At 60.1% G+C, this 45,180-nt stretch carries 48 protein-coding genes, 1 tRNA gene and 1 pseudogene; 25 read left to right on the top strand and 25 right to left on the bottom strand.

Annotated features, from left to right (window positions below; all coding sequences use genetic code 11):
• Both GR212_RS34535 and GR212_RS34530 read right to left on the bottom strand, forming a co-directional pair.
• A pseudogene (locus GR212_RS34535) lies at positions 1-238 on the bottom strand (HoxN/HupN/NixA family nickel/cobalt transporter); the annotation flags it as partial.
• A 144-nt stretch (positions 239-382) separates the two neighbouring features.
• Positions 383-775 carry a rhodanese-like domain-containing protein gene (locus GR212_RS34530; RefSeq protein WP_163994140.1) on the bottom strand — a complete coding sequence of 131 codons (393 nt, stop codon included), beginning with the start codon at positions 773-775 and terminating at the stop codon, positions 383-385.
• A 65-nt stretch (positions 776-840) separates the two neighbouring features.
• Here GR212_RS34530 and ftrA point away from each other — a divergent pair, with 65 nt between their 5' ends.
• The gene (gene ftrA, locus GR212_RS34525) at positions 841-1,878 is read left to right on the top strand and encodes a transcriptional regulator FtrA (protein WP_163994138.1); all 1,038 of its coding nucleotides are present in this window, start codon (positions 841-843) and stop codon (positions 1,876-1,878) included.
• On the opposite strand, the gene GR212_RS34520 is transcribed toward ftrA, so the two are convergent.
• From GR212_RS34520 to GR212_RS34505, 4 genes are all read right to left on the bottom strand, one after another.
• Entirely contained in the window at positions 1,841-3,469 is a 1,629-nt protein-coding gene (locus tag GR212_RS34520) for a CTP synthase (protein ID WP_163994136.1), read from the bottom strand. The genes ftrA and GR212_RS34520 overlap by 38 nt on opposite strands.
• Positions 3,470-3,611: 142 nt before the next feature.
• Entirely contained in the window at positions 3,612-4,139 is a 528-nt protein-coding gene (secG, locus tag GR212_RS34515; protein ID WP_163994133.1) for a preprotein translocase subunit SecG, read from the bottom strand.
• 114 nt (positions 4,140-4,253) lie between these two features.
• Complete coding sequence (gene tpiA / locus GR212_RS34510; RefSeq protein WP_163994131.1) at positions 4,254-5,024, bottom strand: triose-phosphate isomerase; 771 nt, start codon at positions 5,022-5,024, stop codon at positions 4,254-4,256.
• 138 nt (positions 5,025-5,162) lie between these two features.
• Positions 5,163-6,059 carry a dienelactone hydrolase family protein gene (locus GR212_RS34505; RefSeq protein ID WP_163994129.1) on the bottom strand — a complete coding sequence of 299 codons (897 nt, stop codon included), beginning with the start codon at positions 6,057-6,059 and terminating at the stop codon, positions 5,163-5,165.
• Between the two features lie 202 nt (positions 6,060-6,261).
• Between GR212_RS34505 and parE the strand changes: the two genes are divergently transcribed.
• The 3 genes from parE (at position 6,262) to GR212_RS34490 (ending at position 10,923) form a co-directional block, all read left to right on the top strand.
• On the top strand, positions 6,262-8,322 hold the full coding sequence (gene parE / locus GR212_RS34500; RefSeq protein WP_163994127.1) for a DNA topoisomerase IV subunit B: 2,061 nt from the start codon (positions 6,262-6,264) through the stop codon (positions 8,320-8,322).
• A 153-nt stretch (positions 8,323-8,475) separates the two neighbouring features.
• On the top strand, positions 8,476-9,606 hold the full coding sequence (locus tag GR212_RS34495) for an esterase-like activity of phytase family protein (protein ID WP_163994125.1): 1,131 nt from the start codon (positions 8,476-8,478) through the stop codon (positions 9,604-9,606).
• A gap of 138 nt (positions 9,607-9,744) precedes the next feature.
• A complete protein-coding gene (locus tag GR212_RS34490; protein ID WP_163994123.1) occupies positions 9,745-10,923 on the top strand; it encodes an AI-2E family transporter in 1,179 nt (392 codons plus the stop codon).
• 8 nt (positions 10,924-10,931) lie between these two features.
• Here the strand turns inward: GR212_RS34490 and GR212_RS34485 are convergent, their stop codons facing one another.
• The 4 genes from GR212_RS34485 to GR212_RS34470 form a co-directional block, all read right to left on the bottom strand.
• Positions 10,932-11,396: a GNAT family N-acetyltransferase gene (locus GR212_RS34485; RefSeq protein WP_163994121.1), complete on the bottom strand. Its 465-nt coding sequence runs from the start codon at positions 11,394-11,396 to the stop codon at positions 10,932-10,934.
• 34 nt (positions 11,397-11,430) lie between these two features.
• Complete coding sequence (locus GR212_RS34480) at positions 11,431-12,585, bottom strand: DUF2336 domain-containing protein (RefSeq protein WP_163994146.1); 1,155 nt, start codon at positions 12,583-12,585, stop codon at positions 11,431-11,433.
• Positions 12,586-12,697: 112 nt separating this feature from the next.
• Positions 12,698-13,303 (bottom strand): flavin reductase family protein, encoded by a 606-nt coding sequence (locus tag GR212_RS34475; RefSeq protein WP_163994119.1) that lies wholly within the window; start codon positions 13,301-13,303, stop codon positions 12,698-12,700.
• On the bottom strand, positions 13,303-13,890 hold the full coding sequence (locus tag GR212_RS34470) for a nitroreductase family protein (RefSeq protein WP_163994117.1): 588 nt from the start codon (positions 13,888-13,890) through the stop codon (positions 13,303-13,305). Before GR212_RS34470 ends, GR212_RS34475 begins: the two co-directional genes overlap by 1 nt.
• 155 nt (positions 13,891-14,045) lie before the next feature.
• Here GR212_RS34470 and GR212_RS34465 point away from each other — a divergent pair, with 155 nt between their 5' ends.
• A complete protein-coding gene (locus tag GR212_RS34465) occupies positions 14,046-15,113 on the top strand; it encodes a hypothetical protein (RefSeq protein WP_163994115.1) in 1,068 nt (355 codons plus the stop codon).
• Positions 15,114-15,193: 80 nt separating this feature from the next.
• Here GR212_RS34465 and GR212_RS34460 read toward each other — a convergent pair whose 3' ends face one another.
• The 5 genes from GR212_RS34460 to GR212_RS34440 form a co-directional block, all read right to left on the bottom strand.
• Complete coding sequence (locus tag GR212_RS34460) at positions 15,194-16,033, bottom strand: lysophospholipid acyltransferase family protein (protein WP_163994113.1); 840 nt, start codon at positions 16,031-16,033, stop codon at positions 15,194-15,196.
• 144 nt (positions 16,034-16,177) lie between these two features.
• Positions 16,178-18,166 (bottom strand): threonine--tRNA ligase, encoded by a 1,989-nt coding sequence (gene thrS / locus GR212_RS34455; protein ID WP_163994111.1) that lies wholly within the window; start codon positions 18,164-18,166, stop codon positions 16,178-16,180.
• A 129-nt stretch (positions 18,167-18,295) separates the two neighbouring features.
• Positions 18,296-18,823: a DUF1697 domain-containing protein gene (locus GR212_RS34450; protein ID WP_163994144.1), complete on the bottom strand. Its 528-nt coding sequence runs from the start codon at positions 18,821-18,823 to the stop codon at positions 18,296-18,298.
• A gap of 5 nt (positions 18,824-18,828) precedes the next feature.
• Entirely contained in the window at positions 18,829-19,251 is a 423-nt protein-coding gene (gene yidD, locus GR212_RS34445) for a membrane protein insertion efficiency factor YidD (protein ID WP_163994109.1), read from the bottom strand.
• Between the two features lie 15 nt (positions 19,252-19,266).
• Positions 19,267-19,731 (bottom strand): iron-sulfur cluster assembly scaffold protein, encoded by a 465-nt coding sequence (locus GR212_RS34440; RefSeq protein ID WP_348643597.1) that lies wholly within the window; start codon positions 19,729-19,731, stop codon positions 19,267-19,269.
• A gap of 289 nt (positions 19,732-20,020) precedes the next feature.
• On the opposite strand from GR212_RS34440, the gene folE reads away from it, so the two are divergent.
• The 3 genes from folE to GR212_RS34425 all read left to right on the top strand — a co-directional run bounded on the left by folE (position 20,021) and on the right by GR212_RS34425 (position 22,176).
• Positions 20,021-20,632, top strand: coding sequence for a GTP cyclohydrolase I FolE (gene folE / locus GR212_RS34435; RefSeq protein ID WP_163994106.1), 612 nt, complete (start codon positions 20,021-20,023; stop codon positions 20,630-20,632).
• A gap of 25 nt (positions 20,633-20,657) precedes the next feature.
• A complete protein-coding gene (gene hisI / locus GR212_RS34430; RefSeq protein ID WP_163994104.1) occupies positions 20,658-21,107 on the top strand; it encodes a phosphoribosyl-AMP cyclohydrolase in 450 nt (149 codons plus the stop codon).
• A 106-nt stretch (positions 21,108-21,213) separates the two neighbouring features.
• Positions 21,214-22,176: a patatin-like phospholipase family protein gene (locus GR212_RS34425; protein WP_163994102.1), complete on the top strand. Its 963-nt coding sequence runs from the start codon at positions 21,214-21,216 to the stop codon at positions 22,174-22,176.
• A 58-nt stretch (positions 22,177-22,234) separates the two neighbouring features.
• On the opposite strand, the gene GR212_RS34420 is transcribed toward GR212_RS34425, so the two are convergent.
• Positions 22,235-22,669 (bottom strand): CBS domain-containing protein, encoded by a 435-nt coding sequence (locus GR212_RS34420; RefSeq protein ID WP_163994100.1) that lies wholly within the window; start codon positions 22,667-22,669, stop codon positions 22,235-22,237.
• Positions 22,670-22,835: 166 nt separating this feature from the next.
• Positions 22,836-23,606: a rhomboid family intramembrane serine protease gene (locus GR212_RS34415; RefSeq protein ID WP_163994098.1), complete on the bottom strand. Its 771-nt coding sequence runs from the start codon at positions 23,604-23,606 to the stop codon at positions 22,836-22,838.
• A 316-nt stretch (positions 23,607-23,922) separates the two neighbouring features.
• Between GR212_RS34415 and GR212_RS34410 the strand changes: the two genes are divergently transcribed.
• The 7 genes from GR212_RS34410 to GR212_RS34380 all read left to right on the top strand — a co-directional run bounded on the left by GR212_RS34410 (position 23,923) and on the right by GR212_RS34380 (position 30,470).
• Positions 23,923-24,585: a PAS domain-containing protein gene (locus GR212_RS34410; protein ID WP_246726200.1), complete on the top strand. Its 663-nt coding sequence runs from the start codon at positions 23,923-23,925 to the stop codon at positions 24,583-24,585.
• 83 nt (positions 24,586-24,668) lie between these two features.
• Positions 24,669-25,298 (top strand): PilZ domain-containing protein, encoded by a 630-nt coding sequence (locus GR212_RS34405; protein ID WP_163994094.1) that lies wholly within the window; start codon positions 24,669-24,671, stop codon positions 25,296-25,298.
• Between the two features lie 72 nt (positions 25,299-25,370).
• The gene (gene pip / locus GR212_RS34400; RefSeq protein WP_163994092.1) at positions 25,371-26,333 is read left to right on the top strand and encodes a prolyl aminopeptidase; all 963 of its coding nucleotides are present in this window, start codon (positions 25,371-25,373) and stop codon (positions 26,331-26,333) included.
• 393 nt (positions 26,334-26,726) lie between these two features.
• Positions 26,727-27,332: a transglutaminase-like cysteine peptidase gene (locus GR212_RS34395; protein ID WP_163994090.1), complete on the top strand. Its 606-nt coding sequence runs from the start codon at positions 26,727-26,729 to the stop codon at positions 27,330-27,332.
• Between the two features lie 337 nt (positions 27,333-27,669).
• Entirely contained in the window at positions 27,670-28,440 is a 771-nt protein-coding gene (locus GR212_RS34390) for a hypothetical protein (protein ID WP_163994088.1), read from the top strand.
• A 117-nt stretch (positions 28,441-28,557) separates the two neighbouring features.
• Positions 28,558-30,066 (top strand): serine hydrolase, encoded by a 1,509-nt coding sequence (locus GR212_RS34385; protein WP_163994142.1) that lies wholly within the window; start codon positions 28,558-28,560, stop codon positions 30,064-30,066.
• A 128-nt stretch (positions 30,067-30,194) separates the two neighbouring features.
• Complete coding sequence (locus GR212_RS34380; RefSeq protein WP_163994087.1) at positions 30,195-30,470, top strand: hypothetical protein; 276 nt, start codon at positions 30,195-30,197, stop codon at positions 30,468-30,470.
• Positions 30,471-30,565: 95 nt separating this feature from the next.
• Here GR212_RS34380 and GR212_RS34375 read toward each other — a convergent pair whose 3' ends face one another.
• Both GR212_RS34375 and GR212_RS34370 read right to left on the bottom strand, forming a co-directional pair.
• Positions 30,566-31,000, bottom strand: coding sequence for a DUF1489 family protein (locus GR212_RS34375; protein ID WP_163994085.1), 435 nt, complete (start codon positions 30,998-31,000; stop codon positions 30,566-30,568).
• Between the two features lie 56 nt (positions 31,001-31,056).
• Positions 31,057-32,466 carry an L-serine ammonia-lyase gene (locus GR212_RS34370; RefSeq protein ID WP_163994083.1) on the bottom strand — a complete coding sequence of 470 codons (1,410 nt, stop codon included), beginning with the start codon at positions 32,464-32,466 and terminating at the stop codon, positions 31,057-31,059.
• A gap of 199 nt (positions 32,467-32,665) precedes the next feature.
• On the opposite strand from GR212_RS34370, the gene GR212_RS34365 reads away from it, so the two are divergent.
• From GR212_RS34365 to GR212_RS34355, 3 genes are all read left to right on the top strand, one after another.
• The gene (locus GR212_RS34365; protein ID WP_163994081.1) at positions 32,666-33,358 is read left to right on the top strand and encodes a DUF599 domain-containing protein; all 693 of its coding nucleotides are present in this window, start codon (positions 32,666-32,668) and stop codon (positions 33,356-33,358) included.
• 62 nt (positions 33,359-33,420) lie between these two features.
• Positions 33,421-34,410, top strand: coding sequence for a DUF1624 domain-containing protein (locus tag GR212_RS34360; protein ID WP_163994079.1), 990 nt, complete (start codon positions 33,421-33,423; stop codon positions 34,408-34,410).
• Between the two features lie 12 nt (positions 34,411-34,422).
• Positions 34,423-34,896, top strand: coding sequence for a methyltransferase family protein (locus tag GR212_RS34355; protein WP_163994078.1), 474 nt, complete (start codon positions 34,423-34,425; stop codon positions 34,894-34,896).
• 135 nt (positions 34,897-35,031) lie between these two features.
• Here GR212_RS34355 and GR212_RS34350 read toward each other — a convergent pair whose 3' ends face one another.
• Both GR212_RS34350 and GR212_RS34345 read right to left on the bottom strand, forming a co-directional pair.
• Positions 35,032-35,391, bottom strand: coding sequence for a hypothetical protein (locus GR212_RS34350; protein WP_163994076.1), 360 nt, complete (start codon positions 35,389-35,391; stop codon positions 35,032-35,034).
• A 92-nt stretch (positions 35,392-35,483) separates the two neighbouring features.
• The gene (locus tag GR212_RS34345) at positions 35,484-35,873 is read right to left on the bottom strand and encodes a MerR family transcriptional regulator (RefSeq protein WP_163994074.1); all 390 of its coding nucleotides are present in this window, start codon (positions 35,871-35,873) and stop codon (positions 35,484-35,486) included.
• A gap of 379 nt (positions 35,874-36,252) precedes the next feature.
• Between GR212_RS34345 and GR212_RS34340 the strand changes: the two genes are divergently transcribed.
• Positions 36,253-36,747 carry a peptide deformylase gene (locus tag GR212_RS34340; RefSeq protein ID WP_163994072.1) on the top strand — a complete coding sequence of 165 codons (495 nt, stop codon included), beginning with the start codon at positions 36,253-36,255 and terminating at the stop codon, positions 36,745-36,747.
• Positions 36,748-36,808: 61 nt separating this feature from the next.
• Here the strand turns inward: GR212_RS34340 and GR212_RS34335 are convergent, their stop codons facing one another.
• Positions 36,809-37,345 (bottom strand): hypothetical protein, encoded by a 537-nt coding sequence (locus tag GR212_RS34335; protein WP_163994070.1) that lies wholly within the window; start codon positions 37,343-37,345, stop codon positions 36,809-36,811.
• A gap of 260 nt (positions 37,346-37,605) precedes the next feature.
• Positions 37,606-37,911: a hypothetical protein gene (locus GR212_RS34330; protein WP_163994068.1), complete on the bottom strand. Its 306-nt coding sequence runs from the start codon at positions 37,909-37,911 to the stop codon at positions 37,606-37,608.
• Between the two features lie 889 nt (positions 37,912-38,800).
• Between GR212_RS34330 and GR212_RS34325 the strand changes: the two genes are divergently transcribed.
• Positions 38,801-38,962, top strand: a complete 162-nt coding sequence (locus GR212_RS34325) for a hypothetical protein (RefSeq protein WP_163994066.1) — start codon at positions 38,801-38,803, stop codon at positions 38,960-38,962.
• A 124-nt stretch (positions 38,963-39,086) separates the two neighbouring features.
• On the opposite strand, the gene lipB is transcribed toward GR212_RS34325, so the two are convergent.
• Entirely contained in the window at positions 39,087-39,803 is a 717-nt protein-coding gene (lipB, locus tag GR212_RS34320; protein WP_163994064.1) for a lipoyl(octanoyl) transferase LipB, read from the bottom strand.
• A gap of 238 nt (positions 39,804-40,041) precedes the next feature.
• On the opposite strand from lipB, the gene GR212_RS34315 reads away from it, so the two are divergent.
• Both GR212_RS34315 and GR212_RS34310 read left to right on the top strand, forming a co-directional pair.
• Positions 40,042-40,126: transfer RNA gene (locus GR212_RS34315), tRNA-Leu, on the top strand.
• A 281-nt stretch (positions 40,127-40,407) separates the two neighbouring features.
• The gene (locus GR212_RS34310) at positions 40,408-40,995 is read left to right on the top strand and encodes a hypothetical protein (protein WP_163994062.1); all 588 of its coding nucleotides are present in this window, start codon (positions 40,408-40,410) and stop codon (positions 40,993-40,995) included.
• Between the two features lie 92 nt (positions 40,996-41,087).
• Here the strand turns inward: GR212_RS34310 and GR212_RS34305 are convergent, their stop codons facing one another.
• Entirely contained in the window at positions 41,088-41,510 is a 423-nt protein-coding gene (locus tag GR212_RS34305) for a helix-turn-helix domain-containing protein (protein ID WP_163994060.1), read from the bottom strand.
• Between the two features lie 218 nt (positions 41,511-41,728).
• On the opposite strand from GR212_RS34305, the gene GR212_RS34300 reads away from it, so the two are divergent.
• From GR212_RS34300 to GR212_RS34290, 3 genes are all read left to right on the top strand, one after another.
• Positions 41,729-42,664, top strand: coding sequence for a DMT family transporter (locus GR212_RS34300; RefSeq protein WP_163994058.1), 936 nt, complete (start codon positions 41,729-41,731; stop codon positions 42,662-42,664).
• A gap of 81 nt (positions 42,665-42,745) precedes the next feature.
• Positions 42,746-44,755 (top strand): acetyl-CoA carboxylase biotin carboxylase subunit, encoded by a 2,010-nt coding sequence (locus GR212_RS34295; RefSeq protein WP_163994056.1) that lies wholly within the window; start codon positions 42,746-42,748, stop codon positions 44,753-44,755.
• Positions 44,756-44,954: 199 nt separating this feature from the next.
• Positions 44,955-45,180: alcohol dehydrogenase catalytic domain-containing protein (locus GR212_RS34290; protein WP_163994055.1), on the top strand; the 226-nt coding region annotated here is incomplete at its 3' end.

Genomic DNA, 45,180 nt, shown 5'->3' with positions numbered 1-45,180 from the left:
TTTCCTGCATCAGCTTGCGCACGACGTTATCGATGGCGGCGATATGGTCGGCATCGAAGGCGTGGCGAAGCCCGAACATGTAGGCAAGCAGCGCGATGCCCAGAAGCGATGGCCTGTCGGCAAAGGCAGCCCAAGCCCAGATCCATGCGGCAATGTTGAAGACGATCAAAAGCGCAAAGCTAAAGGCGATCTTGGCTTTCGGCCGCTCGACGCCATCGTCAAATGGATTGAGGATCATACTTTTGTTCCCGTTATGCTTACTCGAAGAGTGCCACGGAAACGAAGGCGGCGCGACAGTCAAATGACGTAGGCGCCAAACTTCGCCGCACTGTCACAAAAATGAGCAAACCCGGCATGAGGCCGGGTCTGTCCTGTCGGTCTGCTAGGCTATTTCGAAGGGATAGCCCTCATCCGCCCAGCCGGTCACGCCGCCGATCATCACCTTCACGCGCTTGCCGAGCGTGCCCAGCCGCAAGGCCGCCTTGTCGGTGCCGTTGCAATGCGGGCCAGCGCAATAGACGACAAACAGCGTATCGTCCGGCCATTCCGCCATCTTGCGTGCGGTCATCTTGCCATGCGGCAGATTGATCGCGCCGGGAATATGCTGCTCCTGGAACAGGGCTGGGCCGCGAACATCGATCAGAACGAAATCGACATTGCCCGATAGCGTAGCCTGATGCACATCGGAGCAATCGGTCTCGAAGGCAAGCTTCCGGGCATAGTGTTCGGCGATGAGGTCCGGAGCTGCGGCGGGGATTTCACTGACGAGGGACATGGAGCACTCCTTGGTTGGTTCTGTGCATTCATGCCTGACCGATCTTGCTGTTGAAATTGGCCGTAATGCCATATAGCGTCAACATCATGCCAAACACTGATAGCCCCAATCTTCTCGGCCCACATGTCGTCACGCTTGTCTATGACGGGCTGTGTACGTTCGAATTCGGCATCGCCTATGAAATTTTCGGCCTGTCGCGCCCGGAGATGGGGAACGACTGGTATCGCTTTTCCGCCTGCGCGATCGAAGATGGTCCGCTCCGCGCCGCCGGCGGCCTCACGGTGCAGGCCGATTACGGACTTGAAGTCATGGCCGATGCCGATCTGATCGTCGTGCCCGGTTGGCGCGGCATCGGCACGCCTGTCCCCGCTCCGCTGATTGCCGAGTTGCAAGCAGCCAGTCGCCGCGGCGTGCGCATCATGTCATTATGCTCGGGCGTCGCGGTCCTTGCCGCCGCAGGGTTGCTCGCCGGCCGAAAGGCGACGACGCATTGGCGCTACGTCGATTCCATCGCGGCGCGCTATCCGGATATCACCGTCGATGCCGACGTTCTCTATGTCGATGAAGACAGCGTGCTGACCGCGGCCGGCAGCGCTGCCGCCATCGATCTCTGCCTGCATGTCGTGCGCCGGGATTTCGGACCAGACATCGCCAACAGCGTCGCGCGTCGGCTGGTGGTGCCGCCTCACCGTGAAGGCGGCCAGGCGCAATATATCGAGACGCCGGTTCTGAGGCAGCGCGAGGGAGCCCGCCTGGGGCCTTTGCTTGAGTGGATGCGCGAGCGCCTGCAGGAAGAACAGCCAATCGCCGCACTGGCGGCGCGGGCCGGCATGAGCATCCGGACTTTTCAGCGCCGCTTCGAGGCCACAACCGGCATGTCGCCGGGCGAATGGCTGTTGAGCGAGCGGCTGCGCCGCGCGCGCGATCTACTCGAAAAGCAGGCCGCCATTTCGTTGGACGATGTGGCTGTGGCGAGCGGATTTGGATCGCTCGCCACCATGCGCCATCATTTTCGGGAAAGGCTTGCGGTCAGCCCGAGCGACTACCGCAAGCGATTTACGGTCCTTAGACCAGCCGGCTCTGTTCCGTCGCCGCTTCGATGAAGCTGGAGAACAGCGGATGCGGCTCCAGCGGCCGGGATTTCAGCTCCGGATGGTACTGGACGCCGATGAACCACGGATGATCCGCATATTCGATCGTTTCCGGCAGGACGCCGTCCGGCGACATGCCCGAGAAGGTCAAGCCGCAATCTTCCAGCTTATCCTTGTAATCGATGTTGACCTCGTAGCGATGACGATGGCGCTCCGAAATATCGGTGGTGCCATAGATCTCCGAAATCTTCGTGCCCTTCTTCAGGGCTGCCTTGTACGCGCCGAGACGCATGGTGCCGCCGAGGTCGCCGGATGACGTGCGCTTCTGCAGCTCGTTGCCCTTCAGCCATTCGGTCATCAGGCCGACGACCGGTTCCGGCGTCGGTCCGAATTCTGTCGAAGAGGCATTCTCGACGCCGGCCAGATTGCGGGCCGCCTCGATGACGGCCATCTGCATGCCGAAGCAGATGCCGAAATACGGCACCTTGCGCTCGCGCGCGAAACGCGCGGCCAGGATCTTGCCTTCGGAACCGCGTTCTCCGAAGCCGCCCGGCACCAGGATGCCGTGAACCTTCTCGAGATAAGGTGCCGGATCTTCCTTTTCGAAGACCTCGGATTCGATCCACTCGAGATTGACCTTGACGCGATTGGCGATGCCGCCGTGATGCAGCGCCTCGATCAGCGACTTATAGGCATCCTTGAGGCCGGTATACTTGCCGACGATGGCGATCGTCACTTCGCCTTCCGGCGTGCGGATGCGGTTGCAGACCTCTTCCCAGTCTTCCAGGCGCGGCTTCGGAGCCGGCTCGATGCCGAAAGCGGCCAGCACTTCGTTGTCGAGGCCTTCCTTGTGATAGGCCATCGGCACGTCGTAGATGTTGGCGACGTCGAGCGCCTGGATGACGGCCGAAGGACGGACGTTGCAGAACAGCGAAAGCTTGCGGCGCTCCGCTTCGGGGATCTCGCGATCCGCGCGCACGAGCAGGATGTCGGGATGAATGCCGAGAGCCTGCAGTTCCTTGACGGAATGCTGTGTCGGCTTGGTCTTCAGCTCGCCGGCAGCCGGAATATAGGGCATCAGCGTCAGGTGAACGTAGATCGCCGTACCGCGCGGCAGATCGTTGCCGAGCTGGCGGATCGCTTCCATGAAAGGCATGGCTTCGATGTCGCCGACGGTGCCGCCGATCTCGCAGATGACGAAATCATAGTCGTCATTGCCTTCGATGACGAAATCCTTGATCTCGTTGGTGACGTGCGGAATGACCTGGACGGTGGCGCCCAGATAGTCGCCACGGCGTTCCTTGTCGATGATGTTCTTGTAGATGCGACCGGTGGTGATGTTGTCGGTCTTGGTGGCCGAGCGGCCGGTGAAGCGCTCGTAGTGGCCGAGATCGAGGTCGGTTTCCGCACCGTCGTCGGTGACGAAGACCTCGCCGTGCTGGGTCGGGCTCATGGTGCCCGGGTCCACGTTCAGATAGGGGTCGAGTTTGCGCAGGCGGACTCGATAACCACGAGCCTGCAACAACGCTCCGAGAGCCGCAGCCGCAATTCCTTTTCCGAGGGAAGAAACCACGCCGCCTGTGATGAATACATATCGCGCCATGGGAGTCACCGGATACCTTTTAACAAATGATTCCGCTAGCCCTAAAATTCGTTTCCGGAATTTTGGACGCACAAGGCGGAATATAGACAAAACAAAACCGGCAGATCCGAGGACCTGCCGGGGATGATCTTTACGACCAGGCTTACTTGCCGGTCGGAACGTCGCCGCTCTGGGCGGGCGCAGTCGTGGTGGCTGCCGGCGCGGTCTGCTGACCGATCGCAGCCGGAGCCTGCTGCGCAGGTGCGGCAGCAGCGGGCTGATTCGTCGTGGCGGGCGGCGTCGCCTGCGACTGCGGAGCGACGGCTCCGCTGTTCGGAACGCCGCTGTTGTCGGCCGGCTTCGGCTGACCGTTCGCCGGTGCGGCGCCGTTCTGGCCGCCGAGCGAATCGAGAATGCCGTTGCCCTGGCCGGCCGTGCTCGGAATGCGGTTGAGAATATCGGTCGGGCGTGCTTCGAAACGCGACAGCACATTCATGCCGAGCGCGAGTATGAAGAACAGCGCAGCCAGGATGGCCGTGGTGCGCGTCAGCGCGTTGGCCGTACCACGCGCGGACATGAAGCCCGATCCCCCGCCTATGCCGAGGCCGCCGCCTTCGGAGCGCTGAATCAGCACCACGCCGATAAGGGCGACGACAACCATGAGATAGATGACAAGCAGTACGGTTTGCATAGGTCCAGTCCTGCCCGCGGGCGGGCATCAAAAACAAAAGCTTGCGGCTCTTTACATGAGGCTCTCGCCTATTCCAAGCCCTTTTAAGGATGGAATTCCGGGCAAGGTGCTGCTTCAGGCGAACTGCGGTTCGAATGCGGCATAAATGGCGAGGAAGTCGGCGGCTTTCAAGCTCTGGCCGCCGACAAGAACACCATTGACGTGCGGAACCTCCAGAAGGTCGCGTGCATTGGCGCCGCTGACCGATCCGCCATAGAGGATTCGCATGTTTGCGCCCTCCTTGCCGAAGCGCTCGATGAGTTCCGCGCGGATGAAGGCATGTGCCTCATCCACATTCTCTCGCGTCGGCACGACGCCCGTGCCGATCGCCCAGACCGGCTCGTAGGCGACCACGGTCGTTTCCGCCGTTGCGCCATCGGGAATGGAGCCTATGAGCTCCCGCTTCAGCACATCGAGCGTCTGGCCGCTGTTGCGCTCATAGGCCGTTTCGCCGATGCAGATGATGGCGATGAGCCCGGCATCGAGCGCGGCCTGAGCCTTGGCACGCACCAGCATATCGCTTTCCGCGTGGTTCCTGCGCCGCTCGGAATGGCCGACGATGACGTGGGTGCCGAAGCAGTCCGCGATCATCTCCGCCGAAATATCACCCGTATGGGCGCCGCTGACCTGCTGATGGCAATCCTGCGCGCCGATCGCGAGCGGGCTGTCGTCGCAAAGCGCGGTGGCGACATAGAGCAAGGTGGCCGGGGGGCAGAGCAGCGTATCGATTTTCTCGGACAACGGCGTCTTGACGCCATCCGCGATCGCCTTGATCTGATCCAGGCTCGCACGCGTACCGTTCATCTTCCAGTTTCCGGCCAGAAGCGGCCGCATGGTATTCGTCATTCCGGTTGTCTCCCCCTATTTCATCAGTCGGACTAACAAAAAGGAGGAGGAAAGGAAAGTTATCGATTGAAGCCGAAGCCGGTTCAAATCGTTTGAAAAATGCTTATCCGGAAAATAAATCCGATCTTCTCGCAGCTTTCACGACGCTTGCGGATCGACGATCCAGTTGAGCACCTTGCGCCAATCGGTCATGCGCACCGGCGTTCCGTGGTTGCCGGTTTCGAAAAGCGTGAAGCGCGTCGGATAGTGCGCCTTGTAGAGTTTCTCGAACAAGGCTTCCTGGTCGGCCGCCGCATAGACCGGATCCTTGCTGCCATGCGTGAACCAGAGCGGCAGCTTCGCCTTGTAGAAGGCGCTCTTCGTGAAATCCGGATCGGTGACGCCGCTCAGGATCGCCATGCCCTTCAGGCGCTTGACGCTTTCGGCGTCGCGGGTGATGCCCCAGCAGATGAAGCTGCCCATGGACGCGCATGTCAGGATGACGGGCTTGCCGCCGGACTGTTCGGAGGAATAGCGGATCAGCGCGGCGATATCGGCGACGCCGTTGCTGTCGAAGCCCTTGACGCTCGGCGCATAATAGGTGCCGCCATTTCCATAGGCGAGGTTCTTTAGCCGGTTGAAATTGCCGCCGAACGTATAGTCGTTGGAGCCGAGCCGCCGGTCGCCGCCCCGACCGTGGATGAAGATGACGGTAAAGGCCTGCTTCGATGCGGGACCGATGCGGGTGACATCGACCTTGCGGTCGCCAAGCTGAAGCGTCTCGTCTTCCTGCGCCTTCCAGCGTACGCCTGTGTCGACATAGGCCGGTTTGACGCGCTTCTCCGGGATTTGGTCGCGGCCGTTGATATCCCGCATTTCCTGGTAGTCGATGGTCTGGAATGCGCCGTTGTCGTGACTTTCGATGACCGTCTGGTTGGAAAACAGCTCGTCCTTGAAGGGTTTGAGCATATCGGCGGCAGCGTCCTGAATGGTCGCCAGCAGCAGAATGCCCGATATTGCGGACAGGATAGGCAAATGAGCTGTGGACATTCGCATGCGGATAGTTCCTCTGATCGGCCATCGGGCTTGCCATTCGTCACCCGGCAACGCAAATCTCTTCATCAATTCGCCGTTCTCGGGCGCCATCGCTCTTGTGCGCCGTTTCTGGCAGAATCACGGTGATTCGCGAATAGCCGCGATAAATGCGACAATAACGGGGTTTGGCCCCTCCAGGACAAATCTGGCAGTTTGAAGTTCTATGGATAACAGCAAAGATCTCTTCTCCGAACTACCCCGCTCGCCGAAACCGGAAGCAGCGGTAAAGCCTGCCGTGAAGGCTGAAAAGCCCGCGGCCGCACCGGTGCGCGCGGTTCCGACGACGTCTTCGGCCGAGGAATATGGCGCGAGCTCCATTCGCGTTCTCGAGGGGCTCGAGCCGGTTCGCATGCGTCCGGGCATGTATATCGGCGGCACGGACGAGAAGGCGCTGCACCACCTTTTCGCCGAAGTCATCGACAACGCCATGGACGAGGCGGTGGCGGGTCATGCCAACTTCATCGAGGTTTATCTCGATCAGCAGGGATATCTGACCGTCACGGACAACGGTCGCGGCATTCCTGTGGAAAACCACCCGCAGGTGCCGGGTAAGTCCACGCTCGAAGTCATCATGACGAAACTGCATGCTGGCGGCAAATTCGACGGCAAGGCCTATGAGACGTCGGGCGGCCTGCACGGCGTCGGCGTATCGGTCGTCAACGCGCTGTCGGATGATCTGGAAGTCGAGGTGGCCCGTAACCGCAAGCTTTATCGCCAGCGATTTTCGCGCGGCCTGCCGGTCGGCGGCCTCGAAGAGCTGGGCGATGTGCATAACCGTCGCGGCACGCGCGTCCGCTTCCATCCCGATCCGCAGATCTTCGGCGATCACGCCCGCTTCGATCCGGCCCGCGTCTTCCGCATGGCCCGCTCCAAGGCCTATCTGTTCGGCGGCGTCGAGATCCGCTGGAGCTGCGATCCGGAGCTGGCGCCCGAAGGCGCCGATGTTCCCGAAAAAGCGGTCTTCCATTTCCCGGGCGGCCTGAAGGACTACCTCAAGGCGACGATGGGCAACGAGTTCACCGTCACCCGCGAGATTTTTGCCGGCAAGTCGGAGAAGGAAAGCGGTCACGGCTCGCTGGAATGGGCGATCACCTGGTATGGCGGCGACCCGCAGATCCACTCCTATTGCAACACGATTCCGACTCCCGAAGGCGGTACGCACGAAGCCGGTTTCCGCATTGCCCTGACCAAGGGCCTGAAGAACTACGCCGACCTCACGCAAAACAAGCGCGCGGCCAACATCACGACGGACGACGTGATGATTTCCGGCGTCGGCATGTTGTCGATCTTCATCCGCGAGCCTGAATTCGTCGGTCAGACAAAGGACAGGCTTGCGACGGTCGAAGCACAGCGCATCGTTGAAAACGCTCTGCGCGATCCTTTCGATCACTACCTCACGGACAATCCTGCCGAAGCCGAAAAGCTGCTGGAATGGGTGATCGAGCGCTCCGAGGAGCGCATGCGCCGCCGCAAGGAAAAGGAAGTCAATCGCAAGACGGCCGTGCGCAAGCTGCGCCTGCCCGGCAAGCTGGCGGATTGTTCGCAGAACGTCGCCGAAGGTGCAGAACTGTTCCTCGTCGAGGGCGATTCGGCAGGTGGATCGGCCAAGCAGGCGCGAAACCGCACGAACCAGGCAATCCTGCCGCTGCGCGGCAAGATCCTCAACGTCGCGAGCGCGGGCCGCGAAAAGCTTTCCGCCAATCAGCAGATTACCGACCTCGTCCAGGCGCTCGGTTGCGGCACGCGCACGAAATATCGCGAGGAAGATCTTCGCTATCAACGCATCGTCGTGATGACCGATGCCGACGTCGACGGCGCCCACATTGCATCGCTCCTCATCACCTTCTTCTATCAGGAGATGCCCGAGTTGGTGCGGCAGGGCCACCTGTTTCTGGCAGTGCCGCCGCTCTACAAAATCACACAGGGATCGAAATCCATCTACGCTCGCGACGATGCCCATCGCCAGGAGCTGATGGCGACGGAGTTCAAGGGCAAGGGCAAGGTCGAGATCAGTCGCTTCAAAGGTCTCGGCGAAATGCTGCCTGCCCAGCTCAAGGAAACGACGATGGATCCGTCCAAGCGCACCCTACTGCGCGTCGAGATCGACGAGGTGGATTTCGAAGGCACGCGCGATGCCGTCGACAATCTGATGGGCACCAAGGCCGACGCCCGCTTCCGCTTCATTCAGGAACGGGCAGCCTTCGCCGAGGATCTGGATATCTGACGGCTTAGCAACCGAAGATTGCCGCAGCCGGCGGTCTTCGCGATATTTTACCGGATTGTCCGGCATCCGTTACGAAGGCGTCATGGATGGATGTGTAGATGGCGGCATTGTTTTGAACGCCGCCTTTTCACAATCCGGGTTGACGATTTTGCCATGTTGAAGCCATTTCTGACGACTGCCGCCGTTCTCCTGTTCGGCCAGGCTGCCCATGCGCTGGATATCGGGGCGACCATCGACGTGCCCTGCCCCTTTGGCGACTGCAAGGCGGGTATCAGCCTCTCCTATCTCGGTACTTACGATATTCCCACTGGCTTCATGGAGAATGGAGTGGAGGTCGGCGGCCTCTCGGGCATCGACTTCGACCCTTCCACCGGCCGTTATATCGCGATCAGCGACGATCGTTCCGAAAAGGCGCCTGCCCGCTTCTACGATCTCGAAATCGATATCGATGCCAGCGGACTGAAGGGTGTCACGATTGTCGATCACATCACGCTGAAGGACAGGAACGGCCAGCCTTTCGCGGTCAAGACGGTGGATGGCGAAGCCATCCGCCTCGGCAAGGATGGCATCTATTGGACCAGCGAAGGCGACGGCAAGGCGCTGCTGCCTCCCTTGGTGCGTGTCGCCAATCGCGATGGCAGCTTCGTTCGCGAGTTTCCCTTGCCGGCGGGTTTCGCTCCGACGGCAGACAAGAGCACAGGCATTCGCGACAATCTGGCGTTCGAAGGCCTGACGTTTCTGTCTGATGGCGACATGCTGGTTGGCACGGAATCGGCGCTCTATCAGGATGGACCTGTCACGACACTGACGGGCGGCGCGCTCGCGCGCCTCATCCGCTATGACGCGGTGACAGGCAATCAGAAGGCGCAATATGTCTATCCGATCTCGCCGATCCCGCAGGCGCCATCCACGGCCATCGGCTGGAACGACTTCGGCCTGTCGGAGATCCTGGCGCTCGATGACCGTCACCTGCTGTCGATCGAGCGCGGCTACGCACAAGGCGTCGGCAATTCCGCGATAATCAGCATGTTCGACCTCGATGGCGCCACCGATGTCGCGGATATCCCGTCGCTTGCGAAGGCCGACCAGCGTATCGTTCCGGTGCGCAAGACACAGATAATGGATCTGCGTGCGCTGGGGCTCGCCCCGGACAACATCGAAGGTATTACCTTCGGCAAGGCGAAGGATGGCACGGATCTATTGGTCATGGTGGCTGACAATAATTTCAATCCCACACAGAAAACCCAGTTTTTTGCCTTCAAGATTATCCGTCGACCGCTCTGACAACCTTGCTCCCGCCGGTATCGCAGTCGTGTTATTGTCACGGGACCTGAATAAGAAGCTTTGGACCGTCGCTCTTGAAACGGCCAAGATCATACCCCATAACCGGTTGATCTATAAAAGAGGGGTGAAGTAAGTCCGGTGGGTGTATTTGAACGTCAAAAGCCGAAGGAGCATCGGTGGCTCGGGTCCAGCGCGCATGCGCGCCTGCCGCTGATACCATCCATTTCAGCTGCGCGTTGGCTGCTGATCCTGATTGCCATTGCGGGCATCTATTTCTTCTACGGCTTTCTCGTTCCCGTTCTGGCCGCTGCCGTGATCGGCTTCGCCACTTGGCCGCTCTACAACGATATCGTGCGCCGCACCGGCGGAAACACGACGCTTGCCGCCACTATCGCCATTGCGTTCATCGTCACGTTTCTGGTCTTGCCGATCGTTCTTTCCGCCATCTACATGGCCGGTGAGGTACGTGAATGGTTCGGCTGGGCTGTGCATGTGAATCGTGAAGGCGCGCCGCCGCCGCAGTGGATTCTGGCTTTGCCCGTCATCGGCTCGTGGCTCGGTGACCAGTGGACGCAATATGTCGGCAGCCCCGGCTCGCTGGGCGAGCTGGCGCAGCTCGTGAGCGGCGCCCATATCGGCAATATCTACCGGGCGGTGCTCGCAGCCGGCGGCGGGGCGTTCCATGTCGTCCTGACCTTGCTGTTCATGCTGATCGCTCTGTTTTTCATCTATCGCGACGGCTCGACATTCGTTCGGCAGGTCGATCTGCTCGGCGAGCGCATCCTTCCCAATCGCTGGGAGCGGATTTCCCGCGTCGTGCCGGCGACGATCAGCTCGACCGTCATGGGCATGACGCTGATTGCCATCGGCGAAGGCATCGTTCTCGGCGTCGCCTATTGGATCGCCGGCGCACCATCAGCGATCACGCTTGGCGTCCTCACGGGTGTCATGGCCCTGGTGCCGGGTGGCGCCCCGCTGTCCATGTCGCTCGTCTCGATCTATCTCATCGCCAGCGGTTCGCTCTGGGCAGGCATCGCCCTCTTCCTCTGGGGCACCATCGAGCTTTTCATCGTCGACAAGACGCTTCGTCCGAAGCTTGTCGGCGGCCCGATCAAGCTGCCCTTCCTGCCGACTTTCTTCGGCCTGGTCGGCGGCGTGAAGACCATGGGTTTCCTCGGCCTGTTCATCGGTCCGGTGCTGATGGCGATCATCGTCGCCATCTGGCGTGAATGGATTCGCGAGGCGGAATTGACCGAAGAGCTTCAGGCGCAGGAACCGGAACTGCAATTGCATGTTCGGGACGCTGCCGAGCGCTGATCCCTCGCCTACGCCTTTCCCAGCCGTTTTTCCATGAAAAGGCTGAGCGGGTCGGGCTTGTAGCTGCCGAAGGCCGGGATTTCGGCGTAGCCGAATTTCCGGTAGAGGCCGATTGCTTCCGGTTGGTATATGCCGGTTTCCAGCCGTATGGCAGCAAGGTTTCTTTCAAGCGCCGCTGCTTCGAGCGTTTCCATCAGTTTGCGCGCGACGTTGCGTCCCCTGGCGGCGGGGTCGACGAACATCCGCTTGATCTCCGCAGTGCCGTCACCCGCGTCCACCAGGGCGCAGCACCCGACGATCGCTCCTTCCAGCCTGGCGACCCAGAAGGTCACGTCCGGCTTCTCCAGCGAGGCCAGGTCGAGGATATGGTTGCTTTCAGGCGGATAGAGCGATTCCGCATAGGCGCTCGACATGTCCAGAAGACGGATGACGCCTTCCTGGCGCGGGGATTCGATTGATATCGTCAGTGACATGATGAACCTCGGAAAACAGGACGCCGGCTGGATATCACGCGGCGGCGAGCGTCGCGAGTGCCGCGAAGCTGCGTGCGGCCTGCCGCCGTTCGGCATTCGCAAGCTTCTCCACCATGTCGAGCAGCTGCATCGCAGCGGCAGGCGGTTGCTCCGCAAGGCGGAATTTCCGCATCAGCCGCGAGGAAACGTTCTCCAGCAAGGCAGTGCCGTTCTTGCGGGTGGCTTCACGCCAGATCATCGTCGCCTCGACGAAGATCGTGCTGACATCTCTCGATAGTCCGGCATCTTCATAGAGCGCGCGGATGGCATAGACGCGGCCCCTGGAAATGATCGAGCGCACGCGCCGCTCATCGCAGCCGGAAAGATTGGTGATCGCACAGGCGAAGAAATCGACCTTGCCCGAGCATAGCGCGTGCATCAGGAAAGCCGGCGTCAGCCAGCCGCTTTGCCTGAGATGCTCGACCAGATCGGGTAGTTGTTCGTGCTGCGCCGTTCCTGCAATGGCAACCGTCGCCGATTCGGTCGCCTCGCGCGTCACCTGCTGCAGTCGGCCGCTGCCGATGACGGTCTGCACGAGCGCGGAGCCCGACAGCGCTTCGCTGACCCGGCGCATCAGCAGGTGCCTGACGTCCGAAGAGAGCGCATCCCGCGAAAGAAGCAGTCCGCGTATATCGGCGCAATCGCCCAGACGCTCTGCGATGCGTTTCAGCGAGGCCTGGGAAAGGAGCGCCCCATCGTTCTCAAGCAGGCACAGGATTTCGATCTCTCCGCCGATCTCGGCAAGTGCCGCGCAGACAGCGCGCGGCACCTCCCCGCGGGAGGCGATCAGCACCCGCGTCACGTCGCTGCCATGCAGCGCCAGATCGACAAGGTCGGCATCGGTGAATACGGGCGACAACAGGATGATCTGCCCGGCAATCTCGGGCTGATCCTCGGCAAGGGAGAGAATGACGTTGCGCGGCGTGCTGGCCGAGCGGGCGACCGCCTCGGCAAGAGCCAGCCGCACGCGCGGGGACGGGTCATCGAGCAGATAGGTCATCGCCATCTCCGCAGCCGCGCGCTCTTCCGCCGGCATCTCCGATTGCAGATAGGCTCTGCCGAGCGCGTTGGCCGCCCTGGCTCTGCTTTCTGCCTTGGCGGTCTCAGCCCAGCGAAGGAATGCTTCTATGATCACGTAACGCCCCGATATCGACGAGGCGATTCCAGCCCCGCAAACTCATATTCACCACGCTATCGGGGAAAGGTTAACGGGACGTTTACCTTGCTTATTAACCTTTCGCATATCGACGCCAAAGGCCCCTTCAGGGAGCCTTTGGCCGCATCATCTCGAAGACGTCGCTGCCCTCGCTGTAATCCATGTAGCCCATGCGGGCGACAGGCCGTGCCAGCGCCATATCGAGCCTGCCGTCACGAATGATCGTTTCGTCGATATGGATACCGACGACCTGGCCAATGACCATGATGTTGTCGGAGGGTTCGCCATCAAGCCCTTTCGGCTCCAGCACTTCCGTCACCCGGCATTCGAGGGCTGCAAAGGCCTCGCCGACGTAGGGCGCATCGACCAACCGGCCGGGCACGGCCGTCAGTCCGGCCAGTTCGAATTCGTTGACGCCATAGGGAACGGCAATCGAGGAATGGTTCATCTTTTCCACGATATGGCGACTGACGAGATTGGCCGTGAAAACGCCCGTCTCCTCGACATTGCGAACGCTGTCCTTTCGGCCGGCCGACGAGAACATCACCAGCTTCGGCCGATCGCTCACGGCGTTGAAAAAGGAATAGGGAGAGAGATTCAGGGAGCCGTCCCTGCCCTTGCTGCCGATCCAGCCGATCGGCCTCGGCGCGATAATGGCCTTGAAAGGATCGTGCGCCAGCCCGTGACGATTGCTATCCGTCGTGTAGAACATCACGCGTCCTCGCCGCCGACCCAGGTCACGGTTTCGGAGAGTTCCGGCCGCGGACGCTCGACGGGCGGGAAGGTCGTCGAACCGATATGGATGAAGCCTGCCACCTTCTCGCCCGGCTGGACGCCAAGCAGCGGATAGGCGCGCTCGTCAAAGGCAAACCACTCGGTCAGCCAATTGGAGACCCAGCCATGGGCGTTGGCGGCGATCAGCAAATTCAGGCAAAGCGCGCCGGCCGACATCAGCTGTTCCCATTCCGGAATCTTGAAATGCGGCGCGGCGGTGCTGACAACCGCAACGACGACAGGCGCGCGGGTGAAGCGGGTCCGCTCGACCTGGATCATTTCTTCGGAAAGATCGGGCCTCACTTCCAGCGCAAGCTTCAGCAGCTCCTCGCCGATGCGCGCACGCTCCTCGCCGCGATAGACGATGAAGCGCCATGGCGCGAGCTTGCCGTGATCCGGTACGCGCGAAGCCAGCCGGAGAATCTCCTCGATTTCAGCCTTTTCCGGGCCTGGCTCCGACATTTGGAACGCGGGGATCGATCGGCGCACAGCGAGATAGTCGACCAGCTTGATATCGGTTTTCATTGATGGACTGCCTTCATTTTGGCTTATGGGAGGATGTAGGTCTTGAATTTGCCACTGCATTGGTTTTGAAGTGGCGTGTGTTTTATCGGAAGTCAATCGGTTGGGTATCCATGTCAGGCATTTCATCCGCTCTCCGATTGAGCGCAGTTTTTGCGATGCTCGCGAGCCTGGGTACGACCGCCTCCGCGCAGGAAGCCTTTAAGGAATTCAAGCAGCTGGACGGCAGCGTGAAGATGCCGAAGCTCAACGCCTTTGTCGCGCCCGACGGTGAGAATTCTCCGGCCCGAACCCTGCGCGACGTTTTCCTCGAGGCCAAGATGACGCCCCAGAGCAGCCCGCAGCAGCAGGGCCTTTCCTGGTATGTCTTCAGCCCGATTGCCGGCGCCGATGGCAAGCTGCCGCTGGTTGCCAGTTCGCGGGGTGGCTCTGCCTCCTTCCACCTTCAGCCAGGCGATTACTTCGTCAACGTTTCCTTCGGCCGCGCCGGCGTTACCAAGAGGCTGAGCGTGCCGGAAACCGGCGATACGCAAAAGCAGACGATGGTCCTCGATGCGGGCGGAATGGTTTTGAATGCCGTTTCCGGATCGGACGTCCGAATCCCGCCGAACGAGCTGAGCTTCTCGATCTATTCGAGCGAGGCGAAGGAAGACGGCGAACGCGGTCTCGTCATGGACGACGTCAAGCCGAACACGCTGGTCGGTCTCAGTGCCGGCACCTATCACATCGTTTCCGAGTATGGAGACGTCAATGCCGTCATCCGCGCCGATATCCAGGTGGAAGCCGGCAAGGTGACGCAGGCGACCATCCAGCACAGGGCGGCAAAGATCACCCTCAAGCTGGTGTCCGACGCCGGCGGCGAGGCGATCGCCGATACCGCCTGGTCGATCCTGACGTCCGCGGGAGATATCGTCGGGGAAAGCGTCAGCGCCTTTCCGACCATGGTGCTTGCCGAAGGCCGCTACACCGCCGTCGCCCGCAACAAGGACAAGATCTATCAGCGCGATTTCACAGTTGCCGCAGGCGTGAATACGGACGTGGAAGTGCTGATGAAGGAACAGCAGCCGCAGGATGCCGACGACGAACAGCCGGCCCGCCAGCTTCCGATCCAGATGCCGCCGATGCGCCAGAGCCAGACGCCGCCCGCGACCATCAATCAGCAGCCGCTGCCGACCTATGAGCAATTGGCGCCCTCCGGCGGCGACGAAGGCGAAAGCATGGATTGACGATGGCGCGCTTGCGGCCGCCAGCTCAAGCCGGCGAAGCAGTCACCGCTCGTCGACAGCGAACTCTACACTCTTCCCGCTCATCCGGCCTTGCGGCGCAGCATCCGTCTCGGCGGCGCCATCGAGAAGACCGCACCATATAGTTTCGACAGCAGATCCTTGCGATCGCTGCCTTCGCTGAGCGCTTCCCAGCTTCTCAATGCGCCGATATGGGCTGTGATGGTGCTGCCGGAAAGACGCCGGAATTCCCGGATCAGCAGCGAAATGCGCAGGGTCATCGAGATCCGGCTCGCCAGATGGAACAGCCGACCGTTCTGCCCTTCGAAATAGATGGGAATGACACTGGCGCGCGCGGCCTGAATGAGCTTGGCGGGAAACATTTTCCAAGGCAGATCTTCCGCCCTGCCAAAACCCTTCTTTGCCGTTGCGACGCCGCCGGCGGGAAAGACGATGATGGTCGTGCCTTCCTTGAGAAGGCGGACGGCCTCATGCCTGGTCTTCATATTGATCGCCATCGCGTCCTTGGTTTCCTCGAAAGAAACCGGAAGCGAATAGTCGAGCATTTCCGGCACCTTCAACAATTCGTTGTTGATGAGGACCTTGAAGGGACGGCCGAGCTGCTCGGCAAGCGCCATCACCGCGATCCCGTCGCCGATGCCATAGGGATGATTGGCGACGATGACGATCGGCGCTTCGGGAATCTGGCTCGGCGGCCACTCGCCCTTGATCAGCAGGCGCACGTCGATGAGATCGAGCATCTTGCCGAAGACCCGTTCGCTCTTGCCGACGATATCGGTGCGCCAGATATCGTAGAGCCGTGCGTACCGATCTCGGCCGGAAAGGCCCTCGATGGAGCGGATGAACCAGCGCTTGATACGCGGGTCCCGTTCATTGGCGTAGGATAATTCTTTGAATTCCAAGTGCGCGACGGGGCTGCCCCGCTCCTATGGTTCAGTTGCGTCCCATGCCGCAACCACAGCAACGCGTTGATTCATCAACTATATGAAAGCTTTATGTCAGTTCTCTGACGGCACCCTGAAGGTGCCGTCAGATTTGGGTTGCCGTCAAGCGGCCTTGGCGCGCCGCGCTGCGCGCTTGCGCAGGATGTCTGGTGCCGTCGCCTCCAGAGAAAGCGATGCGATGGCCTCGTCGAGCGACATGGACGTCTGCGACTGGCTGCCGAGGCGACGGATATTGACCGAACGCTCCTCCGCTTCCTTCTTGCCGCAGACGATGATCACCGGAACCTTCGTCACCGAATGCTCGCGGATCTTGTAGTTGATCTTCTCGTTGCGGAAGTCGGTCTCCACGGTGAGACCGGCATCGCGCAGTGCTTCGGCAACCTCTTCGCCATAGGCATCGGCTTCGGAGGTAATGGTGGCCACGACGACCTGCAGCGGCGAGACCCACAGCGGCATGTGGCCGGCGAAGTTCTCGATCAGGATGCCGAGGAAGCGTTCCATCGAACCGCAGATGGCGCGATGGATCATGACGGGCTGCGTCTTTTCCGAATGCTGGTCGATGTAGAACGCGCCGAAACGCTCCGGCAGGTTGAAGTCGACCTGCGTCGTGCCGCACTGCCATTCACGGCCGATGGCATCCTTGAGCGTATATTCGAACTTCGGTCCGTAGAACGCGCCCTCGCCCGGCAGGATGCCGGTCTTGATGCGTCCCTCGGACTGCGCCTCGATGGTTTTCAGCACATCCGTCATCACGCTTTCGGCGCGATCCCAGAGTTCGTCGGAACCGACGCGCTTTTCCGGGCGGGTGGACAGCTTGACGACGATCTCCTTGAAGCCGAAATCCTGATAAACGGACAGGATCAGATCGTTGATCTTCAGGCACTCGGCGGCCATCTGCTCGTCGGTGCAGAAGATATGCGCGTCATCCTGCGTGAAGCCGCGCACACGCATCAGGCCATGCAACGCGCCCGACGGCTCGTAGCGATGAACCGCACCGAATTCCGCAAGGCGGATCGGCAGTTCGCGGTAAGACTTCAAGCCATGCTTGAAGATCTGGATATGGCCAGGGCAGTTCATCGGCTTCAGCGCGAAGACGCGGTCGTCGTCCGTATCGTCGCCGGCGACGGTGACCTTGAACATGTTGTCACGATACCAGCCCCAGTGACCCGAGGTCTCCCAAAGCGACTTGTCGAGCACCTGCGGCGCGTTGACTTCCTGATAGTCGCCCTCCAGCCGGCGGCGCATGTAGGACACCAGCGTCTGGAACATGCGCCAGCCCTTGCCATGCCAGAAGACGACGCCGGGGCCTTCTTCCTGGAAATGGAACAGGTCCATTTCGCGGCCGAGACGGCGATGGTCACGCTTCTCGGCTTCGGCCAGGATGTGCAGATAGTTGTCGAGATCCGCCTGCTCGGCGAATGCCGTGCCGTAGATGCGGGTCAGCATCGGATTGTTGCTGTCGCCGCGCCAATAGGCACCGGCAACCTTCATCAGCTTGAAGGCATTGCCGATCTGGCCGGTGGAGGCCATATGCGGGCCGCGGCAGAGGTCGAACCAGTCGCCCTGGTAATAGATCTTCAGATCCTGGCCTTGAGGGATGGCATCGACCAGTTCAACCTTGTAGTTTTCGCCTTTGGCGGCGAACACTTCCTTGGCCTTCTCGCGCGACCAGACTTCCTTGGTGAAAGGCTTGTTGCGCTGAATGATCTCGCGCATCCGCTTCTCGATGACCGGCAGGTCGTCGGGCGTAAAGGGCTCGTTCTTGGCAAAGTCGTAGTAGAAGCCGTTTTCGATGACCGGACCGATGGTCACTTGCGTTCCCGGCCATAGCTCCTGCACGGCTTCGGCGAGAACGTGGGCAGTGTCGTGGCGGATCAGTTCCAGCGCGCGATCGTCTGCCCGGGTGATGATCTCGATCTTGCCGTCCGATACCGGATCGGACAGGTCGCGCACCGTGCCGTCGATAGCAATGGCGACGGACTTCTTAGCCAGCGACTTTGAAATGGATTCGGCGACATCGCGACCGGTCGTGCCGGCAGCGAAGCTGCGCACGGAACCATCGGGAAATGTCAGGGAAACAGATTGGGACATCGATATTCTCCTTGTCCAGTCCCGCCAACGAATGCGGGTGGTTTCGAAAGGTGAGCAGTAAGTAAATTCTGACTGACTGCTCGCGCGCCTGATAGCGGCATTTCGCATTCTAGTAAAGGAAAAGCGGCATTAAGACCGGATCATCTCGGTCAAACCGCGCACCGTGTTCCAGTTCCGCATCGTTCCGATGCCAAGCCGCTTCGTCGTCAGGGCCGGCAACAACTTCGTCTCGCTGGCCTTGAGACCGAAATCGATCCAGAGATCGCCGCCGACAATAGCCATTCGCTCGCCCTGACGATATTTCGCAAGTACTTCGAGAATCCGGGGCTCCAGCGGCTGACGCATGACGCGAATGGCGACCTCGCTGCCCATGCCATCGACAAAGGGATTGCCTTCGGCAAGTTTCAGCCATGTCTCGGCGTCCCGCACGACGATGTCGACATGCTTGCCGAACGCTTTGACAAAACCAGCTTCGAGTTGCGCTTCGATAGAAGCAATCGACCGCTTCTCGCTCTCGAAAACGAGATTGCCGGTCGCAACAAGCGTGCGGGCGTTGCGAAAGCCAAGCCCTTCCGCCATCGCCTTGAGATCACTCATCACAACCCTGCGTCCGGCGCCAAGCACGATGCTGTGGAGCAGCGCCACGTAGAGAGCCATGCGGATCAGGCTGCCTTCCGGCCGAGACGGAAGTAGCGCCAGGGCGTCCACCAATGGTATCGGCGCTCCAGCTCGCCGGGCACCGGATCGAGCCCGCTGGTGCCTCCCGGTCCGCAGCGCGCGACGCGAAACAGCGTCATCCAGCCGCCGGCCCAAAGCCCGTGGCGGGCGACGGCCTCATAGCCGTATTCCGAGCAGGTCGGGATATGGCGGCAGGAATTGCCGATGAAGCCGGAAAGCGTGAGCTGATACAGGCGAATGAGGCCCATGCCGAAAAGCCGGTCCGGTGTCTTGCGGAAAGGGCCGGTATAGTTGCGCGATCTGATCGCCCTGCCTCCGGCCGGTGACGTGTCGCGCCGCGCTCGCTTGGAAGGAGCAGCGCCGCCCTCGTCTTCATCATCATCCTGCATGAGACAGAATTGGCACATTGCCCGAAGCTCCGGTCAGACAGCTTCAGCGGTCTTGGCGTTGCCGCCCGTCCGCGCTGCCTCGATCTGCCCGATCGCATCGACGACGGCATCGAATGTCAGCATGGTCGACGCATGGCGCGCCTTGTAATCCCGAACGGGCTTCAGGTAGCGCATGTCCTCGAAGCGCCCGTGCGGCCCTTCACCGTCGGCCTTGAGCATGGCCAGTATATCTTCCCGAGCCTTTCGCACTTCGTCCGCCGAAGCGCCCACCACATGGCGGGCCATGATCGAGGACGAGGCCTGACCCAGCGCGCAGGCCTTGACGTCATGGGCAAAATCGGTCACCACGTCGCCGTCCATTTTCAGCCAGATTTTTACGCGAGAACCGCACAGTCTGGAATGGGCCTGGGCACTGGCATCGGCGTCGGAAAGACTGCCGATACGTTCGATATTGCCGGCAAACTCCAGGATTTTGCTGTTGTATATGTCGTCCATCACAGATTTTGCTCCGATGCCCCCGTTTTGCGTTTCGTAACAAAAAACACAGCGTGTCCGTTTAGGACACTTTCACAGGGACAATGCCATACTATATGTATGTCGTTCGAAGACCATCGAAATGCAATGGTCTTCTGTAAGTTTGATGGGAAACCGTGCAGGACGGCAGGCTTGTCCGCCAGCCAGAACGCCCCGGAGCCCGCCAAAGGTACGAAATCTCCGCGCTTCGGAGAATGCCAGTGGCGAGTCCGACAGATGATATCCGCTTAGCGGGTCAGGAGATCCACAGGTAATGGACGCCATTGTAAAGAACTTTCCGCAAGCCGTTGATTCCGAACGCCCCTCACAGAAGGAAGCCGAGGACGCAGTTCGCGTTCTGCTCCGCTGGGCGGGCGACGATCCGCAGCGCGAAGGCCTGCTGGATACGCCGGCGCGCGTTGCCAAGGCCTACCGCGAGCTCTTCTCCGGTTACGATTTGAACCCCGAGGACGTACTCGGCCGCACCTTCGAAGAGGTTTCCGGCTATGATGACATCGTCCTCGTGCAAGATATTCCGTTTTTCTCGCATTGCGAACACCACATGGTGCCGATCATCGGCAAGGCGCACGTCGCCTACCTGCCGAACGGCCGCGTGCTCGGGCTCTCCAAGATCGCCCGTGTCGTCGATATTTTCGGTCGCCGCCTGCAGACTCAGGAAGCGATGACGGCGCAGATCGCCAATGCAATCGACGATACGCTGCGTCCGCGTGGTGTCGCCGTCATGATCGAAGCCGAGCATATGTGCATGGCCATGCGCGGCGTGCAGAAGCAGGGCTCCTCGACGCTGACGATGACGTTCACGGGTGCCTTCAAGGCCGATCCGGCCGAGCAGGCCCGTTTCATGTCTTTGGTCCGGGGCCGCTGACCGGGCTTCAACGAAAGAGCCGGAGATGAATTTGATTTTCAACGCGCCTTCCGAGGACAAATCCGAGCTGGAAGATGCGGGCGATTTCACGCCCCGCTTCGACGATCGCGGCCTGATTACCGCGATCGTGACCGACGCGCATGACGGCGAACTGCTGATGGTCGCGCATATGAATGCCGAAGCTCTTGCGCTGACGATCAAGACAGGCACGGCGCATTATTTCAGCCGTTCCCGCGGAAAACTCTGGAAGAAGGGCGAAACCTCCGGAAATCTGCAGGCGGTGAAGGAAATCCGTACCGATTGCGATCAGGATGCCATCTGGCTGAAAGTCGAGGTCGCCGGACATGATGCGACGTGCCATACTGGTCGTCGTTCCTGTTTCTACCGTACGGTCGAGCTCGAAGACGGCAAGCCGATGCTGAGCGTGGTCGACGATCACCTGCATTTCGATCCGGAAGAAGTTTACAAACAGTAGACTTATCGGCGAAGTGCTCGAAGAAGCTACAACCAGTATACGATTTGGAAACGAAAAAGGGACAGTATTTTAGCTGAGGCATACTAGGCCTCGGAGGAGGCCTTACATGCTGAATTGGGGGTTGAATCGTCATACTGGCGGACAGAACTCGACCGGTTCAGGCCCTTCGCAGGATACGTCCAGCCCGCTTATCCCTCCCGCTCCGCCCAAGAAGGTCAAGATTGCGCTGGCGCTTGGTGGCGGCGCTGCGCGCGGCTGGGCGCATATCGGCGTTCTGCGCGCCCTCGACGAGGCAGGCATCGCCGTCGGCATGATCGCGGGCACATCGATCGGCGCCTTGGTTGGCGGTTGCTATCTTGCCGGCAAGCTCGACGAGCTGGAGGCTTTTGCCCGCTCGCTCACGATGCGCCGCATCGCCAGCCTTCTCGATCTCACCATCGGCGGCAGCGGCCTGTTCGGCGGCATGCGGCTGACCAAGCGCATGCAGGAGCACCTGGAAGGACTTTCGATCGAGGATCTCGACCGTCCTTTCGTGGCCGTCGCATCGGAGCTGAATACCGGCCATGAGGTCTGGATCGCCAACGGTTCGCTGATTACGGCGCTCAGGGCGTCCTATGCCCTGCCCGGCATTTTCGAACCGGTTCGGAGCAACGGTCGCACCCTGGTCGATGGCGCTCTCGTCAATCCCGTGCCGGTTTCCGTATGCCGGTCCTATGAGCAGCCGCTCGTCGCGGCGGTCAATCTGCACTATGACCTTTTCGGCCGCTCGGCCGTGGTCAAGCATAGCGTCGGCCAGCCGAACGGCGATTTGTTGCGTCGTGACGATACGGCACCCATGAAGCTCGGCATGACCGGCGTCATGGTGCAGGCCTTCAACATCATACAGGACAGGATCGCGCGCGCCCGTCTGGCCGGCGATCCGCCGGATCTCGCACTGCATCCGCGTCTGAGCGATATCGGTCTTTCGGAGTTCCATCGCGCTGGCGAGGCCATCGAGCGCGGCTATGAAGAGGCTTTGACGAGATTGCCGGAAATCCGGCGCATGCAGGAAACCTACGCACGCCTATAGCGCCGGGCTGCGACCGGCCTTTGGCCGATCGCTTGATCTCATCCGATTCCGGGTCCGTTCACCCGGCGATATAGGCCTTGATCTGTTCGGCCTCGAGTTCGATCTCGCGGATACGCCATTTGACGACGTCGCCGATGGAGATGATGCCGGAAAGCTTGCCCTTTTCTTCGACGGGGACGTGACGGAAGCGACGCATGGTCATCAGCTCCATCAGCTCGTCGGTCGTGGTGTCTTCCTTGCAGCGATACACCTTGGCCGTCATCAGCGAAGCGATCGGCTTTTCGAGGCATTCCTGGCCATGCTTGGCAACTGCGTTGACGACATCCCGCTCGGTGAATATGCCGGAAATCTTGCCGCCCGGCCCCACGACGACGATCGCGCCGATACGATTCTCATTGAGAATCTTCGCGGCCTCGGCAACCGACGTGTTGCCGCCAGTCGTGACGACATCGCGGCCCTTGGCCTCAAGTATGGCCTTTACGGAAACTGACATTCGATCCTCCCATCTCGAAAGCATGCTGAACACCTGAAGCGTCCGATATGTTCCGAAATTACCCCCGGAGCTCAAACCGGCGCCTTGCCCGTCGGTCGAGTCGATCTCCTCATCTCGCAACCGACGGACAATAATCGTGCGCCTGTGTCAGTGAGAAAGCAACAGTTCATTCATCGAGTGGTAAAGCTTCCCGGGCCTCCCGGGGCGGCTGACGGTCGAACAGCGCAAAGAGCAGAAATCCGAACAGGAAACCGCCGATATGGGCGTCCCACGCCACCGGCTGCGAACTGTCGCCGGCAAGCGTGATTCCGAAGGCCACGAGCGCGTTGCCTGCGATCCACATGACGATATAGGCGACGACGGTACGGCTGCGAAGCGAGCCGAGAATGCCGAGGCGCGGGTTGAGGTGCGCCTGCCGCATCGAGACCCGGCGACCGTCCGTGACAGGAAATGCAAAGCGGCAAGCTGCGCCCATGAGCGCCGAGACCACCCCGGAGGCGCCGATCAGAAGCGTCTGGTCGCCCCAATAGAGTGCGGCATGCATGAAGGCGGAGGCCGCGGACGAGAGAATCCAGAAAATCACGTAGCGCAGGGCGCCGATGCGCCGCGCCACGGGCGCCGCAAAGACCATCAGCCAGAGGCCGTTGAAGACGATATGCTCGATCCCGCCATGCAGCAGCGAATAGGTGACGGGTGTCCAAAGCCACTCCAGTCCTTGCTGCGACAAAGGGAAGGCATAGCGCGCCGGAATGAAGCTGAAGGTGAAATAGATCCAGTTCAGCGTATCGTCCGACCACCACGGCAGGTTCATGACCGCGAAAACCACGATCAGGACGGCGAGGCTGGCGACAATGATGGGGGGTAGATTGAAGACTGGAGCGCGCTGCTGCGGCCGCGGATTTTCCGGCTCGGGGCGCGGCAGCTGTTCATCGTCCATGTCTTGCTCGGCTTTCTCTAGAAGTTACCGACCCATAGCGCAGCGCACGTCAAAAAAAAAGCCGCCCGGCGGTGACGGACGGCGTATCGGGTGCTTCTCTCCGGACTTAGCCTTGAAGGCCTGCCCGGCACCCGGGAAATTCGTGCTGAATGTCACTTCGTGAAGTGATGAACGATTTCTTTCATTTGCCGCCGCGAAAGGCAATCGCAACCTTTCGTTAACCCTAACGGCCCGGTTCTGGCATGGATTTCGCAACGCGGAAGCTGGAGGCAATGAATGCCTTTGCAATTGAACTGAAATGGGACACGGACGCATTATGCGCCAGAAGACGAGCATAGAGATATTTACCTACTGGGAGCAGATACGCGGCAACGCGGATGCACCCTTGCGCAATCTGATACAGCCATCTGCCGTGAGCCATATTCTCCCGGAGCTGTTCATTCTGGAAAATACGGCGGATGACAGCCCGCGCTTCCGCCTGGCGGGCACGGCAATCTGCAACCTCATGGGACGCGAGATTCGCGGCGAGAATTTCGCGGCGCTCTGGGCCAGCAGCCAGCAGGACGATCCCGTCCGCATCGCTGCCGGCGTGATGACGCACGTCGTTCCCGCGTCGATCAACGCGACGGGTTATTGCATCAGCGGCCGCAGCATGGCTTTCGAGATGGTCTTGATGCCGCTTCGCACATCGAGCGACACCTGCGACAGATTGCTGGGCTGTCTTACGCCCGCGGTTCATTCGACATGGCTGGGCAACGAACGCCTGGAGTTTCTGGCGCTCGACCGCAGCCGCCTGCTTCACGAGCGCCCCGCCCGGCTTGTCGACGCACAACACCATCCCGATCCTTCCGATATGCTGCCGCTTCAAGGCGGCGTCAGCCTGGGCGAATGGATGCGCCAGAAGTTGATTCAAGCAAAGAACGGACGCGACCGTGCCGGGATTGATCCAGTACGGGACAAAATCGGCCGTCGTCTCTAAGTTAAGCCTCAGGAAAGACAACCTTACTTTAAGGAGTTGCCGCTAATAGTTGGAAGAGACGCAATAGGGTTTAAGACGCTTCCATGCACTCATTCCAGCCGGCCCATGCGACGCGGCCCAATCACATGGCAGGCAATGCCATCCGCAACGATCAGCGGACCTTTCAGCGGGTTCCGATCAATATGCAGGGCCGCCTGATGCTGGCCAACTATGACGAGTTCGAGTGCCTGGTGACGGAGATGTCGCCGGGTGATCTCTATGTCACTTGTGCGGGACGTCCGCGCGCAGAAGAGCGCGTCATTGCCTATATCGACCATCTCGGCCGCGTCGAGGGCAATGTCGTTGCGGTCGATGGCCGCGGCTTCAGCATGTCGATCAACGCGACCGAGCGGAAGCGCGAAAAGCTTGCCGCGCAGCTGACATGGCTTGCCAACAAACATGAGCTGGGCCTGCCGGAAGATCGCCGCCACGATCGTCTGATGCCGCGCGATACCCGCAGCGAGCTCACGCTTGAAGACGGCACGCAATATGTCTGCCGCATCATGGACCTTTCGCTCTCGGGCGCCGCTGTCGATGTCGAAGTCCGCCCCGTGATCGGAACACCGGTGCGCCTCGGCAACATGCGCGGCCGCGTCGTACGCCATTTCATGGAAGGCGTGGCGATCGAGTTCCTGTCGCTGCAGTCGCGCGAGACCTTGCGCGAATTTCTCTAGTATCGTCATCTTCCCGTCACGCGGCATCGCGAAACAGCGACGCCTGTCTTTTCTTTCAAGCGTGACGGCAAGATGCTCTATCCGGACATAACTCCTTTTGATGAAGGCCTGCTGGATGTCGGCGACGGCCAGCGGATCCATTGGATGCAATCCGGCACTCCGGACGGCACTCCGGTTCTCATCCTTCATGGCGGTCCGGGGTCCGGCAGCTCCGCTGGAACGCGACGTTATTTCGATCCGCAACATTACCGGATCATTCAGTTCGACCAGCGCGGCTGCGGTGGCAGCCTCCCGCATGCGTCGGAACCGGCGATCGATCTCGCGAGCAACACCACTTGGCATACCGTTGCCGATATCGAGCAACTGCGATTGCAACTCGGCTTGGAGCGCTGGATGGTGTTCGGCAACTCCTGGGGCTGCACGCTTGCGCTTGTCTACGCCGAAACCCATCCGCAACGGATCGAAGGCTTGCTCCTCGTCGGCGTCACCATGACGAGGCAATCGGAAATTGACTGGCTCTATCGCGGGCTTGGCCGCTTCTTTCCGGATGAATGGGCGCGTTTTCGGGCAGCCGTGCCGGAAGAGGATCGCGACGGCGATCTTGTCGCCGCCTATTATCGCCTTCTGCGTGATCCGGATCCGGCAATCCATGTGAAGGCCGCCAGGGATTGGCACGCATGGGAGGCCGCCTCGATCCTGATCGATCCCCGCGCGACCCTGTCAGCGCGCTGGTCGGACCCTCTCTACCTGGCGGCGCGCGCCAGGATCATCACCCACTATTTTCATCATCTGGCCTGGCTGGAGGAACGCCAGATATTGCGCGACATCCATCGCCTCGCCGGCATCCCCTGCACGATGATCCAGGGTCGTCTGGATCTCGAGGCGCCGCTCGTTACCGCCTGGGAACTATCCCAGGCCTGGCCGGAGGCGAAACTGACTATCGTTTCGAACGCAGCCCATTCGCCGGCGGTCGAGGAGATGGCCGCCGCGATCATCGGTATGACCGACGGGCTTCGTCGGCGGAATTCCCGATAGACATCAATAATAATTTTTTGAGCCGTCTTTCCCAAAATGGGACAGTCTTGCGCAGACAAGGCCATTTTCGCCGCCCCGATTGAGCACTGGCGTATGCAACCTGTTTCAGGACGGCACGATTTTCATCCGAATTGGCACCGGCATGTTAAGAATTCCGCCTGCGGGAAACCATTCTAAAACAGCTCGATACGCGATTTCCCCCTCCCGCCATCCCATACCGAAATCACTCGAATTTTAATCGAATTTGACGCGAACTTGATTCAAGTTTTCTGCGTGTTTTATGAAAGTTTGATCCAGATTTGAATCAACTAAGTCCTTAATTTGACTGTGCAATTTTGCGTCGGATAAAATCATGCGTGTCATTCTGATCCCAATAAAAACAGGGACAGGGACATGAACTTTCAATCCGTACTTCGCGGCTGCGCCGCTCTGGCACTTTTCACTCTCGGCTTCTTCGGTCCGGCTCAGGCCGCGCCCGCCAGCATGACGATCACCGGCGATGCCGCTCCTCCGATCGGCCATTACGAGTTCTGCAAGGAAAACCCGCGGGAGTGCGCCTATGCCGGCGGCGACGCCGGTCCGGTCATCCTCACCCAGGATAGCTGGAAGACGATTCTGCAGATCAACTACACGGTCAACACGACGATCAAGCCGATGACCGACATGGAGCTCTACGGCGTCGAGGAAAAATGGGCGATCCCGACCACTGCCGGCGATTGCGAGGATTTCGCGCTTCTGAAGCGCAAGGAACTCATCGATGCCGGTTTCTCGCCTTCCGACCTGCTCATGACCGTCGTGCTGCAGCCGAACGGCGAAGGCCATGCCGTCCTGACCGTCCGTACGGATCGCGGCGACTTCATCCTCGACAACATGCGCAACAAGGTGAAGCTCTGGTCCGAGACCGAATATACCTTCCTCAAGCGCCAGTCCGCCAACGATCCGGCCCGCTGGGTCAAGATCCAGGATGGCCGCGCCGTCGCAGTTGGCAGCTTGAAATAAGTTCCGCTCCTACACGATCGTTGGCGGCCTAGCGCCGATGATCAAAGTCAGAGGCCCGGTCTAGTCCCCTGATTTCTGTCCAGGCCGGTGCCTCTGAGCCGTTCCCACTGTCCCGGGGAACGGCTCTTTTTCGTTGTGAGACTGGCCTCGGAGCGGAGGCCGGAAACGTCCCGGGAATATAAGTGCGCCATTAGCATGGCTTGCGATCTATATTTAACCGACGGTTAACCATCATGGCGCCAATCATCATTCCCAACGAGACTCAATAAAGGTCGAAAGCCGCTCGGTTTTGCCATTAATGATGGCGATCGGAGCGGAGGGAACTGAAGGCAAGAGTATGGCTCCTCTTCTGTCGTCCGCCTCAATGATCGAAGAAAGGCCGCTGGTGTCGAGCGGCTTTGTCTATCGGCTCACCGCAGGCGTTGCCGTTCTGGCGGCCCTTACCGTCGCGATAACCATTGGCGGCCATTGGCTTGGCGAGAAAATTTCACTGGCCGGCCATACGATCGACACCAGGCCCATATCCGTTACGATCGGCGACGATACCATACGCCTGGCCGCGAACACGATACGCTTCCCGAGCGAGCGTGTGGACGGTACTGCCGAACGCGTCGATCTCTATCTGACATGGCCGCAGATGCAGGGCTATAGCGAAGCCGACCGGATGCGCTTCGACGATATCTCCCAGTCGTCGTCGCTGATCTTCCTGCAAATGAGCCAGAGCACGATGTCCCGCGACATGTCCGGCCGGCTTGAGCCCATTTATTCGCAATTGATGGATGGCGCCGCTTATGCCGGCCCCTTCGACCTCACGGCACATCGCCTGCGTGCGGATGCCGGCTATAACGGTGAAGTGCTTCTGACGGCGCCACGACCGGGCGAGCCTGACTATGCCGTTCGCTGCCTGCTTCCCTCCTCGCCGGCACTTGCGACGAGCGGCGATTGCCAGAGAGACGTCAAGGTCGGCAAGGATTTGAGCGTTCTCTACCGGTTTTCCAGCAATCAGCTTGGGGATTGGCGCGCCATGGACGCCGCCGTCCAGAACTTCGTCAGGACGCGCCTTGTGGATAACCCTACTTCCGCGGCGACTGCTGCTGGCGGCCGCTAAAATGGCACAGAAACCTGAAACCAACTGTTCATCATAAACCGATTGGTAACGCTAAGCCTCTATTGTCGAACGCAACGGGCGTTCATGGAGGCGGCGACCGGATAATCGAGAATGTTAATGCAAGCAGAGAGTGATTTAGTGTCCAGATCAATTCTTCCCGTTTCGTCGTCTCAAACCGGTAAGATTCTGGCGAGAGCGCTTCTTGGTTTTTCGATTGCGACGGCAACGGTCACCGTAACCGTCGTTGATGCCAGCGCCGCCGGTTCGAAATATGCAGGCATCGTGATCGACGCCAATACCGGCAACGTCCTCTATAGTGAAAACGCCGATACGCTCCACTATCCCGCCTCGCTGACCAAGATGATGACGGTCTATCTGACCTTCGAGGCGCTGGAGGCAGGCCGCATCACTCTCGATACCCCCGTCGTCTTCTCCAGGAATGCCGCCGCGCAGGCGCCGACGAAACTCGGCATTGGCGCCGGCCACTCCGTAACCGTTCGCGAGGCGATCCTCGGCATCGTCACCAAATCAGCCAATGATGCGGCGATGGGGCTTGGCGAGATGCTCGGCGGCTCGGAAGAAAACTTCGCCCGCATGATGAACGACAAGGCGCGCGCTCTCGGCATGACGCGCACGACCTACCGCAACCCGAACGGCTTGCCGAATACCGCGCAGATGACGACGGCGCGCGATCAGGCCCGTCTCGGCATCGCTCTGCGCGAGCATTTTCCGCAATATTACGGCTTCTTCTCCGAAACGAGCTTCCGGCTCGGCAATCGCGTCATACCGGGCCACAACCATCTGATCGGTTCGGTTCGCGGGGTCGACGGCATCAAGACTGGCTATACCCGCGCCGCGGGCTACAATCTCGCGACCTCCGTAAAGGTCGATGGACGCTCCATCGTTGGCGTCGTCCTGGGCGGCGCTTCCACGCCGGCTCGCGACAACCAGATGCGCAAGCTGATTGCCGCCTATCTGCCCGTGGCATCGACGAAGCATATTGCGACGAATGTTATCGCGCAGACGCCGGCTACCACGCCCAATATCCAGGCTGCGAGCGCGCGCATGGCCGATATCAGCCGCGCCAAGATCAAGAATGACCAAACGGTCGAGGTCGCTGACGCTCGCCCATCGAGCGCGGCAGCTTTCGCGGCGGTAACGCCTCAATCCTCAAATCCGTTGCTCTCGGCAAAGCCTGAGCCGGTCCAGCGCCCCGCCTACGACGAGACCGCGTCCGTCTCTCCGTCGGACGAAGGCGATGAGGATGAAGTCGATACCGTAACGACCGCATCGACCTCCAAGAGTGACACGAAGCTCGTCAAGCTGCAGCGTGCCGAGAAATCCGAGAAAACTGAAAAGGTCGCGAAGGCAGGTAAGGCCGAACGCGGCCCCACTGGCTGGGTCGTTCAGATCGGCGTCTCCTCCAGCAAGGACGGGGCGACCGACTTGCTGGATACAGCAAAGAACAAGGGCGGCAAGGCTTTGCGGTCGGCCAAGCCCTACGCGGTCGCCTTCGACGGCGGTTACCGCGCCCGCTTCGGTGGTTTCGGAGATCAGGGCGAGGCACTCAATGCCTGCAAGGCGCTCAAGCGAGCCGGCGTAAAGTGCTGGGCGAGTATGGAATAGAAATGCGGCCATGGCTTTCATCGCCGCATGATTTGAGAATTGGTCGGGCCTTCTTGAAAAGCCCGGCTTTCCGGCTTCGAATGTCAAACGGGCCGGCCCTGAGTTTGTAACGTGTACGGGGTTTTGAGATGGCAATGAACGAGAACTTTCCGGGTTTCTCGCTCGATGGCGGGGGCAAGATGAAACCGAAGAGCTTCGCTCTTCATCCGCTGCATGAGGCGGCGATGCGGCTGGCGGACCTGGGTCTCAGTCGATCGCGTTCGCGTAACAAGACGAAAGATCTGATCGGCATCCTGCTTTGCCACGGCGCGCGCGCGTGGCGCTACTCGCAGCCTGAAGCTCATATTCATCTGCACATCACGGCCCCGACCGGCCGGGCACCGATCATGATGCGGCTGCGCTAGAGAGACGCCAGAAAAAGCGTAGAACGGTTTCCCGCTCGGAGTTGCGTAAAAACAATGAGATGGAGCGGGAAGCTAAACTGCTTTAAGCAGCCGAGCTACAGCAGTCCGAGTTCGGATAGTTCCCGCCGCAGATCGGCGGGTAACTCGGCCGCGGCACCAAGACTATCGAGGTCGCGCGGTACGTCATCCTGCGGCAGATAGCGCCACCCCTGAAACGGCCGACGAGGCTGGCCGGTCGTCTCGATGACGCTTGGGTCGAGGATCAGCCGGCAGCGCTGAATACCCTCGGCATCGGTGAACGTCTCGATCCCGAGCAGCCTCTGCCGGGCCTGCACTTGCCCCTTGATGACCCAGTAGAGCGAGCCGCCGTCCAGCAGCTCCTCAATCCGTTTCGGCACCATGCGCGTCGTATGGGTCGTATGCGGCTCCAGCCCGGCGGCGATGGCGTTCATCGCCCGCTCGGAGACCCATTCGCGCAGATCCTCCAACGAATCCGCGCCGACGCACAATTTGATGAGATGCAAAGCCATACCGCCGTTGAAATCCTTTTGGCCGGCAGCGTCAAGCTTTTAGATCAGGTGTCCACTCAGCATTCCACGACATTCACGGCAAGACCGCCGGTCGAGGTTTCCTTGTACTTCTCGCTCATGTCGTAGCCGGTCTGGCGCATGGTCTCGATACAGGCGTCGAGCGGCACGAAATGCTGGCCGTCGCCCTTGATCGCGAGCGAGGCAGCCGTGACCGCCTTGACCGCACCGAGGGCGTTACGCTCGATGCACGGCACCTGCACCAGGCCGGCGATGGGATCACAGGTCATGCCGAGATGGTGCTCGAGCGCGATTTCCGCGGCGTTCTCGATCTGCTCCGGCGTTGCCCCCATGACGGCGGCAAGCCCAGCAGCCGCCATGGCGGCCGCAGACCCCACCTCGCCCTGACAGCCGACTTCGGCGCCGGAAATCGAGGCATTGTGCTTGATGATGCCGCCGACGGCGGCGGCCGTCAGCAGATAGTTGCGAATGCCGTCCTGATCCCAGTCCTCGTGAAAATGCTGATAGTAGCGGATCGTCGCCGGGATGACGCCGGCCGCACCATTGGTCGGCGCCGTCACCACGCGTCCACCGGCCGCATTCTCTTCGTTGACGGCCATGGCGTAGACGCTGAGCCAGTCGTTGGCGAGCAGCGGATTGATGCGGTTGCTGCGCCATTCTTCCTGAAGCTTGTCATGGATCGCGCGCGCGCGCCGGCGCACCTTCAGGCCGCCGGGCATGATGCCATCGACCTTGAGGCCGCGATCGATGCAGCTGCTCATGGCAGCCCAGATGCGGTCGAGGCCGGCATCCAGCTCTTCGGCGCTCATGTGCGATTCTTCATTGGCGCGCTTCATCTGCGCGATGGAAAGACCGGACCGCTGGGCCATGTCGAGCATCTGCTTGGCGCTGGCGAAGGGGAAGGGAATGCGCGCGCCTGCCCCAGCCGGCTTCTTCTTGTCGGCCCGCACCTGCTCGAGCTCCGTATCGGTCACGACAAAGCCGCCGCCGACGGAGTAATAGATGCGCTTGACCAGCAGGCGGTCGTCTTTGTCGAAGGCGGAGAAACTCATGCCGTTGGCATGGCCGGGCAGCGGCACCTTCTTGTCGAAGATCAGGTCTGTCCTAGGCTGGAACCGATAGCCCGGATGACCCGGCGGCATGATGCGCCCCTGGCGCTCGACCTCATCAATAATGCCGTCCATATGGTCGGGATCGACGCTATCGGGTCTCTCGCCCATCAGGCCGAGAATGACAGCCCTGCCCGTGCCGTGGCCGATGCCTGTATGGGCCAGCGAGCCATGCAGGCTGACCCTGATCGAGTCGACATGCACGTTCGACGACGGGCGCGGCCATTCGTTCGACAGCAGCAAGTCAAGGAAGCGATTCGCGGCCGACATCGGCCCCATCGTGTGCGAGCTGGATGGTCCCACACCGATCTTGAATACATCGAAAACTGAAAGAAACATGGACTTTGAGTGCCTCCCAGGCAAATCGATTTCTGGCAAGGCTACGCTATCGGGGCAAGCTTGCACGGCGATTGGCCGACATCGGATTTCATGGTAGCGACATTACATATAGGCATGAGGGGAGGCAAACAGAAGGCCATTGCGCCCCGCTCGTGCTCGGATACAGTCCCCGTCGGATCGATCTGGAGAATCTGCCTATATGACGACAGCCGACTATGTCGCCCTCGCCCTCTTCATCTTTCTCTGGGTCGCGCTGAACTGGATCACCAGCAGCGCAACATTCTTCAACCGCATCAGCCTGACGCTGGCGATGAACGAGCGCCGGCGCGAATGGATCTACAATTCGCTGCGTCGCGACCTGAAGATGATCGACACGCAGATTCTCTCCGGCCTTCAGAACGGCACCGGCTTCTTCGCATCCACCTCGATCTTCGCCATCGGCAGCTGCTTCGCGTTGCTGGGCGCGACCGACAAGGTCAACGCCTTCTTCTCCGATCTGCCCTTCGTCTTCAACAGCGGCAGGACCGCATTTGAAATCAAGGTGGCGGGGCTTGCCTGTCTGTTCGGCTATGCCTTCTTCAAATTCGGCTGGGCCTATCGCCTGTTCAACTATTGCACCATTCTCTTCGGCTCACTGCCGATGCGCGAGGAAGCCATTCTCGATCCGCTGGGCGCAGAACGGGCAGCGGAGCGTGTGGTGCGCATGAACATTATCGCAGCGCGCAGCTTCAATGCCGGGTTGAGGGCAATCTTCCTGTCCATCGGCTATCTCGGCTGGTTCCTCAGCCCTTATGTCTTCATGGCAACGACGCTCTTCATCATCGTCGTGCTGATTCGCCGACAGTTTTTTTCGGATGCTCGTCTGGCCATCATGGACGGCGATATGCAATGACAAGGCCGCGCCGGCCTGCGCCGGCGCGCAAGATTTGAGTTCATGCCCGGAAGGAATCCGCAATGGCCGCCATCGCCGAGAGCGCCGATGCACCCCCGAAGACGCCTCGCATCGGCATTCTGGACACGGCGCGCGGCATCGCCCTGCTGGCGATGGCGAGCTATCACTGCACCTGGGATTTCGAATTCTTCGGTTATCTCGATTCAGGCACCGCCGAAACCGGCTGGCTGAAGCTCTATGCACGCGCCATCGCCAGCACCTTCCTGTTCCTGGCCGGCTTCAGCCTCGTGCTCGCCAACACGCCCGAAATCCGCTGGCGCTCCTATTGGCGGCGGCTGGGCATGATCGTGGCCGCGGCGTTGGCGATCTCGCTCGTCACCTTCATCGGCATGCGCGACGAATGGATATTCTTCGGCATCCTGCACAGCATCGCGGCGGCGAGCCTCATCGGGCTGCTGTTCCTGCGCCTGCCGGCATTCGCCACGCTTCTGATCGCTGCGTTGCTCGCAGTCGGCATCGTCATCGACAATGTCGTTGCGCCGCTGTCGCTGCATTCGACGTTTTTCGACGCGCCTTGGCTATGGTGGGTCGGACTGTCGGAAAACATCCAGCGTTCGAACGATTATGTGCCCCTCTTCCCATGGCTGACACCGTTCCTCTTCGGCCTCGGCATGGCACAGCTGGCACTATCGCTCGGCTGGCTCGAACGTCTGGCGAAATTCGGCCAGGGCCGCAATCTGATCGCCCGCACCGGCCGCCACAGCCTGATCTTTTATCTGCTTCACCAGCCGGTCCTGTTCGGCCTTGTCTATCTTCTCTCGGTGGTGGCACCGGCGCCGCAGCAGGATCCGACGGTCGGCTACATCAGACAATGCGTCGCCTCCTGCACGCGGTCGGGAAGCGAAACCATGTGCCGAAGCTTCTGCCAATGCACGCTCGACAAGTTGCAGGCGCAGGATCTCTTCAAACCCCTGGAATCGGGGGCGATCAAAGCAGATAGCGATGAACGCATAAGCCGAATCGCGATACAATGCACGGAACAAGCGCAATGACAGGGTTATTCCATGAATGCCTATCGTTCGAAGTCGCTAAGCTTTCCGTGGCCGCCGCTGCTTTATAGCCTGGCCGTCATTGCGGCGCTGTACCTCCAGCGGTGGTATCCGCTGCCCTTGCCGTTTGCCTGGGCTCTCGCTTCATGGATCGTCGGAGCCTTGCTGACGGCCTTTGCGGTGACGCTGAATGTCTGGGCCGTCAAGACGCTGCTGGAAAGACGCACCACCGTGCTGACCCAACGCTGCACCGCGCATCTGGTGACGTCAGGCCCGTTTCGCTTCACCCGCAACCCGACCTATCTCGGCTATACCTTGCTGACGGCGGGCCTCGGATTGCTGATCGGCAATCTCTGGTTCGTGGCGATGGCGGCGGCAGCAGCCGCATTGACGACACTGCTCGTCATCCGCTGCGAGGAAATGCATCTCCTCTCGCGCTTCGGCTGCGAATTCGAATTTTACTGCAAGCGCACACGCCGCTGGCTTTGAGTCAATGGGACTGAAGAATCGCTCGAGGGATCGTTCAGGCGCTGCCTACTGGTTTCCAAATAGAAGGAATATCCGGCCGATTGTCGTTCGCGTGCGATAAACCAGATCGTTCCTGACTGGGGCATCTGCGCCGGCTTAGAGCTCGAATTGACGGGACCTGTCTCCGCCGACGGCACCTTCCAGCCTGGCGGATCTTGCCTCGTTCAGGAAAGAGCAGTCGGGTCTGCTGCACTGAACGCTGACCTCTCCCGACAGACCTAGTATGGAGTCGATGGTCACGCTCACTTCAACTTGGGTCTTCCGGTCGTCGACAAGCTGGCAGCGGGCATGAATGTGACACACCTGCTGGCCATAGATCGCATCCTTGCCGTCAAGCAAAAGGCCGTAGGCGACCTGAATATCCGATTGGGTGATATCAGCCGCGCGGCTGCCATCGGCACTCGCGAAAATAGCGGCCGCGAGCATGACGAGGGCAGATGAAATTCTTGTTGCCACGCCAATAACTCCCTAAGAACGCTCAGTTTTTAGAAAGCATTCTTGCCGGCACTATGGCCGCGCTATTGCGTGCTTATATCGTGGTCAGGCGATCAGGTGCCCACGCCGATTTCGGCGAGACGTCCGAGGCAGGCCTCCTCGACATTGTCGAGTTCGCTGAGCGTATCGTCGATATCCTTGCGCTTCTGGCGCAGTTCATCGCGCTTTTCATCGACACGCTTCATCAGCAGCTTCAACTGGCCGATTTCGCCGGGAGGCTCCCGATAGACCTGAATGATCTCGCGAATTTCGGCAATGGTGAAGCCGATGCGGCGGCCGCGGAGAATTTCTTGAATGAGACGTCGGTCGGCGGGCCGGAACAGACGCGTACGACCCCGGCGCTCGGGCTGAATGAGACCCTCGTCTTCATAGAACCTCAAGGTTCGGGTCGAAACGCCGAATTCCCGAGTGAGCTCCGTTATGCTATAGTATCCGTCAACCAAGAATCCGGCCCCTTCTGCTGACAGCCATAATATTGACTTTTACGTAATAGTCAATTTTCATGGGTTTGTAGGGCATGGCCTTCTCGCTGGCGACGCGCAAACCAAAAGGTCGCTAGCGCGGCGAACATGAAATAACCTCCAGCATGATTGCGGTCGGCCGTCACTGAACCGGGCGAAGCCGGAACGGACCGGCTCCGAATCGAAGACGTACGCGCTCGGTAAATATCAACAACGCTATAAATCGAAAAACAGCTCATAAGCAAAGAGATAGAGGAAAATGCTGCTATAGAGAATTCAGTTATCGAGACGGTGGTATTGTCCTCGCCTTGTCCCTATCCTGGCAAGTCTACAGATGTCCCTTCGTTCGATAGAGAGTACCTTGACCGCCCGCCCCATTGTCCGCTTCCCAGATCCGCTGCTTCGCACCGCCTGCGCTGCCGTCACCGTCTTCGATGACGACCTGCGCGTGCTTGCAGGCGATCTCCTCGATACGATGCGTGCCGCCCCCGGCGTCGGCATTACGGCCGCGCATATCGGTGTCCTCAAGCGGGTTGTCGTGATTGAACTCAGCCGCGAAGACGGCGTGCGTACCTATGTCAATCCGCAGATCGTGTGGTCGTCCCAGGAGAGCATGCGCCATACGGAAGGCAGCGTTTCCATGCCGGGCGTGACCGAAGAGATCGTCAGGCCGAAATCCATTCGCTTTCGCTATCAGGACGTTGCCGGCGAAGTACATGAAGCGGAGGCGAGTGACTTTCTGGCCATCTGCATTCAGCACGAGATCGATCAGCTGGACGGCATCTTCTGGCTTCAGCGGCTTTCCAAGCTCAAGCGCGACCGTCTTGTGAAGAAATGGGATAAGACGCGGGATTAGGATATCCATACGAAAACGGGCGCCGTAGAGGCGCCCGCTGTACGGTCGGTCAGGTTTGCACTCAGCCCTTGAGCTTGGTGTTGCAGAGGCTGTAATAGCCGCCGCCCTTCTGGATCCACTTCAGGCCGCCGAGCGAATTCTTGGCCTTGTTGGCATTGTAGGCATCGACGCAGGTGTGGAAACGGCCCTTGCCGGCAGTCTCGCTGGCATACTTGGCGTCGACTTTCGTCGGGAAGCTCACGCCAGCCGGTGCAGCCGTCGTCGGCTTTGCGGGTTCGGTTGCCGGCGGCTTGGTGGCATCCGGTTCGCTTGCATCGACCTTCGCGGCCGCGGTCGTCTTCGTCGTCTTGGACGGTGCCGCAGCAGCGGGAGCGGTCGCCGCCGGAGTGGTCGTCGTGGTAGCGCTCGCATCTGCGCTGCACTGCGTGGCGCGGAAGTCGTTCCACTTCTGGCCGTTCAAGGTGCCAGCGGTTTTAGCGGCCTGATATTTGGCGCTGCACTCTTTCATGGTGAGCGCAGAAGCCGAAGAAGCGAGGCCCATCGAGCCTACAACTGTGAGAGACGCAAAAGACATCAACAGAATGGCACGACTTGTCATTGGCATTTCCTCCGCTCTATGACGAATGTCGAAACTATTAATCGTATCGTCCCTGTCGATTGTCAATCGACGCGCGATCCGGGGGCGACGGAAGACACCATATGCGGACGAACATGAACGGAGACTGTACGAAAATAGCCATCAAAAAGAGTGACTTGGCCTGAAGGACAATCTGCGATGGCAGTTCGCGGCGCTACGTGATTCGCCATTGGTCCAATCAGCCCGGGTGCCGATATGGCACAGCAGGTATTGAAGCCATTCTACTCGCAGACGAGCGACGCACTCGGGCTGCAATAGCACTCATAACGCGGAGCCGGACAAGTCGCGACAGCCAGGCTGAAATCGTTGCAATTGCATTGGACGTGAAACTGCTGATCGGCCGTGGCCGAGGTCGCGCTATAGATGGAGAAGCCGGTACCGATGTCGGCTGGACGAGACCCCACGCTGAAAGAATAGTTCGGGCCGGTGGTCTGTGTCGGGGGATCGCTCTGCTGCGCCAGGGCAGCAAACGGCATGGACGCGACGGCGCAAATGACGAACAGCCGCTTTATCGTTGATTTGCTCATGTGATCTCGCGCCTTTTACTGACACATCAGATAGGCATGCGGAACGCAAGTGCAGGCATAGGCCTGAGTCGGGCATGTCATGTCCTGCAATGTGCGGTCGTCGCAATTGCACGTCACGAAATAGGATGAATTGTTCGGCATCTTCAGGATGCTCGAGGTGGAATAGCCGCTGCCAAGATCAGCCCGCCGATAGCTGAAGCTGGAAGCCGAGTTTTTAGTATCCGGCTTGGGGTCCGCGGCGTGGCTCGCGATCGGCAGCCCGGCCAACGCAACAATCAACAACGCCTTCCCACCCATCCTTCGATATCGGGACGCGTTCATAGCAATCTTCATCTTCCAATTCCCTTCAACAGAACTTGCATCGAAACAACCGCTACATTCGCGGTGTTTCGTCCGTGTCTCCGTCCGTTTCGAAACGTTTCCGCCCGGTGGCTTGCGGTTGTCCGGCCGGCGGAGACATTGCGGTGAGAACCCTCACGGATCCTGCACGCAAAACGATATCACCACCGCGTCGGCCCCAAAAGCCAGATGGCGGGCAACCGGCAATCACTGTTTCGCGATCAGGCGGATGGCGCAGACAGGCGGCGTTTCCGCATCGTTCCCAAGCCTTGAAGTATGAAGGCGCCGCCCTAATCTCTTTAGGGCAGTTCCCCTCTCTGTGCCCTGGATGCTCTCCCGTCCAGGGCATTTTCTTTGGCGGGTGACAGACCCGACACCCGGCATTTGCAGCGTGATACTCTTAGAGGTTGATTGCCGGCTACGCGAAATGAGTCGCCATAGCGCCTCGATGGGCGTAGGCTCCATCCACCGTTGGCTGATCGAATCCGTAGGCGCCAGCGGCTGAGAGAGACAACGCACTCTCGCCTGCAGAGGTCTAGGAGTTACCCGCATGACCTCGCATGATAGTCATGACAATATTCTCAGCGATCAGAAACTGCACGATCTTCTCAAGGCCGAAGACGAGATGGAACGTCTGGTGGAATCGAAGCCCGGTATTCCGGCGGAGATCGAACCTCCTGCCGATGAAGACGCAGAAGAATCGCTCCTGTGAAAACACTTCATATCGTGACAGCCGTTTTTCATCGAAGAAATACGATCTGAGCTCCGCCGGTATATGGCGGAGCAAATGTCTTTGATCGGTTTCTAATGTTTGGCTTCCAATCAGGGAAACATGCTTAGCCGTCGTTGACGGTCAGCCCGAATACCTGCTCGAAAGCATCCCGCAGGCGGATGTCGACATCCGCCATCATCACCGGCAAGCCGAGATCGACAAGGCTGGTGACGCCATAGGCGGAGATTCCGCACGGAACGATGCCGGTGAAATGGCCAAGATCGGGATCGACGTTCAGCGACAGGCCATGAAACGTCACCCACTTGCGAACACGGATGCCGAGGGCCGCGATCTTGTCTTCGGCGACCGCGCCATCCGGCAACGCCGGCCTTTCCGGACGTCTGACCCAGACGCCGACCCTATCCTCGCGCCGTTCGCCGCGTACGTTCATCGATTCGAGCGTGCGAATGATGACCTCTTCGAGGGCGCCCACGAAGGCGCGGATATCCTGCCGCCGACACTTGAGGTCCAGCATGACATAGGCCACGCGCTGGCCCGGCCCGTGATAGGTATATTCGCCGCCCCGTCCGGTCGCGAATACGGGGAAACGATCCGGCTCGATGAGATCGGCGGCATTGGCGCTCGTGCCTGCCGTATAAAGCGGCGGATGCTCGACCAGCCAGACGAGTTCCGATGCCCGGCCTTCGGCGATCGCGGCGACTTCCGCCTCCATCGTGGCGACGGCTTCATCATAAGGCACCAGCGTATCGCTGATCCGCCAGCGAACGGGCGGCGTACCGTCAACGGGAAACATCTGGTGAGAAAGTTCGGTGCGAAGCATATTGGCAGTCCTTTGCGCGCCGCAGCCCGCACTTGTGGAAATCCTGCGTGCCGACGGGTTGTCCACATATGGCGCTATTCGGGCGGAAATTCAAACATCTACGGCATTTCCACCGCATTCGGACCGATGCGATCGGAGGAGCTGTGAAGGAATTTAAAAAAACTGACACATCGCTCTTGTGCCCCCCGAATGCTTTTGCTACATGCAGCCGCGCCGGAGCAATTCGGCCTACCACGATGCGGTCGTGGCGGAATTGGTAGACGCGCAGCGTTGAGGTCGCTGTGGGGCAACCCGTGGAAGTTCGAGTCTTCTCGACCGCACCAAGAACCCGGCTTAGGCCGGGTTTTTTGTTTTCAGGTCAATACTTTACTCCAGCAGCATGTTCTTCCCCGTGAAGCATGCCGGAGGCCACTGTAAACATTCCGCACGCTGATGATCGTTCCATCCATTGAAATCAGTGCCTGCGGGTATGGCCTCCGCAAAAATCACCACAGCAGCAAAAGCAAGCGACGCCGGTTCAGCCGGGCCAACGGACATCCGATGGGCGGCTTGACACAGCTTGGCGTCATGTCAGTTTGCGCCAAATGCGCGAGTGGGGACGACCGTGAAACAATTTTACCTTTTGGGAATTCTGATGCTTCTTGCGACATCGGCCATGGCGGATGCCGGCGCCGACATGAAAAGCTGCCGGGATGAAACCGATTCATTGAAGCGCTTGACCTGCTACGACGCCATAAAAATCGATGGTGAGAACGCGCCGGCGGACAACACGATATCCGCGGGAGTACCGAAACCCGCTGACGTGAGGTCCGGCTCTTCAATCACGCCGGCAAAATTGAAGCTTGAAGTTCGACGGCGCGACTTCCGTCGGGAGATACTCAATGATCAGGTCATTCTGGTTCCCACGCTCAAGAACGGCTCCAAGAAGACCGTGGTGGCAATAGAATTCAACATAGCGATCAGCGACGCTTTTGGAGACAAGGTGGTCGACCAGCTCGCCCGTTTGGACATCAAGATAGCGCCGGGCAAGACCGTGGAAAGCGATTCGATATTCTACTGGGAAGACAACCCGTTTATTTCAGGCGAAATCTACGACAAGCTTGTCGGGCCGGTTTCTACCGGTGTGGCGAAAGCATCTCTTGATGTGAAGAAAGCCGTATTTTCCGACGGCACGACGGAAAGCTATCAATAAGTCTTCGTATCAGGATCGCAAGGAACCAGAAAAGCCCGCTCATGCGGGCTTTCTCCTTCCGATCTCGACCGCTTGCAAATCCGGTGCGGTCATCAGTGCGCGACATCCTTGCTGAGATTGCGCAGCCGTATCTGATGGTCGAGTCGCTCGAGCTGACGGGTCGTGGTCTCTATCAGCCGGCCGATCTCCTGATAGGCTGTCCTCAGTCGCGAAAGCTCGTTTCGAACGGCGTCCAATGCGCGCTCGTCGCTGTCCTCCCCAGGCCCATCGCCTGCCCCGGTCATCAGCCATACCGGAGAAACGTCGAAGAGAGCCGACATCTTGACCAAGGCGGACGGGTTGGGTTCGGCGCGATCGGATTCCCAGGCGAGCATGGTCTCTTCGCTGACGCCGAGCTGGCTTGCCAATGTCTCGAGGCTGATGCCGGCCGCGTCGCGGGCCATGGATAAGCGTCCGCCCAGGGTGTCGTCGCCCTCGTCCGAAAAAACGGTCGTCTCTTGTTCTGGCTTGAACATCGGTGCGATCCTTTTCCTGGCTGCGCCGGCGATCTTGTGCGGCGCATCTATGTTTTAGCCGTTTCCAAAGCTTCAGATAGGTCTAAGGGCGTCATCCCGCCACCGTGATGTGTCCCAATTGGAAAAGTGTGACATTTTCCGATGACAGTCTCCGCGTCTCGCGACCCATCCCCGATCGCGCCTTGATTGCATGCCTTTCCTGTGTTTGATGTCTGCCCATGTCCGTCTCTTCCACCGTCTCCACGCAGCAGAATCCGCTCAGAGGCATGACGATCATGGCCAGCGCCATGATCCTGCTCCCGACGATGGATGCGATCGCCAAATACATGGCGAGTTTCGAGGGCATGTCGCCCGGCCAGGTGACGTTCTACCGCTTCTTCTTTCAGCTTGTATGCATGCTGCCGCTGCTAGTGACCGCGACCGGGAGGTCCGCCTTCTCGGCAAAGCGTCCCTGGATGAACCTGCTGCGCGGAGCCCTGCATGGCGCCGCCAGTCTTCTGTTCTTCGCGGCCTTGAAATATATGCCGCTCGCCGACGTCTTCGCGATCTATTTCGTGGAGCCGTTCATGCTGACGGCCCTGTCCGCCCTGTTTCTCGGAGATAAGGTCGGCTGGAGGCGCTGGCTGGCGATCGTCATCGGATTCGGCGGGGCGATGATCGTCATTCAGCCCAGTTTCGCAATCTTCGGCCTCAAGGCATTGCTGCCGGTTGCCTGCGCCTTTCTCTATGCGCTCTATCTCTTCATGAATCGCGCTGTCGGAGAAGCGGATTCGCCGCTGACCATGCAGATCATGGCGGGTGCCGGCGGCACTCTGTTCATGGCGTTTGCGCTGTTCGCCGGCAATTCGGCCGGCATCGCCGATTTCCAGCCGTCCCTGCCCGTCTCCGCGCTCGGTCTCGTGCTTTTGCTGATTCTGGGCTCGATTTCAGGCTATGCCCACATGCTCGTGGTCCGGGCCTTCCGGCTGGCGCCCCTTTCGCTGCTCGCCCCGTTCCAATATTTCGAGATCATTTCCGCCACCGTTCTCGGCTATGCGATCTTTGGAGATTTTCCCAATCTTTCCAAATGGATCGGCATCGCCATCATCGTCGGCTCGGGTCTCTTCATCATCTGGCGGGAGCGCATACAGTCGAGATTGGAAAAAACGGCATGAGCGCAGGCATCTTGCGCATGGACCGACAGCGCGATTTGTGGCTAAAACACTGACTGAATAGAGTATTTGGGCGGAGATTGCATGTTCAAGAAAATCCTGATCGCCAATCGCGGCGAGATCGCTTGCCGCGTGATCAAGACCGCGCGCCGGATGGGCATCCTGACGGTTGCCGTCTATTCGGATGCCGACCGGGATGCTCTGCATGTCGAAATGGCCGATGAATCCGTCCATATCGGCGCGGCTCCCGCGGCCGAAAGCTATCTCGTCGCCGACAAGATCATCGCCGCCTGCAAAGAGACCGGCGCCGAGGCGGTTCATCCGGGTTACGGTTTCCTGTCCGAGCGCGCCGCATTCTGCGCGGCGCTGGAGAAGGAAGGCATCGTCTTCATCGGCCCCAAGCCGAAGGCGATCGAAGCCATGGGCGACAAGATCGAATCGAAGAAATTCGCCAACGCCGCCAAGGTATCGACCGTTCCGGGCCATCTCGGCATCATCGACAATGCCGATCACGCCGAGAGGATCGCCGCCGAGATCGGCTATCCCGTCATGATCAAGGCGTCCGCCGGCGGTGGCGGCAAGGGTATGCGCATCGCCTGGAGCAAGGACGAGGTGCGTGACGGTTTCGAGCGCGCCCGTTCGGAAGCGAAAAGCTCCTTCGGCGACGATCGGGTCTTCATCGAGAAATTCGTCGTCGACCCCAGACACATCGAGATCCAGGTGCTGGCAGACGGTCATGGCAATGTCGTCTATCTCGGCGAGCGCGAATGCTCCATTCAGCGCCGTAACCAGAAGGTGGTGGAAGAAGCGCCCTCGCCGTTCCTCGACGAAGCGACGCGCAAGGCCATGGGCGAGCAGTCCGTGGCGCTTGCCAAGGCCGTGGACTACCAAAGCGCCGGTACGGTCGAATTCATCGTCGATCGCGACCGGAACTTCTACTTCCTCGAAATGAACACCCGCCTGCAGGTCGAGCATCCCGTAACGGAACTCGTGACCGGCATCGATCTCGTCGAACAGATGATCCGCGTCGCCGCCGGCGAAAAGCTACCCTTCAAGCAGGCCGATATCACGCTCAACGGCTGGGCGGTTGAAAGCCGGCTCTATGCGGAAGATCCGTATCGCAATTTCCTGCCTTCGATCGGCCGTCTGACGCGCTATCGCCCGCCGCGCGAGGGCAAGACGGAAAAGTCGGTCGTCCGCAACGATACCGGCGTCTTCGAAGGTGCCGAGATCTCCATGTATTACGATCCGATGATCGCCAAGCTCTGCACCTGGGCTCCCTCCAGGCTGGAGGCGATCGAGGCGATGGGCGAAGCTTTGGATGGCTTCGTCGTCGATGGCATCGAGCACAATATGCCGTTCCTCTCCGCGCTGATGAAACATCCGCGCTGGCGCGAAGGCCGGCTCTCCACCGGCTTCATTGCCGAGGAGTATCCGGAAGGTTTCGCGCCCGCAGCGCCGGATGAGGCCCAGACCGCCCTGCTTGCCGCAGTCGCCCTGTCCTGCAGCCTCATCGAATCCAACCGCCGGGAGCGTTATGCCGATCGGTTGCGTCCCGCGGCTGGACCGTTGCGGGAAAGCTGGATCGTCAAGCTCGGCGCTGATTATTTGCCCGTTACGCTGCTCGAGGGCGTGGTGACCATTCCTTTCGAGATGGATATGCAGGTGGGCGGCAAGACCGCAACGGTTGCGACCGACTGGCGCCCCGGCGATGCCGTCTGGGTCGGCACCGTGGGCGATCGCAAGTTGACCGTCCAGATCCGCACCGTGTTGAACGGCCTGCGCATTGATTGGCAGGGCATCTCGGTCAGGGCCCGGGTATTTACGCCGCGCCAGGCGGAGCTCGACAAGCTCATGCCGGTCAAATTGCCGCCGGATACGTCGAAGCTGCTGCTTTGCCCCATGCCGGGCCTCGTCGTGTCGATCGCCGTCGCCGAGGGCCAGGAGGTCAAGGCGGGCGAGACGCTGGCCATCGTCGAGGCGATGAAGATGGAAAATGTCCTGCGCGCCGAACGCGACCTCGTCGTCGGCAAGATCAACGCCAAACCCGGCGAGAGCCTAGCCGTCGATGCGGTGATCATGGAGTTTGCCTGATCGAAATACGGCATCGGTGCAATTTCGGGAAAGGCGCACGGCGGTTTTCCCTTCGGAGTTTCTTGAAACGATGGCGCAGAACGACTGTCCGGTTTAAACTGGATAATTGCCGCTTTAAGTGTCTGATTTTGGCTTGAGCCGCGATGCGCGCCCATGCCAATGTCGCGCGAACCAAATCATAGCAGGAAGGGATGAAACCATGGACGTAAGAGCAGCCGTTGCGGTCGCTGCCGGCAAGCCGCTTGAGGTGATGACGGTTCAGCTTGAGGGGCCGAAGGCCGGCGAAGTGCTGATCGAGGTGAAGGCGACGGGCATCTGCCACACCGACGATTTCACGCTGTCGGGCGCCGATCCGGAAGGTCTCTTCCCCGCCATCCTCGGCCATGAGGGCGCCGGCATCGTCGTCGATGTCGGACCGGGCGTCA

It is taken from the genome of Martinezella lusitana, assembly GCF_010668395.1.
Classification (GTDB): domain Bacteria; phylum Pseudomonadota; class Alphaproteobacteria; order Rhizobiales; family Rhizobiaceae; genus Rhizobium; species Rhizobium lusitanum_A.
The sequence above is the reverse complement of the archived record's forward strand: the minus strand, read 5'-3'. Positions and strand labels throughout refer to the sequence as shown.

What these genes read in the sequence shown, in the direction of transcription:
- GR212_RS34530 (WP_163994140.1), bottom strand. Translation starts at nt 775, where the DNA reads ATGTCCCTCGTCAGTGAAATCCCCGCCGCAGCTCCGGACCTCATCGCC.
- ftrA (WP_163994138.1), top strand. Translation starts at nt 841, where the DNA reads ATGCCATATAGCGTCAACATCATGCCAAACACTGATAGCCCCAATCTT.
- GR212_RS34520 (WP_163994136.1), bottom strand. Translation starts at nt 3,469, where the DNA reads ATGGCGCGATATGTATTCATCACAGGCGGCGTGGTTTCTTCCCTCGGA.
- secG (WP_163994133.1), bottom strand. Translation starts at nt 4,139, where the DNA reads ATGCAAACCGTACTGCTTGTCATCTATCTCATGGTTGTCGTCGCCCTT.
- tpiA (WP_163994131.1), bottom strand. Translation starts at nt 5,024, where the DNA reads ATGACGAATACCATGCGGCCGCTTCTGGCCGGAAACTGGAAGATGAAC.
- GR212_RS34505 (WP_163994129.1), bottom strand. Translation starts at nt 6,059, where the DNA reads ATGCGAATGTCCACAGCTCATTTGCCTATCCTGTCCGCAATATCGGGC.
- parE (WP_163994127.1), top strand. Translation starts at nt 6,262, where the DNA reads ATGGATAACAGCAAAGATCTCTTCTCCGAACTACCCCGCTCGCCGAAA.
- GR212_RS34495 (WP_163994125.1), top strand. Translation starts at nt 8,476, where the DNA reads ATGTTGAAGCCATTTCTGACGACTGCCGCCGTTCTCCTGTTCGGCCAG.
- GR212_RS34485 (WP_163994121.1), bottom strand. Translation starts at nt 11,396, where the DNA reads ATGTCACTGACGATATCAATCGAATCCCCGCGCCAGGAAGGCGTCATC.
- GR212_RS34475 (WP_163994119.1), bottom strand. Translation starts at nt 13,303, where the DNA reads ATGTTCTACACGACGGATAGCAATCGTCACGGGCTGGCGCACGATCCT.
- GR212_RS34470 (WP_163994117.1), bottom strand. Translation starts at nt 13,890, where the DNA reads ATGAAAACCGATATCAAGCTGGTCGACTATCTCGCTGTGCGCCGATCG.
- GR212_RS34465 (WP_163994115.1), top strand. Translation starts at nt 14,046, where the DNA reads ATGCTCGCGAGCCTGGGTACGACCGCCTCCGCGCAGGAAGCCTTTAAG.
- thrS (WP_163994111.1), bottom strand. Translation starts at nt 18,166, where the DNA reads ATGTCCCAATCTGTTTCCCTGACATTTCCCGATGGTTCCGTGCGCAGC.
- GR212_RS34450 (WP_163994144.1), bottom strand. Translation starts at nt 18,823, where the DNA reads ATGGCTCTCTACGTGGCGCTGCTCCACAGCATCGTGCTTGGCGCCGGA.
- yidD (WP_163994109.1), bottom strand. Translation starts at nt 19,251, where the DNA reads ATGTGCCAATTCTGTCTCATGCAGGATGATGATGAAGACGAGGGCGGC.
- folE (WP_163994106.1), top strand. Translation starts at nt 20,021, where the DNA reads ATGGACGCCATTGTAAAGAACTTTCCGCAAGCCGTTGATTCCGAACGC.
- hisI (WP_163994104.1), top strand. Translation starts at nt 20,658, where the DNA reads ATGAATTTGATTTTCAACGCGCCTTCCGAGGACAAATCCGAGCTGGAA.
- GR212_RS34425 (WP_163994102.1), top strand. Translation starts at nt 21,214, where the DNA reads ATGCTGAATTGGGGGTTGAATCGTCATACTGGCGGACAGAACTCGACC.
- GR212_RS34420 (WP_163994100.1), bottom strand. Translation starts at nt 22,669, where the DNA reads ATGTCAGTTTCCGTAAAGGCCATACTTGAGGCCAAGGGCCGCGATGTC.
- GR212_RS34415 (WP_163994098.1), bottom strand. Translation starts at nt 23,606, where the DNA reads ATGGACGATGAACAGCTGCCGCGCCCCGAGCCGGAAAATCCGCGGCCG.
- GR212_RS34410 (WP_246726200.1), top strand. Translation starts at nt 23,923, where the DNA reads ATGCGCCAGAAGACGAGCATAGAGATATTTACCTACTGGGAGCAGATA.
- GR212_RS34405 (WP_163994094.1), top strand. Translation starts at nt 24,669, where the DNA reads ATGCACTCATTCCAGCCGGCCCATGCGACGCGGCCCAATCACATGGCA.
- pip (WP_163994092.1), top strand. Translation starts at nt 25,371, where the DNA reads ATGCTCTATCCGGACATAACTCCTTTTGATGAAGGCCTGCTGGATGTC.
- GR212_RS34395 (WP_163994090.1), top strand. Translation starts at nt 26,727, where the DNA reads ATGAACTTTCAATCCGTACTTCGCGGCTGCGCCGCTCTGGCACTTTTC.
- GR212_RS34390 (WP_163994088.1), top strand. Translation starts at nt 27,670, where the DNA reads ATGGCTCCTCTTCTGTCGTCCGCCTCAATGATCGAAGAAAGGCCGCTG.
- GR212_RS34385 (WP_163994142.1), top strand. Translation starts at nt 28,558, where the DNA reads ATGCAAGCAGAGAGTGATTTAGTGTCCAGATCAATTCTTCCCGTTTCG.
- GR212_RS34380 (WP_163994087.1), top strand. Translation starts at nt 30,195, where the DNA reads ATGGCAATGAACGAGAACTTTCCGGGTTTCTCGCTCGATGGCGGGGGC.
- GR212_RS34375 (WP_163994085.1), bottom strand. Translation starts at nt 31,000, where the DNA reads ATGGCTTTGCATCTCATCAAATTGTGCGTCGGCGCGGATTCGTTGGAG.
- GR212_RS34370 (WP_163994083.1), bottom strand. Translation starts at nt 32,466, where the DNA reads ATGTTTCTTTCAGTTTTCGATGTATTCAAGATCGGTGTGGGACCATCC.
- GR212_RS34365 (WP_163994081.1), top strand. Translation starts at nt 32,666, where the DNA reads ATGACGACAGCCGACTATGTCGCCCTCGCCCTCTTCATCTTTCTCTGG.
- GR212_RS34360 (WP_163994079.1), top strand. Translation starts at nt 33,421, where the DNA reads ATGGCCGCCATCGCCGAGAGCGCCGATGCACCCCCGAAGACGCCTCGC.
- GR212_RS34355 (WP_163994078.1), top strand. Translation starts at nt 34,423, where the DNA reads ATGAATGCCTATCGTTCGAAGTCGCTAAGCTTTCCGTGGCCGCCGCTG.
- GR212_RS34335 (WP_163994070.1), bottom strand. Translation starts at nt 37,345, where the DNA reads ATGACAAGTCGTGCCATTCTGTTGATGTCTTTTGCGTCTCTCACAGTT.
- GR212_RS34330 (WP_163994068.1), bottom strand. Translation starts at nt 37,911, where the DNA reads ATGAGCAAATCAACGATAAAGCGGCTGTTCGTCATTTGCGCCGTCGCG.
- GR212_RS34325 (WP_163994066.1), top strand. Translation starts at nt 38,801, where the DNA reads ATGACCTCGCATGATAGTCATGACAATATTCTCAGCGATCAGAAACTG.
- lipB (WP_163994064.1), bottom strand. Translation starts at nt 39,803, where the DNA reads ATGCTTCGCACCGAACTTTCTCACCAGATGTTTCCCGTTGACGGTACG.
- GR212_RS34305 (WP_163994060.1), bottom strand. Translation starts at nt 41,510, where the DNA reads ATGTTCAAGCCAGAACAAGAGACGACCGTTTTTTCGGACGAGGGCGAC.
- GR212_RS34300 (WP_163994058.1), top strand. Translation starts at nt 41,729, where the DNA reads ATGTCCGTCTCTTCCACCGTCTCCACGCAGCAGAATCCGCTCAGAGGC.
- GR212_RS34295 (WP_163994056.1), top strand. Translation starts at nt 42,746, where the DNA reads ATGTTCAAGAAAATCCTGATCGCCAATCGCGGCGAGATCGCTTGCCGC.